The organism is Mesorhizobium sp. M0802, assembly GCF_040320115.1.
Lineage (GTDB): Bacteria > Pseudomonadota > Alphaproteobacteria > Rhizobiales > Rhizobiaceae > Mesorhizobium.
Window position 1 is genome coordinate 507,322 of the sequence record NZ_JAMYOY010000001.1, and the last position, 57,117, is coordinate 564,438.

Genomic DNA, 57,117 nt, shown 5'->3' on the forward strand with positions numbered 1-57,117 from the left:
TCCAGTGGAGTGACAGCCATGGCTGAGCGCCTGTCCGGCAAACGCATCTTCCTCACCGGCGCCGCGCAAGGCATCGGGCTTGCCATCGCCGAGGCCTGCCTGGCCGAAGGGGCAAAACTGTTCCTGGTCGATCGCGACGGCGCGCTGCTGGACAAAACGGTCGCCGGCCTTGCCGCACCGCAGGGCCATGTCGGACATACCGCAGCCGACATCAGCGACGGGGCCGCGATTGCCGCTGCCGTCAGCCGGGCGACCGACGCGATCGGGCCGATCAACGCGCTGATCAACAATGCCGGGATGAATGTGTTCTCGACGCCGCTCGAGGCGACCGAGGAGGAGTGGAATCGCAATTTCGATGTCAACGTCAAAGGCGCCTGGAACTGCGCCAAGGCGGTGCTGCCGGCAATGATCGCAAATGGCGGTGGCGCGATCCTCAACATCGCCTCGACGCACAGCTTCACCATCATCCCTCATACCTTCCCCTATCCCGTGGCCAAGCACGCGCTGCTTGGGCTGACCAAGTCGCTGGCGCTGGAATATGCCGGGCAGGGCGTGCGCGTGAACGCGCTGGCGCCCGGTTATGTCGAGACGCAGAAGGCGACCGACTATTGGAACAGTTTTGCCGATCCGGTTGCGGCGCGCGCCAAGACGCTGGCGCTGCATCCCGGCGGCCGCATCGCCTCGGCGCGCGAGATCGCGCTGGCCGCTGTGTTCATGATTTCCGAGGAGTGCCCGTTCATGAACGCCGCGACCCTCGTCGTCGATGGCGGGCTCAGCCAGCTACAGCATCCCGCCTGAATGCTAGAGAGGCTCTATTTCTACGGCATCGACCGCCGGCCTAATGGAGCAAGCAGTCGCGATCAGAAACGCTCGCGATAGGCGCGCGGATTGGTGCCCAGCACGCGCAGAAAGCCGCGCCGCATGGTTTCTTCCGAGCCGAAACCGCAGCGGCGGGCCGTCTGGTTGACGGGCTGGCCACGCTCCAGCATCCGCCGCGCCGCCTCGATCCGGATCTCCTCGATCGCGCGGGCAGGTGTCCGGCCGGTGGCCTCGCGATAGCGCCGCGAGAAGCTGCGCGGGCTCATATTGGCGTGGTCGGCCAACTGCGTGAGCGACAGGTCACCGGCCAGATTTTCGAGGATCCAGCCATGCAGCCGGTCGAAGCGCCCGTCGCCTTGCTGCAGATTGAGGGTCTGGCTGAATTGCGCCTGGCCACCGGGACGTTTCAGGAAGACCACCAACTCGCGCGCCACGCCGAGCGCCGTGTGCCGGCCAAGGTCGGCCTCGACGAGGGAGAGGGCGAGATCGATCCCCGCCGTTACGCCGGCGGATGTCCAGACATTGCCGTCGCGGATGAAGATCGGATCGGGTTCGAGCCGGACCGCGGGAAAGCGCCGGGCGAACTCCGCGCAGCGTCCCCAATGGGTCACCGCGCGGCGGCCGTCGAGCAGGCCAGCCGTCGCCAGCAGCATGGCGCCGCTGCAGACGGAAGCGGTTCGGGTGGCATCGCGCGAGCGACCGGCGATCCACTGGACCAGCACGGGATCGTCGCAGGCCGCGTTGACGCCCCATCCTCCGGGGACAAGCAGCGTGTCGATCTTACCTCCGTGGGTTGGCAGCACTGCTGCCTCCAGCACGAGACCGGCCGATGTCCGGATGCGCGGTGAGGCGGCGACGACCACGACCTCGTAAGGAGCCGGTTCGCCGGCCTGCCTTTTGAAATCATTGGCGCTGGCAAAGACCTGCAGCGGTCCGCTGACGTCGAGGAGCTGGATGTCGGGATAGGCAAGTACTTCGATACGGCGCATTGGTTTGGCCCGAAGCGAGGGATGAATGGCAATCGTGCCAAACCATGATGCCGTAGATTGCCGGAAGTCAACCCACGGAGATTTCCATGCCCCTTCGTTTCGGCATCCTCGTATTCCCCGACGTCCAACAACTCGACCTCACCGGCCCATACGAAGTCCTGGCATCGGCCAAGGATGCCGAGGTGGAACTGATCTGGAAGGATCGCAACCCGGTGACGTCATCGACGCGCCTCTCGCTGACGCCAACCGCGACCTTTGACGATTGCCGGCCCCTCGACGTGCTGTGCATTCCTGGCGGGGGCGGGGTCAACGCGCTGCTGGAGGACCAGACAGTCCTCGATTTCGTGTGGGAGCGCGCGGGGCAGGTGCGCTACATCACCTCCGTTTGCAGCGGTGCCCTGGTGCTTGGGGCGGCCGGACTGCTGAGGGGCAAGCGCGCGACCACGCACTGGTATGCGCATGATTTCCTTGAGGAGTTCGGAGCGATCCCGGTCGACGAGCGTATCGTCGAAGACGGCAAGCTCATCACCGCCGGCGGCGTCACTTCGGGGATCGACTTCGGCCTGGCGCTGGTTGCGAGGCTGCTTGGACAGGAGGAGGCCGAGATCGTGCAGCTCTCGCTCGAATACGCCCCGGCTCCTCCCTTTCGGTCCGGCACGCCCGCCGAGGCGTCGCCTGCGGTGCTGGCGCAGGCAAAAAAGCGCCTCTCTGGTTCGAGGCGGGTTCGCGAGGCAATCTTCGCTCGCTGGCGCGAGGCTCGCGCCGCCGCTGCGCCGGCGCGCATCCACGGCTGAAGCAGCAAGGCCGAAGGTGCATCCCCTGGCCCTTCGGCCTTGCTGCGTTTCCACTGTTGACAGGTCCCTTCGTCTGTGCAGAAATTGGTTGGACCATTGAACCACTTCGGTAATAGCCCCGGTGACCCAATTCAGCCTTCCGCCGATCCAGACGACGGCCCGCGACGACGCGGTGCTGAAGGCGTTGGCCGGCTTCGTCATGCGCGAGAAGCTGGAACCCGGTGAGAGGCTGCCGACCGAACGCATCCTCGCTGAGCGTCTGAAGGTCAGCCGCAATACGGTGCGCGAGGCGCTGACGCGCTGGGAAGGGCTTGGCCTGGTCGAGCGCCGGCAGGGCTCGGGCACCTATCTCAAGGCCGCCGTCTCGCTCGACATGCTGCACATGCCGCTGACGCTTGCCGGCGGCAATGATTTCACCGGCCTGATGCGCACGCTGGAAATCCGCCGCGCGCTGGAAGCGGAAGCCGCCGCCCTTTGCGCCATTCGTGCCGACAAGGACGACCTCGCCGAGATCGAGCGCAAGCTCGACATCATGGAGGAAGAGTTTCTCAGCCGCGCCGGCATGTCGTCGGAAGAGGACTGGGAATTCCATCAGGCGATCTACCGCGCCTGCGGCAATCCGCTGTTCGAGCAGATTATCGCCGCCATGCACGAACTGTTCCACCGCTTCTGGGAACATCCGCTCGGCGTGCGCGATTTCGGCCACGCAAGCTTTCCCTACCACCGCACCATGTTCGACTGCATCGCGGCGCACGATCCGGAAGGCGCCCGGGCCGAAGCGCTGAAGCTGATCGCCACGGTCGAGGACGATTTGAAGCGCGGCGCCGCCAACCTCAAACTTTCGGTCCGCACATGAACGAGCACAGCTTCGACCCAGGCATTTCCGGCAGCGACTATCTCGCCGAGGCGGCGACGCTTCTGGCGCATGACGACCCGTTCCCCGGCAATGCAGTGGTGCCGCCGATCTACCAGACCTCGCTGTTCACCTTCGCCAGCTATGCCGACATGGCCGACACCTTTGCCGGGCGCAGGAAGCAGCCGATCTATTCGCGCGGCGACAATCCGACGGTGATGGAATTCGAGTCGCGCGTCGCAGCGCTCGAAGGTGCTGAAGCCGCACGTGGTTTTTCGAGCGGCATGGCTGCGATCAGCGCGACGTTGCTGGCTTTCGTCGGCGCCGGCGAACGCATCCTTGCGGTGCGCAATTGCTATGGCGACGCCTACCGACTGTTCGAGCGGCTGTTTCCGCGCCTGCATATCAAGGTCGACTATGTCGACGGCTCCGATCCGGATGCGGTGGCCGCGGCACTTCCCGGTGCGAAACTGCTCTACCTGGAAAGCCCGACCTCGATGATGTTCGAGCTGCAGGATCTCAAACATCTGACGCGGCTGGCGAAAGAGCAGGGCATCGTCACCACAATCGACAATTCCTGGGCGACGCCGGTGTTCCAGAAGCCGATCCTGCACGGCGTCGATCTGGTGCTGCACTCGGCCTCGAAATATCTCGGCGGCCACAGCGATACCGTCGCCGGTGTGGTGGCGGGCTCGGCCGCCCATATCAAGCACATCAACGACCAGACCTACTCGCAGCTTGGCGCAAAGCTGTCGCCCTTCGAGGGCTGGCTGCTGTTGCGCGGCCTGCGCACGCTGCCGCTGAGACTGCCGCATCACATGAAGAGCGGGCTCATCATCGCCGAGCGCTTGAAGGCGCATGACAAGGTCGAGCGGGTCAATCATCCCGCCTATTCCAACCATCCCGGCAAGAAGACGCTTGCCGGCTATGCCGGGCTGTTCTCCTTCGAGGTGACGGAGGATGTCGACATTCCCGCTTTCGTCGATGCGCTGAAATTTTTCCGCATCGGCGTCAGCTGGGGCGGTCATGAAAGCCTCGTCGTGCCGGCAAAGGCCTCGCTCGAGCAGACACCGGGTCTCAATTCGATGGCGCGCTTCGGCGTCAGCCCCCGAACCATCCGCTTCAATGTCGGATTGGAAAGCGTCGAAGACCTCTGGGCCGACATCGGCCAGGCCTTCGACAAAGCAAAAAAATGACTGGGTTCAAAATGGGAGTTCTGAACATGAAACGACTGAGCATCATGCTTGCCACCGCTGCCGGCCTGGCGATGTCCGCCAGCGGCGCATTGGCCGACACCACCCTCAAGCTGGTCGAGGTCATCACCAGCCCGCAGCGCACCGAATTCCTGAAGAAGCAGATCGCCGAGTTCGAGGCCGCCAATGCCGGCGTCAAGGTCGAGGTGGTCTCGCTGCCCTGGGGCCAGGCGTTCGAGAAATTCCTCACCATGGTGCAGGCCGGCGATACGCCCGACATCGTCGAGATGCCGGAGCGCTGGATGGGCCTCTACGCCACCAACGGCCAGCTCGAGGATCTCGGTCCCTACATGGCCAAATGGGATGATGCCAAAACGCTCGGCGACCGCGCCAAGCAGTTCGGCTCGACCGTCAACAACACCCAGTTCATGATCCCGTACGGCTACTATGTGAATGCGCTGTTCTGGAACAAGAAGCTGTTCAAGGTGGCCGGTCTCGACGGCCCGCCGGCGACACTCGACGACTTCATCGCCGACTCCAAGAAGATCTCCGCCATTCCAGGCAAGTACGGCTATTGCCTGCGTGGTGGGCCGGGCGCCTTCAACGGCATGCACATGTTCATGAACATCGCCGCTGGCAAGGGCGGCTACTTCAACGAGGACGGCACCTCGACCATCAACGAGGAGGGCTCGGTCAAGGGCCTGCAGATGCTGGCCGACATGTACAAGGACGGGCTGGCGCCCAAGGATGCGGTGAGCTGGGGCTTTAACGAGACCGTCACCGGCTTCTATTCCGGCACCTGCGCCATGCTCAACCAGGATCCGGATGCGCTGATCGGCATTGCCGACAAGATGAGTGCCGACGATTTTGCCGTGGCGCCGCTGCCTGTGGGGCCAAGCGGCAAATCCTATCCGACGCTGGGCTATGCCGGCTGGGCGATGTTCGCCAATTCGCAGCACAAGGACGATGCCTGGAAGCTGATGGCGACGCTGTTGTCGCCCAAGGACAATCTCGAATGGGCCAAGGAAGTCGGCGTCGTGCCGATCCACAATGGCGCCGACCAGGATGCCCACTTCAAGACCGAGCAGTTCAAAGGCTGGTTCACCGAACTCAGCGACACTTCCAAATATGAAATGGTGACGCCGCCGACACATCTGGAGAACCTCGGCAATTTCGTCGACCAGGTGGCGATCAAGAATTTCCAGGAAGTGCTGCTCGGCCAGAAGTCGGCCAAGGACGTTGCCGATCAATGGGCCGCGTTCCTGACCAAGGAACAGCAGGACTGGCTGGCCAAGAACAAGAAGTAGTTCTTCCACCTTCTCCCCGTTTACGGGGAGAAGGTGGCCCGAATGCATGTCGCCCAAAAGTGCGTAGCGGTTTTGGGACAACGACATGCACAGACAGGCCCGGATGAGGGGCAGCGCGAGCACCCCAAGGCTGGCGCCGCCCCTCATCTGCCTGCCGGCATCTTCTCCCCGTGAACGGGGAGAAGGGTGCTGTTGCCGCTGTCGGCACCCACCCATGATTGTTGAGCGCTAATGACTTATGCCGTGTCCGAAATACGATCCGCCGGCCGGCCGCGAAAGAAGCGGCTGACGCATGCAGCAATCGAGCCCTGGCTTTATCTCAGCCCGGCGATCGTTCTGCTGGTCGTGGTGCTGCTGGTGCCGCTGATCATCGGCATCAGCTATTCGTTCCGGAAGTTCTCCGCCTTCAAATCCGAATATGTCGGTCTAGGCCAGTATCAGGCGATGCTGACCGACCAGGTGCTGGGGCAGGCGCTGGTCAACACGCTGTGGTGGACCGTCGCCAGCCTGTTCTTCCAGTTCTTCCTCGGCCTGGGTCTGGCGTTGCTGCTCGACAAACCGTTTGTCGGGCGCAAGTTCGTGCAGGCGGTGGTGTTCCTGCCCTGGGCGGTGCCATCTTTCCTGTCGGGCCTGACCTGGGCGTGGCTGTTCAATCCGATCATCGGACCACTGCCGCATTGGCTCTTCACGCTCGGGCTGAAGGCCGAGCCGACCAATGTGCTGTCCGATCCGGCGACCGCCATGTGGGGGCCGATCATCGCCAACATCTGGTTCGGCATTCCGTTCTTCGCCATCACGCTGCTGGCGGCGCTGAAGTCGATCCCGTCGGAACTGCATGAGGCGGCCGCAATCGACGGCGCTTCGCCTTGGCAGCGCTTCACCAAGGTGACGCTGCCGTTCCTGGCGCCGACCATCGTCATCACCGTCATGCTGCGTACGATCTGGATCGCGACCTTCGCCGATCTGATCTTCGTCATGACCGAGGGCGGGCCGGCCGGCTCGACCAGCACGGTGCCGGTCTACATCTATGTCAGCGCCTTCAAGTCGCTGGACAAGGGCTATGCCTCCGCGGTGGCGGTGCTGCTACTGGTACTGCTCATCGCCTATGCGATCGCGCTGATCGCCATCCGCCGCTTGCTGGTGAGGCACGTCTGATGATTGCCGGACGCTCCACCTCCTCGCGCATCTTCAGCGGCATCGGCCTCTACGCGGCGATTGCCGCCTATATGATCTTTGCGCTGTTTCCGATCTTCTGGACGCTGAAGATTTCGGTAACGCCGGAGCGGCTGCTCTATTCCGAGGGCATCACGCTGTGGCCGTCGCAGACCACCTTCCGCAACTTCATCACTGTCCTGGAAGCCTCTGACTTCCCCCGCTATTTCCTCAACAGCGTTATCGTCTCGGTGTCGACGGCGGCCCTGGTGACAGTCATCGCCACGCTCGCCGGCTACGCCATGTCGCGCTTCACCTTTCGCGGCAAGGCAACGCTGGCGATCATGCTTTTGCTGACGCAAACCTTCCCGCTGGTGATGGTCATTCCGCCGATCTACCGCGTCATGGGCGAGCTTGGCCTGACCAACAGTCTGGTTGGTCTGATCATCATCTACACCGCCTTCAACACCGCCTTCGCCACCTTTCTAATGCAGTCCTTCTTCGACGGCATTCCGAAGGATCTGGAGGAAGCGGCGATGATCGACGGCTGCACGCGGGCGCAGGCGATGCGCAAGGTGATCGTGCCGCTGACCTTGCCCGGCATGGGCGCCACGCTCGGCTTCGTCTTCACCGCCGCCTGGAGCGAATTGCTGTTCGCGCTGATGCTGATCTCCAGCGACGACCAGAAGACCTTTGCCGTCGGCCTGCTCACCTATATCGGCAAGTTCGCCGTGGACTGGGGGCAGATGATGGCGGCGTCGATCCTGGCGCTGATCCCGGTCTGCATCTTCTTCGCCTTCCTGCAACGCTATCTCGTCACCGGCCTCACCGCCGGCGCGGTCAAAGGATAATCGATGGCTTCCGTCACGCTGCAAAACGTCGAGAAGGATTACGGTTCGCTGCGCATCCTGCACGGCGTCGACCTCGAGATCGCCGATGGCGAGTTCGTCGTGCTGGTCGGCCCGTCCGGCTGCGGCAAGTCGACCCTTTTGCGCATGATTGCCGGGCTGGAGGAGGTGTCGGGCGGCGAGATCCATATCGGCGATCGGCTGGTCAACGATGTCGCGCCGAAGGACCGCGATATTGCCATGGTGTTCCAGTCCTACGCGCTCTATCCGCACATGGATGTGTCGTCGAATATGGGTTTCAGCCTGCTTTTGAAGAAGGCGGAGAAGACGACGATCGACGGCAGGGTAGGGGCGGCGGCCAAGCGCCTCGGCCTCGACAGTTTCCTCGGCCGTCTGCCCAGGCAACTGTCCGGCGGCCAGCGCCAGCGCGTCGCCATGGGCCGCGCCATCGTGCGCGATCCCAAAGTGTTTCTGTTCGACGAGCCGCTCAGCAATCTCGACGCCAAATTGCGCGTGCATATGCGCGCCGAGATCAAGGCGCTGCACCAGCAGCTCAAGACCACATCGGTCTATGTCACCCACGACCAGATCGAAGCCATGACTATGGCCGACCGCATCGTCGTCATGCATGACGGCTATGTGCAGCAGGTCGGCCATCCGCTCGAACTCTACGATCGGCCGATCAATACTTTTGTGGCCGGCTTCATCGGCTCGCCCGGCATGAATTTCTTTCCGGCGACAGTGGCCAAGGGCGGCAAGGTGGACGCGGTGCTGGCCGACGGCCAGAAGCTGCGGTTGCCTGATGGCTTGCCGTTGAAGGATGGCGATGTGCTTACTGTCGGGCTACGGCCGGAGCACATCCAGCTTGCCGACGATGGTCCGCTCAAGGCAGAGGTCGAGGTGGTCGAGCCGCTCGGCCTGTCGACGCAGTTCTATGTCCGGCTCGCCAACCAGCTGGTTTGTGTCTTCGTCATGGGACGCAGCACTATCCGGCCGGGCGACACGGTAAGACTGTCTGCCGATCCGGCGGCGCTGCATCTGTTCGATCCCGCAAGTGGCAATCGCATCGGGTGATGGCGGCCATCCGGCCTGTTTTCCGAGCATGATCTCTTCCGGAAACCGGTATCCACTTTTCGAGATCATGCTCTACTGAAGGCTGCCCAGGCTGGCATACATGCCGGTGGTGCGGAACTGCGTCGGGTTGATGCCGTAGAGCCGGCGGAAGACTTTCGAGAAATAGTTGGCGTCCTCGAAGCCGCACAGGATGGCGACCTCCTTGACTGGCAGGAAATCGGCTTTGGTTAGCAGCTTCGCCGCCCGCTGCAGCCGCTGCTGCAGCACGAACTCGGCCGGCGGAACGCCTTCGCTCTCGGCGAAGCAGCGCGAGAAATGGGCGCGGCTGAGGCCGCTGATCTGGACGAGCTCGGCCACGGGCAAGGGCTTGTCGAGATTGGCGTTGATATGATCGATGACCGGCTGCATGACGCTCTGTTTCTCAGTGAAGGCGTGCGAGCCGAAGACATCGTCGTAAAGCGCCATCGCCGCCTCATAGGCGATTGCCGAAGCAGCGCCAGGCGAAGCGCCACCCTTGATCAGGCGCAGGCTGCAATCGGCGAGATGATCGATCGTCTCCGGCTGCAGCCGAAACACCGGGCCGGAGACGCTGAGTATGGATTTGTGGACGCGCAGCGCCTCCTCGCCATTCATCGAGATCCAGAAATATTCCCAGCGGTCGCCCTTCTCCAGCCAGTAGCGATGGTTGTGTGGCACCAGCACCAGCAGCGTGTCGTTGGCCTGCAGGCGGTAGTTGCGGTTCTCGTAGCGCAGCTGGCCGGTGCCGCTGATCGTGTGCTGCAGCACGGTGAACGGTGTCTGGCCGCGCTTGCGCCCATCCCAGTCATAGGTCACGCCCTCGCGTACTTCATAGCCGGTGCTGGTTGGCATGGCATGCAGGCGCTGGCGGCCGCGCGGCAGCGAGATGGTGCGCATCAACTGTCCGTTGGCGATCAGATCATGCAGCACAAAATTACCCTCGAAAGCATAATCGTTCTCTGGCCGCGCCCTGGAATAACGGCATAATCCAAATCCTGAGAACGCGAAAGACCCGCGGTCGAGGAGCGGGCGGGGAGGAGAACGAGCCGGAATTCCGGCTCGAATGGCATGCGCGCCGAGGCGAGCCGCCATTCCCTTTCCTGTTGCTCCTTACCCGGCATTCGAATGCATCGAGGTGAGGTGATGAGTTTCAAAATCGCTATTATCGGCGCCGGCAGCGTCGGCTTCACCAAGAAGCTGTTCACCGATATTTTGTGCGTCCCGGAATTCAGCGACATCGAATTCGCGCTGACCGATCTCAGCGAACACAATCTGCAAATGATCAAGGCGATCCTCGACCGCATCGTCGAGGCCAACAAGCTGCCGACCAGGGTGACGGCGACGACCGACCGCCGCAAGGCGCTGGAAGGCGCGCGCTACGTCATCAGCTGCGTGCGGGTGGGCGGGCTCGAAGCCTATGCCGACGATATCCGCATTCCCTTGAAATACGGCATCGACCAGTGCGTCGGTGACACGATTTGCGCCGGGGGCATCCTCTACGGCCAGCGCAACATCCCGGTCATCCTCGACTTCTGCAAGGATATATTGGAGGTCGCCGAGCCAGGCGCCAAATTCCTCAACTATGCCAACCCGATGGCGATGAACACCTGGGCGGCGATCGAATATGGCAAGGTCGATACGGTCGGCCTCTGCCACGGTGTCCAGCACGGCGCCGAACAGATCGCCGAAGTGCTCGGCGCCAAGTCGCACAGCGAACTCGATTATGTCTGCTCCGGTATCAACCACCAAACCTGGTTCATCGATTTGCGGCTCAACGGCCGCAAGATCGGCAAGGACGAACTGGTGGCTGCCTTCGAGGCGCATCCGGTCTATTCGCAGCAGGAAAAGCTGCGCATCGACGTGCTGAAGCGCTTCGGCGTCTACTCCACCGAAAGCAACGGTCATCTCTCCGAATATCTGCCCTGGTATCGCAAGCGGCCGGACGAAATCACCCGCTGGATCGACATGTCCGATTGGATCCATGGCGAGACCGGCGGCTATCTTCGCTACTCCACGGAAACCCGCAACTGGTTCGAGACGGAATATCCGCAATTCCTCGAAGCGGCGTCGAAGCCGCTCGACGTATCGAAGCGCTCGAACGAGCATGCCAGCCATATTCTCGAAGCGCTGGAGACGAACCGCGTCTATCGCGGCCACTTCAACGTCAAGAACACCGGCATCATCACCAATCTGCCGCAGGACGCGATCATCGAATCGCCCGGTTTCGTCGATCGCTTCGGCATCAACATGGCGTCAGGCATCACGCTGCCGGAAGCCTGCGCGGCCACCTGCATGGCTTCGATCAACGTTCAGCGGATGTCGGTGCATGCGGCTGTTACGGGCGACATTGACCTGCTCAAGCTCGCGGTGCTGCACGATCCGCTGGTGGGTGCGGTGTCGACGCCGGAAGAGGTCTGGCAGATGGTCGACGAGATGGTCGTCGCCCAGGCGCGTTGGCTACCGCAATACGCCGATGCCGTGCCGGCCGCCAAGGAGCGGCTTTCGAAATCGATGGTGAAAACCCGCGACTGGGCGGGTGCGGCGCGGCGCAAAGTGCGCTCGATCGAGGAACTGCGCGCCGAAAAAACGGCCCTGAAACAGGCCGGCTGAGAATGCTGGCAGGCGGACAGCGGGAGGCCGGTTCGCCAATCAGCCGTCATGAATAGATGCGGGCAGCAGCAGACGTCGAAACATCTGGGAGGAACACAATGAGGAACTTTCGTGGAATTGGCATTCTCGCCGGGCGAAGAATTGGCATTCTCGCCGGGCTGGCGCTGAGCGTCTCGGCATTGGCGCTTGGCAGTGCATACGCGTCCGAGCCGACCACGCCGCCGGCGCCGGCGGCGTTTCCCGCCGAGGGCAAAATCAAATACGTCGCCCGCGATTCCATCCTGGAGTTCAAGGCGCTGCCCGAATATCACGAGCCCGAGTGGGTCACCGAGAAATACGTCAAGACTGGCAAGCTGCCGCCGGTCAAGGATCGCCTGCCGAAGGAGCCGCTGGTGTTCAAGACCGGCAACATGCCGGACGGCATCGGCGTTTATGGCGACACCATGCGCCACGTCATTGGCGGCCGGCCGGAAGGCTGGAATTATGGCGCCGGCCAGACCCAAGGATGGGGCGGCATCGACATCGGCCTTTCGGAATGCCTGACGCGCACCGCGCCTTTGTTCCAGGTCGAGGCCAAGGACACCGAGCCGCTGCCCAACCTCGCCAGGAGCTGGGACTGGTCGAAGGATGGCCACACGCTGACCATGCACCTGGTCGAAGGCGCCAAATGGTCTGACGGCGTTGCCTTCAATGCCGACGATGTCATGTTCTACTGGGACGATGAGGTCGTCGACCCCAATGTCTCGCCGTTGAACGGCGCCACAGCGGAAACCTTCGGTGTCGGCACGACGCTGAAGAAGGTCGACGACTACACCGTCGAGTGGACCTTCAAGGACGCTTTCCCCAAACAGTATCTCTACGCCATGGCCTACGGCACCTTCTGCCCCGGCCCGGCGCATATCCTGAAGCCGCAGCATCCGAAGTACTCGAAGAATACCTACGAGCAGTTCAAGAACGCGTTCCCGCCGGAATATATGAACATTCCGGTGATGGGTGCCTGGGTGCCGGTGGAGTATAGGCCCGACGACATCATCGTCTTGCGCCGCAATCCCTACTACTGGAAGGTCGACGAGAAGGGCAACCAGCTGCCCTATCTCAACGAACTGCACTACAAGCTGTCGACCTGGGCCGACCGCGACGTGCAGGCGGTGGCAGGGGCCGCCGACTTCTCCAACCTCGAGCAGCCGGAGAATTTCGTCGCTTCGCTGAAGCGAGCGGCGGACAAGGACGCGCCGGCCCGGCTCGCCTTTGGCCCGCGCCTGATCGGCTACAATCTGCGCATGAACTTTTCCGCCAATGGCTGGGGCAATCCCGACGAACGCGGCCAGGCGATCCGCGAGCTCAATCGCAATGAGGACTTCCGCAAGGGCATCACCATGGCGCTCGACCGCAAGGCGCTCGGCGACTCGCTGGTCAAGGGGCCGTTCACCGCCATCTACCCCGGTGGCTTTTCCTCGGGCACCAGCTTCTATGACCGCAACTCGACCGTCTACTATCCCTTCGACATCGAGGGCGCCAAGGCGGAACTGGCCAAGGCTGGTCTCAAGGATACGGATGGCGACGGCTTCGTGAACTTCCCGGCCGGGACCGCCGGCGGCAAGAATGTCGAGATCGTGATGCTGGTCAACAATGACTACGGCACAGACAAGAGCCTCGCCGAAGGCGTCGTCGGCCAGATGGAAAAGCTTGGCATCAGGGTCGTGCTCAACGGCCTCAACGGCACCCAGCGTGATGCCTCGCAATATTCCGGCCGCTTCGACTGGCTGATCAGGCGCAACGAGCAGGAGCTGACTTCCGTCGTGCAGAATACCGTGCAACTCGCGCCCGTCGGACCCAAGACCAGCTGGGATCACCGCGCGCCCGAAAGCGGCGTGGTCGACCTGATGCCGTTCGAAAAGGAGCTTGTCGACATCGTCAACAAGTTCGTCTCCTCGTCAGACAATGACGAGCGCGCCAGCCTGATGAAGACGTTCCAGAAGATCTCGACGGAGCATGTCTACAATATCGGACTGACCGAATATCCCGGCGCCCTGATCATCAACAAGCGCTTCTCCAACATCCCGCAGGGAACGCCGATCTTCATGTTCAACTGGGCCGAGGATTCGATCGTGCGCGAACGCGTCTTCGTCGCCGCCGACAAGCAGCAGAAATACGAACTCTTTCCCGACCAGCTTCCCGGCAAGCCCGGCGACAAGGGTCCGACGAACTGAGTTTCCTCCCCTGGCTGACGCCCGGCCGCGCTGCGCGCGCGGCCGGGACGGAGTAAGGTCAGCGGCAACAGATTAGATCCAAGGAGGAGAAACGGTCCGATGCTGCGATTCCTGGCCATGCGCATAGCATCGGCGGTGCCGGTCATGGTCATCCTGAGCCTGGTCACCTTTGCCATCATCCAGGCGCCGCCGGGCGACTATGCCGACTATATCCGTTCGCAGCTCATCAACCAGGGCGGGGCGTCTTTTGCCGAAGCCGACGCGCAGGCGCAGGCCTATCGGGTCGAGCACGGCCTCGATAAACCGCTGCCCGTCCAGTACCTGAACTGGGTCGCCGGCATCATCACCCGCGGCGATTTCGGCTACAGCCTCTATTACAACAAGCCGGTCGCCGCAGTGGTCGGCGAGCGGCTGCCGCGCACGCTGCTGCTGGCATTGGTCTGCCATCTGCTGGCGTCGGTGCTCGGCATCACCTTCGGCATCTGGGCGGCGACCAGGCAATACACATGGATCGACTCGGTGCTGTCGGCCATCTCCTTCCTCGGCATGACGGTGCCGCGCTTCCTGATGGCGCTGATCATCGTCTATCTCCTGGTCTTCCAGTTCAACGTGTCGGAGATCGGCAGCTTCTTCTCGCCGCAATATGGCGGCGCGCCGTGGTCGTGGGCGAAATTCGCCGACCTCGTCAAGCATGTCTGGCCGGTGGTGGCGATCGCCACCTTCGGCGGGCTCGCCTACAATATGCGCGTCATGCGCGGCAATCTGCTCGATACGCTGAACGCGCAATATGTCGAGACGGCCAAGGCCAAGGGCCTGACCGGCAGCGCCGTCGTCATGCGCCATGCCGTGCCCAACGCACTGCACCCGCTCATCATGTATCAGGGCGTGGTGCTGCCCTACATGCTGACCGGCGAGATCGAGACGGCGATCATCTTTGCGCTGCCGACGGTCGGGCCCGCCATCGTCGGCTCGATGGCGGTCGGCGACGTTTATGTCACGGCGACCTTCATGATGGTGCTGTCGGCAACGCTGATCGTCGGCAACATCATCGCCGACATGCTGCTCGCGCTGCTCGATCCGCGCGTACGCCAGTTCAGGGAGAGCTAGATGCTGGCGCGCGACCCATCCCCGCCGCCGCCCCCGGCTGAAGCAACCGCGATTGCGACCCCACGCGGCAATGAGAGCTATATGGCGCTGGTCTGGCGCCGGCTGAGGCGCTCCTGGACCGGCATGGCCGGGCTGATCCTGGTCGTGCTTCTGGTGCTGATGGCGCTGTTCGCCGATTTCTTCGCGCCGATGGACCCCAAGGTGACCGATGTCGCTTTCGCCCCGCCGCAAGTGATGAGTTTTCACGACAGAGACGGGAATTTCGTGCTCCAGCCGCGGGTCTATGCGCTGGCGGATTCTGCAGACCTCGACCCGGTCACCTTCCAGCCGGTCGTCGGGCCGGATTACGAGCATCCGCGCCTGCTCGGCTTCTTCGTCAAGGGCGCCGACTACCGGCTGCTTGGCCTGATCCCCGCCAACCGGCATTTCTTCGCTTCGGCCGACGGCCAGCCGGTGCATTTTCTCGGCACCGACAAATTCGGCCGCGATGTGTTGTCGCGCGCCATCCAGGGCTCGCGCGTCTCGCTGATGATCGCGCTGACGGTGGTGTTCATCATCACCGTCATCGGCACCACGGTCGGCATGGTCTCGGGCTATTTCGGCGGCCGCTTCGACGTCTGGATGCAGCGCTTTGTCGAGCTGGTGCTCGCCTTCCCGCAATTGCCGCTCTATCTTGCGCTGACGACGCTGATCCCGGTGACCGCGCCGACCAACGTCTTCCTCGCCTTCGTCATCATCGTCATGTCGGCGCTGGGCTGGGCGCAGATGTCGCGCGAGGTGCGCGGCAAGACGCTGGCGCTGGCGCGGATCGACTATGTGCGCGCTGCCATGGCGGTTGGCGCCACCGACATGCGTATCATCATGCAGCACATTTTCCCCAATGTGATGAGCCACGTCATCGTCGCCGTGACGATCGCGATCCCGACGGTGGTACTGCTCGAAGCCTTTCTCGGCTTCCTCGGCTTCGCCGTGAAACCGCCGCTGATCTCATGGGGGCTGATGCTGCAGGACACGGCTACCTATTCGGTCATCGGCACCTATCCGTGGATCCTGTCGCCGGTCGGCTTCGTGCTGATCACCGTCTTTGCCTTCAACGCGCTGGGCGACGGCCTGCGCGATGCCGTCGATCCCTATTGAGGTGGCCGGGATGACCGTAGCGCTCGCAGCCACCTTCGCACCAGCCGTCCGGCTCGACCATGCCGGCCGCCACGACCAACCCATCATCGATGCCCGCAACATCGAGGTCGCCTTCAAGGTCGAGCACGGCGTCGTCGACGCGGTGAAGGATGTCTCGTTCCAGCTCTATCGCGGGGAGACGATCGCCATCGTCGGCGAGTCCGGTTCCGGCAAGTCGGTGACGGCGCGCGCCGTCATGGGGCTCTTGTCAAAGCGGGCCACCGTGTCGCCGAACTCCACCATCGACTATTGCGGGCAGGACATACTGAAATTCCCCGAGAGCGCTCGGCGCAAATTGCGCGGCAATCGCATTTCGATGATTTTCCAGGAGCCGATGAGCTCGCTCAACCCGATCTATACGGTCGGCAGTCAGATCGTCGAGGCGATCAGGGTGCATCGAAAGGTCAGCCGCAAGCAAGCCTGGGCGCGGGCGCTCGAGCTTTTGCGGCATGTCCAGATCCCCGAGCCGGAAGCACGCATCAAGCAGTATCCGCACCAGATGTCGGGCGGGCAGCGCCAGCGCGTTATGATCGCCATGGCGCTCGCCAACGACCCCGATGTGCTGATTGCCGACGAGCCGACGACGGCGCTCGACGTCACGGTGCAGGCGCAGATCCTCAATTTGATCCGCAATCTGCAAAAAGAACTCAGGATGGCGGTCATCCTGATCACCCACGACCTCACCGTGGTGCGGAAATTCTCGGACTATGTCTATGTCATGCAGCATGGCGAGATGTGCGAGCACAACGTTACCGAGCGGCTGTTCGCCGACCCGCAGCATGCCTATACCAAGCGGCTGCTCGCTTCAGAGCCGCACGGCAAGCCGCAGCCGCTGCCGGAAAACAGCGGCACCATCCTCGAGGCCCGCAATATGCGCGTCTGCTTCATGCTGCGCCATGGCAGCTTCCTGAAGCCGGACTGGCGCGAGCTCGTCGCCGTCGACGATCTCGGCCTGAAGCTTTGCCGCCACGAGACACTGGGGCTGGTCGGCGAATCCGGCTCCGGCAAGACCACCTTCGGTCTCGCCTTGCTCAAGCTCACCGAGGCCAAGCGCGGCGAGGTCAGCTTCGACGGCCAGCCGATCCACGGCCTGTCTCGCGCCGGGATGCGGCCGCTGCGCTCGCGCATGCAGGTCGTTTTTCAGGATCCGTTCTCGTCGCTTAACCCGCGTATGACGATCGGCCAGATCATCGAGGAAGGGCTGGTCGTCAACAGGATCGGCGCGACACGGCGCGAGCGGGTCGGTCGGGTTCGCGACGCCCTGGTCAGCGCCGGCATGCCCGGCGATATCCTGTCGCGGTTCCCGCACGAATTTTCCGGCGGCCAGCGGCAGCGCATCGCCATTGCCCGAGCCATCGCGCTGGAGCCCGAATTCATCCTGCTCGACGAACCGACATCGGCGCTCGACCTTTCGGTGCAGGCGCAGATCATCGACTTGTTGCGCAAGCTGCAGGACGAACGCGGCCTTAGCTATGTCTTCATTTCGCACGACCTCAAGGTGGTGCGCGCGCTCTGCCATCGCGTCATCGTCATGCAGAACGGCAAGATCGTCGAACAGGGACCCGTCGACGAGGTCCTCACCCATCCCAAGACCGCCTACACCGAACGGCTCGTCAGGGCCGCCTTCGACGTGGCGTAGCAAAGTGCCGGAGGTTTAATAGTGGCAAGACATCCCAGGATCACCTTCATTGGCGCGGGTTCGACCGTGTTCATGAAGAACATTGTCGGCGACGTGCTGCAGCGGCCATCGCTGTCAGGCGCGACGATCGCGCTGATGGACATCAATCCGCAGCGGCTGGAAGAGAGCGCCATCGTCGTCAACAAGCTGATCGCGACGCTGGGCGTGAAGGCGAAGGCCGAGACCTATTCCGACCAACGCAAGGCGCTCGCCGGTGCCGACTTCGTCGTCGTCGCCTTCCAGATCGGCGGCTTTGAGCCCTGCACCGTCACCGATTTCGAGGTGCCGAAGAAATACGGCCTGCGCCAGACCATTGCCGACACGCTCGGCGTCGGCGGCATCATGCGCGGCCTCCGGACCGTGCCGCATCTGTGGAAGATCTGCGAGGACATGCTGGCCGTCTGCCCCGACGCGATCATGCTGCAATATGTCAACCCGATGGCGATCAACACCTGGGCGATCTCAGAGAAATACCCTGAGATCAAGCAGGTAGGCCTCTGCCACTCGGTGCAAGGCACGGCGATGGAACTGGCGCACGATCTCGACATTCCCTACGACGAGATACGCTACCGCTCGGCCGGCATCAACCACATGGCCTTCTACCTGAAGTTCGAGCACCTGCAGCCGGATGGCTCTTACCGCAACCTCTATCCGGACCTGGTCCGCGCCTATCGCGAGGGCAGGGCGCCGAAGCCGGGCTGGAACCCGCGGTGCCCCAACAAGGTGCGCTACGAGACGCTGACGCGTCTCGGCTATTTCGTCACCGAAAGCTCCGAGCATTTCGCCGAATACACGCCCTATTTCATCAAGGAAGGCCGCCCCGACCTGATCGAGAAGTTCGGCATTCCGCTCGACGAATATCCCAAGCGCTGCATCGAACAGATCGAGCGCTGGAAGGGCCAGGCCGAAGCCTATCGCTCGGCCGACCGCGTCGAGGTCGAGCAATCGAAGGAATACGCGTCCTCGATCATGAACTCGGTGTGGACCGGGGAGCCTTCGGTGATCTACGGCAATGTCCGCAACAATGGCTGCATCACCTCGCTGCCGGACAATTGCGCCGCCGAGGTGCCGTGTCTGGTGGACGCCTCCGGCATCCAGCCGACCTATATTGGCGAGCTGCCGCCGCAACTCACCGCGTTGATACGCACCAACATCAATGTGCAGGAACTGACGGTGCAGGCGTTGATGACCGAAAACCGCGAGCACATCTACCACGCGGCGATGATGGACCCGCATACGGCGGCCGAACTCGATCTCGACCAGATCTGGGCGCTGGTCGATGAGTTGCTGGCGACACATGGCGACTGGCTGCCGACCTGGGCGCGTGGGAGCGCCAAGGTCCGGGCCGCCTGAGCGCTGCTGCGGCGGTATCTACTCCACCGTCAGGCCTCCGGTGGCGCCGGCAACCGGTGGCGCAGTTCCTCGACCAGGACGCGCTCGTTCTCCGAATAGTCGATCGGAACGACGACGAGATGGACGCCACCGCAGGCAAAGGCCTGTTCAAGCGTCGATTGTATTTCTGAGACGGCGCCGACCCTGGTTCCCTTGGCGCCATAGGCCTCGGCATAGCGGACGAAATCGGGATTGCCGAAGGTCATGCCGAAATCGGGGAACCGGTCGACCGCCTGCTTCCAGCGGATCATGCCGAAAGCATTGTCCTCGATGATCAGCACGACCAAATTGAGCTTCAGCCTGACGGCGGTTTCCAGTTCCTGGCTGTTCATCATGAAGCCGCCATCGCCGCAGATCGCCATGACGCGGCGTGCGGGATAGAGCATCGCGGCCGTCATCGCCGACGGCAGGCCGGCGCCCATCGTGGCCAGGGCGTTGTCGAGCAGCAAAGTGTTGGCGACGCGCGTGCGGTAGTTGCGCGCAAACCAGATCTTGTACATGCCGTTGTCGAGCGCCAGGATGCCATCGGCCGGCATCACCGCGCGCACATCGTGCACCAAGCGCTGCGGCGTGAAACGGTCTTCGGTGGCGCGGGCGGCAATGCGGCTCAAAATCCCTTCGCGCAGCGGCAGTAGCGCCTGCGCGTTGGGGATCTTGCCCTCGATCCGGTCGGCAAGCAGCCTGAGCGAAGCGCCGATGTCGCCGACCACTTCGGTCTGCGGGAAATAGACCTGCTCGACATTGGCCGGCTGGTAACCGACATGGATCACCTTCGGTCCCTTGTCGCCCATAATGAAGGGCGGCTTCTCGATCGTGTCGTGGCCGATGGTGATGATGAGGTCGGCCTGTTCGATGGCCTCATGGACATAGTCGCGCTCGGAGAGCGCGGCGGTGCCCATGTAGAGTTCGGTGCCGCCGGGCACCGTGCCCTTGCCCATCTGCGTGGTGAAATAGGGAATGCCGGTCCTGATCACGAACTGGGCGAGGTCGGACGTCGAGCGCGGCCGCGATGCGGCGGCGCCCAGCATTGCCAGAGGACGCTGCGCCTTGATGATCATCTCGGCGGCGCGGTCGAGCGCAAGCGGGCTGGCCAGCGGAAGCTCGACCGGATGCGGCGGGATCAGCGCGACATCGTCGCACTCCTCGGCCGCGATGTCTTCGGGCAGTTCCAGATGCACCGGTCCCGGACGCTCCTCTTCGGCAATCCGAAACGCTTCGCGCACCACGGCGGGAATGGTCTTCGCCGAGATGATCTGACGTGACAGCTTGGTCAGCGGCTTCATCGCGGCGACGATGTCGACGATCTGGAAGCGAGCCTGGCGCGACGACCGGATGCCCTTCTGCCCGGTGATCATGATCATCGGCATGGCGCCCAGCAGCGCATAGGCGGCACCCGTCGTCAGGTTCAGGGCGCCGGGCCCGAGCGTGGTGATGCAGACGCCCGGCTTGCCGGTGAGCCTGCCATGGGTGGCGGCCATGAACGCCGCCGCCTGCTCATGACGGGTGAGGATGAGCTGGATCGAGGATTTGCGGATGGATTCGACGACGTCCAGGTTTTCTTCGCCGGGAATGCCGAAGATGCGATCGACGCCCTCATTCTCGAGGGCGGCAACAAGCAGGTCAGAACCTTTGGGCACGAAGCATCTCCTGGGGCAAAGCGGCGGCGAACCGCGTCGGGATATGACCAGACATAGTGCTGGCAAAGTCCTAGCGCGAGGCCCGGCCGCCGCCAATATCGCTCTGCCTTACAGATCCTTCCGTTTCCTGAATTGGCCGGGCGAGACGCCGGCGTGGCGGCTGAAGGCGGTGGAGAAGGCGGCTTCCGAGCTGTAGCCGACCGCCTCGGCGACTTGGCCCAGGCTCTTGCCCTCGTGCAGCAGCCGGCTGGCCTGCCGCATGCGGCAGCCGAAGAGATAGGCCATGGGCGCTTCGCCGACGAGATCGCGAAAGCGGGCGGCAAAGGTTGCCCTGGAGAGCCCGACCGCGCGTGCCAGGGTCTCGATCGTCCAGTCGGGGCCATAGGCTTCATGCAGGGTCGCGAGCGCTCTGGCGATCGCGGGGTCCTGCAATCCCCTCAGCCAACCTGGATTGTCCATGCTTTCCAGACCGGAGCGCAAGGCGCGCGTGACGATGGCCCCAGATAGGCGAGCCATGACCACGTCGCTGCCGGGACCTTCGTCGGTCGCTTCCACCAGCAAGGCCTCGACATAGCCACGCAGCCATTTGGGCAGACGGCCATTCGATCCCCGGATGTGAACGATGCGCGGCAGGCCGGCAAGTGCCGGATGGTCGGCGTCGCGAAAGGCGAAGGCGCCGCACAGGATGACGGTCTTTTCGCCTTCGCCGCCGCTGCGAATACGCCCGGCTGCGGTTTGGGTCGCCAGTTCGGCGGCGGGGACGTTCGCGCTTTTGAGCGCGCCGGGCGACCGCAGCACATGCGGATCGGCGCGCGGTGCAATGATCAGGTCGCCGGCATCGAGAGGCTCGACATCTTCCTCACCGAACACCGCCTCGCATCGCCCCTTGATGACGACGTGAATGCCGCGAAGCCCAGCCTGGCTGAACGAGATCGCCCAGGGCGCGGCCAGTTCGAGGCGCCGGTACCCGGCGGCTGCGAAGTGCAATTCGCGCATGAGGGTAGCCAGGAGGTCCACGCTTCGCTCCAGAAACAGACGATCGATAAATCAATCTAGACGCTGTCGAATAGCGCGCCGGCCTTACTGGACCTAGCTATGCCCGACAGGCCGCTTGTCGGCGATAACGAAACTCAGGAGTTATTCATGCCGCCAATCGAGCTTTTTGTCGCGCAGCTTTGTCCCTATGCGCACCGTGTCAGGGCTCGCCCTTGCCGAGAAAGGCCTGCAGGCGACGGAAATCGAAATCGATCTGCGCAACAAGCCGGCGTGGTTCCTGAAACTCACGCCGACGGGAAAGGTGCCGCTGCTGCGCCATCATGGGCAATATGTCAGGGAGTCGGCGATCATCTGCGAATATCTCGATGATGCATTCCCCGAACGGCCGATTTTCCCCAGGGATGCTCAGGCCCGCGCTGAGGCGCGCATCTGGATCAGCTTCGCCGACACGCAGCTTTACGCCCGGACGGCAACCATGATGCACAGTTCCGACGCTATGGTTCATAAGCGGATCAAGGCCCAGCTTGCCGACGATCTGCGCTTTGTGGAACAGCATGCCTTCGCCCTGCGAGGGGCGGACGAACGGTTTTTGCTGGGCTCGGAATTCAGCGCCGCCGACATCGCCTTCTATCCCTGGTTCGAACAGCTGTGCGTGCTTGAGAAATATCTGGGCTTCGTCATGCCGACCGAATGCGAGCGCCTGCTGCGGTGGCAGGAAACGGTTGCCGCCAGGGAGGCGGTGCGGACCTGCGCAAGGTCGCCCGGCTTCTACCTGGAATCCTATGGCCCGCTTCTCGCGGCCTGAGACGAGCGGGCAACGGAAAAAAATTCCTCACTATGGTGCTGCAAGGTCAGTCATTTGCTTCTTGCGGCAGGCGCAAGCCTGTAAATATGCGGCATCAAGCAGGTCCGCGAGAGGTGAGAGAAACATGCCCAATCCAACCGTCGTCGGGTTTTCCGGCAATTTCACCAGGCCGTCCAAGACGCGCGGCTTCGTCGACCAGGTCGTCAGGGACATTGCGCGCCAGCATGGATTGTCGGCGAGTACCTACGACGTCGAAGACCTCGGCCCCTCACTTGGCGCTGCCAAATGGGCGCGCGATCTCGACGGTCAGGCGCGGGCAATCTTCGACAGCGTCGTCAATGCCGATGTGCTGGTGGTGGGGTCACCGACCTACAAGGGCAGCTACACCGGCCTGTTCAAGCACTTCTTCGACCTCTTCGATCCCGCTTCCTTGCGCGGCAAGCCGGTGGTGCTGCTTGCCACCGGCGGCAATGATCGCCACGCGTTGATCGTCGAGCACCAGTTGCGGCCGTTGTTCGGCTTCTTCGAGGCGCTGACGTTGCCGACAGGGGTCTATGCCACGGACAAGGACTTTTCCGACGGCGTGCTGCGGGCCGAACCCATCCTGAAGCGCGTCGAGCAGGTTGTCGGCGAGGTCGGGCTGGTGCTGGCCAATCGCTCGCCAGCTGGCGTTGCTGCCGGATAGAGCGAGGCGGGCAGGCCGCCTCCGGCTTTGCTCGGGAGTGAATAAAAAGGCCCGCCAGCGACGCGAATCGTGACGAGCCTCCTTGGAGTAGGCCAAGCCTCCCACAACCCGATTGGCTTCAAAATCAATACCCCGCCGGCTAGGCCTGGCGGGGTATCGATAGTAGGGTCTGGATCGAATGGGAGCGATCCGGGCTGAAAAACGCCAATACCAGTCAAAGGTTCCCGGTCATCCTGAGCGGCGATGACAAAGGGGTTTTGGCCAACTGCGAAATCCATCTCAGGCGGATTTCTCGCGACAACTAGTTCCTGTCCGCCGGCTTCGAACGCATCCTTGACACCGTCTCGCGCTCGGCGCGCTTGGAGCGCAGAGGCGGCAGGCCGCGGTCGATCAGGTCCATGTCTTCCAGAACCATGTCGCCCATGCGCTTGAAGGCGATGTCAAGCGCACCGGCGCGGTGGGCGGAGCGCAGGAAGCCGGGGATCGCACGGACCGGATGGTCCTGCGCCAGCGGTTCTTCAGGGAAGACATCGCTGGCGGCGACGATGTGGCCGCTTTTCACCGCCGCCATCAGGGCAGGGAAGTCGACGACGCCGGCGCGGCTGAGCAGGATGAAGGCGGCGCCCTTGCGCATACTTGCAAAGGCCTCAGCGCCGAGGAAACCCTGGTTCTCCGAGGTCACCGAAGCGACGACGAAGACGAAATCGCTTGATGTCAGCACCTCGTCCAGCGAGGCCGGCTCGACGCCATTGTCGATCAGGATCGACGGCGGCAGCCAAGGGTCGAAGACCTTGGTGCGGGTGCGAAAACCCGACAGCAGTCGGTTGAGCGCACGGCCGAGATCGCCGAAGCCGATGATGCCGACATCGGCGCCGGACAGAAGCCGCGCCGTCAAATTGCCGTCACCGCCCCACAGCTCCTCGCCTTTGCGGAAGGCGAGGTCAGCATCGACGATGTTGCGGGCGAGGTTGAGCGCCATGGCGAGGCCAAGCTCGGCCACCGGCTCGGCGAAGACGAGGCCGGTGGTGACGACATGGATGCCGCGCGCAAACAGCGTCTCATAGGGCATGTTGTTGATGAGGTTGGTCTCGACATTGAAGACGCAACGCAGCGCCTGCATCCGGTCCAAGGTCTCGGGCGAGATCGGCGGCTGGCCGATAATATAGCGGGCTTCGGCAAGCACGTCGGCGGGCAAGTTCGCCACGCCCTCGGCCGTCGTCTCGACGACGCGGTAATGCGCCTTGAGGCGCGCCAGCTGCGGTGGGGTGAAGATCAGGTCGAGCGTGCGTGGTTCCGGCGCGCTGATGACCAGCGGCAGGGCTTTGTTTGGCATAACGACTCCTCCCCGGCGCGATGCGTATCGCGTATTCTTGCTTTGCACTTGTGGTAGTCCCCAAAACCGCTTGCCGCCTTCCGGCGGCATGTGCTTGAGGGGTAAAATACCCACCATTAAACGATTTACAACTCCGGGAGGGGCCGCCGATCGCGCGGCTCGAGCCTTGCCGGGTTTTGATGCGGGAATCCGTTGGCTCGCCAGGCAACCGGCCCTGAGGGCTCCTTCCCTTCTCCCCCTGTCGGAGAAGGTGCAGTCAAAACGGATAGTGCTGCCCCGGATCCTCGATGGTTAGCCAGCGCAGGTCGGTGAACTCGGCAATCGAGGCCTTGCCGCCGAAGCGGCCGTAGCCTGAACCCTTGACGCCGCCGAACGGCATTTGCGCCTCGTCGCCGACGGTCGGGCCGTTGATGTGGCAGATGCCAGCTTCGATGCGCGCGGCAACCGCCATGGCACGGCGGATGTCGCGGCTGAACACGGCTGAAGACAGGCCGTATTCGGTATCGTTGGCGACACGTACCGCTTCGTCCTCGCCCTTGACGCGGATCACCGGCTTGACCGGGCCGAAGGATTCTTCCGAATAGACGCGCATCGCCGGCGTCACGTGGTCGAGCAATGTCGCCTCGACTACGGTTCCGGTGCGCTTGCCGCCGGCCACAAGCCTGGCGCCCTTGGCGACGGCGTCGGCAACCAGTTCTTCCATCTTGTCGGCGGCTTGGCCGCTGATCAGCGAACCGAGCACGACATGGCCGCGCGGGTCGCCGGCAGGCAGCTGCGCGGCGCGGGCGGCGAGCTTGGCGACGAATTCGTCGGCGACCTTTTCATCGACGACCAGACGCTCGGTCGACATGCAGATCTGGCCCTGATGCATGTAGGCGCCGAAGGTCGCCGCATTGACCGCGGCGTCGATGTCGGCATCGTCGAGCACGACCAGCGGCGCCTTGCCGCCGAGTTCGAGCAGCGCCGGCTTCAAGTGACGGCCGGCGAGTTCGGCAATGATCCTGCCGACCTTGGTCGAGCCGGTGAAGTTGACACGCCTTACGGCGGGGTGCGCGACCAGTGCCTCGGCGATTGTCGCTGCGTCCTTGGGATCATTGGTGACGACATTGATGACGCCCTTGGGCAGGCCGGCCTCGACCAGCACCTGCCCGATCAGCCGGTGTGTGCCTGGGCACATTTCCGAAGCTTTCAGCACAACCGTGTTGCCGCAGGCGATCGGCATGGCGATGGCACGAGTACCGAGGATGACCGGTGCATTCCACGGCGCGATGCCGAGGCAGACGCCGGCCGGCTGGCGGATCGCCATGGCCAGCGTGCCGGGCTTGTCGGAGGGGATGACCTCGCCCGAAATCTGCGTCGTCATGGCGGCTGCCTCGCGCAGCATTTTGGCGGCGAGCATGACGTTGAAGCCGGCCCAGGGGCCGGTCGCGCCGGTTTCTTCCATCATCAATTTGGTGAATTCGCCGACCTTGGAGTCCATGACATCGGCCGCCTTGGACAGCAAAGCGCGGCGCTCGCCCGGGCCGGTCTTCGACCACGTCTTGAAAGCGGCAGCAGCGGCTTCGACCGCGGCATTGGCGTCGGCGATGCTGGCTGCGGCAGCGCGGGTCGCCAGCTTGCCGGTGAACGGGTCCATGCGCTCGTAAGAGGCTGAGCCGGAGGCATCCCTTTTGTCGCCGTCGATCAGAAGTCCGATGTCCATTGTTCTCTCCCTCGCTCGCCGTGGAGCGTCTTTTCTATCTATTATCGACCACGATCTGATCCGAACACCGGCTCCCACTTTTCGGGATCATGGTCTAGAAGCCGAGCACCTCGGCATTGATCGATGCTTCAAGCCCACCGTCAACCGGCACATTGACGCCGTTGACCCAGCGTGCGCCGTCCGAGCACAGGAACAGCACGACAGGCGCGATGTCGCCCGAGGTTCCGGCGCGCCCGACCCTGGCGATGTCGCTGTCCACGCGGGCGTCACCCAGCACATTGCGGAACTGTTTGAGGATCGGCGTCTCGACCGGGCCGGGGCTCACTGCATTGACGCGGATGCCGCGGCTCCTGAACAGGTCCTGATGTGCGGCGCGCTGCGTCCACAACAGCAGCAGCTCCTTGGAAACGGGATAGCCTTCCTCGTTCTTCACCTGATGGTCGGCGACCACCTCCGCCACATCGGGAAAGCCTTCGATGCCGACCATCGATGCCGCGCGGTTGAGATTGGCGCGCCAGCCATAGCCGGCGATCGAGGCGACGTTGACCACGGCGCCGCCTTCACGAAGTCTGGGTGCGAGGCCTTCCGAGAGCGCGCGCAGGCCGTAGAAGTTGACGGCCAGTGTCGACACCGCACCGGTGTTGCCGGGGAGGCCGGCGACATTGCAGAGCGCATCGATGCGCTGCGGCAGGCGCCCGAGGAGATCGTCGACGCCGGCCTTGGATGAGATGTCAGCCTTGACGAAACTGCCGGCCGATGCTGCCGGTTCACGCATATCGACGCCGATCACGTCAGCGCCCAGTTGGCCGGCAAGTTCGGCCGTGCGAGCGCCGATACCAGAGGCGACACCGGTGATGAGGATGGTCTTGCCGAACAGCATGGTCACGCCTTTTCACTATGCGTTGCGGCCTGTTGCGGCGAAGGCGTCGCGTCACTATCGCCGGCGTTTGCCGGCAGCCTGACCCGGTAGCCGACCGGCAGCAGGCGCAGGCCAAGGCGCTCCTCCAGCGTTCCCCACACCCCGCGCGGCAGGAACAGCGAGAACAGCACCGCCGTGGCGCCGAGGCCGATCAGATACCAGACGCCGGTGCCGCCGAACCAGGTCTCGATGAGGAAGAACAGCAGCGCACCCAGAATGGCGCCCTCGAAGGTGCCGATGCCGCCGACCAGCACCATGAAGATCATGTAGGCGGTCCACTGGACGTTGAAGTAGGTTTTCGGCTGGAAGGTGATCGACGTGGCCAACCACAGCGCGCCGGCCATGCCGATGCCGAAGGCGGCGAGCACGAAGAGCAGCCGCTTGGTTCCGGTGACGCGCACGCCGACCGATGCCGCGGCCTCCTCATTGTCCCTGATGGCGCGGATGGCCGCACCCGTGCTGCCGCGCAGCAGGCTAAACAGGGTGGCGAGCAGCGCCGTCATCGCGGCCAGCGCCAGCCAGTAGATCGTCGCCCGCCTGGAACCGGCGTCATAGACGTTGAGCGAGATCAGCGACGTCCCGGTCTCGCCTTGCACCAGCCGGTCGAGATTGACCAGCAGATGGGTGAGCGCCGCGATCACCCACATGCCGATGGCGAACTCGCCGTTCCTGAGCCGCAGCATGAACAGCGACATCGGCCAGGAGATCGCGCCGACAATGATCGCGGAGACGAACAGCGAAGCGAACGGGTTGAGGCCGGCATCGGCCAGGCGGATGGTGAAATAGGCGCCGAGGCCGAAGAACACTTGCTGTCCCACCGAAACCAGCCCGCCGAAGCCGGCCAGCGCGTTCCACATCGCTGCCAGGATCACATAGATGAACAAGGCGGTCACGCGGTCGACGGCGCCGGCCGACAGGAAATGCGGCGCGACGCCAAGTAGCGCGATGATGACGACGACCGCAATCGCCGAGATGCGCGAGGCGGAGGTGCCGCGCTCGATAGCGGGGGCGTTTAAAACCGCGCTCATGATGCTTTCCTCGCGGGCAGGCGCAGCAGGCCGCGCAGGCCGAGGCCGCAGGTGGAGAGCCGGATGAACAGCACGATCAGGAAGGCGACATGGCCGCCGATCAGAAAACCTTGCGGATGGATCTGCGCGCCGAGCGTCTGGGCGAGCGCCAGCACGATGCCGCCGACCAGCGTGCCCCATAGCGAACCGGCGCCGCCGATCACCGCCGCCTCGAAAGCGAACAGCAATTGAGGTGCGCCGGTATAGGGATCGAAGGTGGCGCGCATGCCGAGGAAGGCACCGGCAAGACCGACCGTGACCATGGCGATGGCGGCCGCGAGGGCGTTGGCGCGGCGCGCATCGACGCCGACGAGACCGGCCGTGTCGGGATCTTCCGACGTGGCGCGGATCGAGCGGCCAAGCCTGGTGTTGGTAAGGAACAGCTGCAGTCCGCCAAGCAATATGACGGCGGCGGCGAACATGATCACGGCAAGCTTGCCGACATAGATGCTGCCCGGCCATTCCCAGGAATCGTAGGAGAGGCTGCCGATATAGGTCGCCAGCGAACGTGTGTCGGCGCCGAACTGCTCGAACAGCGCATTGTCGATGACGATGGCGAGGCCGAACGTGGTCAGGATCGGCAGCAGCGCGCCTCCACGGGCGCTGCGCTCGAGCAGGAAGCGCTGCAGCGCCCAGCCGATGGCCGCCATCAGCGGCAGCACGATGAGCAGGCCGACGAAGGGCGAGATATGGAATTGCGAGGCGAGCCACCACAGCGCATAGGCGGAAAACACGGCCAGGCTGCCATGCGCGAGGTTGATGATGCGCATCACCGAAAACATGAAGGAGAGGCCGCAGGCGATCAGCGCGTAGTAGCCGCCGAGCAGGATGCCCTGGACGATCTGGTTGCTCATGCCGGCACGCTCCCGGCGCTTTTTCTGTGCAGGCCGAAATAGGCTTTCGTCACTTCATCGCGGGACATGCCCTTGCTCGGGCCTTCCAGCGCGACGCGTCCTTCGAGCATGCAGATGACCTTGTCCGAGACCGAGAGCGCGCGATTGAGGTCCTGTTCGACCAGGATGATCGTCGTGCCGGAGCTGATCAGGCCTTGCAGCGAAGCGTATACGCGATCGACCACCAGCGGCGACAGGCCGAGCGAGACCTCGTCGAGCAGCAGCAGCTCCGGATTGCTCATCAACGCGCGGCCGATGGCGGTGGCCTGCTGCTCGCCACCGGAGAGATGCCCGGTCTTGGCGTGGCGGCGCGGCTTCAGATTGGGGAACGTGTCGAGCACTCGTTCCACGCTCCAGTCGCCGGGACGGCCGGCGGTTCTGCCAAGCAGGAGGTTCTCCTCGACCGTCATCTGCACGAACAGTTTTCGACCTTCCGGCACCAGCGCGACGCCCATGCCGACGCGCTTGTGCGAGGGAACGCCGGTGATATCGGCGCCATTCAGCAGCACGCGGCCGGCCGTCGGCTGGTGCGCGCCGGCGATCGCCCGCAGCAGCGTCGTCTTGCCGGCGCCGTTGGCGCCGACCAGCGCCAGCGTTTCGCCGCGCTCGATCGTAAAGCTCACACCGCGCACCGCCTGCAACAGGCCATGGCGGACGACCAGATTCTCGATTGCGAGCAGGCTCATTTCGGGCCTCCCCCGAGATAGGCGCGCACGACTTCCGGGTCGGCCATCACCGCTTGCGGCTCGCCATCGGCGATGATCTTGCCGGCGTCCATACAGATCAGCCGCTCTGCCACCTGCAGCAGGATGTGGACGATGTGCTCGATCCAGACGATGCCGATCTTGCGGCGGCGCAATTCCTTGATGGTATCGACAAGTTCGCTCGCCTCGCCATCGGTCAGTCCGCCGCCGATCTCGTCGAGCAGAAGCAGCGTAGGCCTTGCCGCGAGCGCGCGGGCAAGTTCCAGCCGCTTGCGGTCGAGCAGGCCGAGCGTTTCGGCGCGCCGGTTGGCCAGGCCCAGCATGCCGCACAGTTTCAGCGACGCCAGCGCCTCCTCATAGGCTTCGTCGCGGGCGAGACCGGCGCCATGCGATGCGGCAACAAAGACGTTCTCGAAGGTGGTCATGCCGCCGAACGGTTTCGGCACCTGGTGCGTGCGCACGAGGCCGAGCCGGCAGCGCTGCGTTGCCGGCAGCGCCGTCACATCGCCGCCCTTGAAGGCGACCGTGCCGGCGCTCGGCGGGAAGGCGCCTGACAAGATGCTGAGCAGTGTCGTCTTGCCGGCGCCGTTCGGGCCGACAATGCCGACGGCCTCATCGCCATTCATGGCGAAGTCGATATCATCGAGCACCACCAGCGCGCCGAAGCGTTTCTGGATGCCGGCGGCTCTGAGGATCGCAGTGTTTGGTGAACTGTTCACGATGCGATCCCCGTAGCCGTCCGTCAGCCGTTATACGGCTGGAGCTTGGCCTCGACCGGAACCTTCGGGTCGGTGGCGTTCTCGGTCACGACATAGTCGAGCGGGAATTTGCTGCCTTCCTTGGCGGCCACCCATTGCGTGCCGATGATCGGGCCGGGCGAGACATTGGCGACCGGGCCGCTGGTGAAATCGACCTTGCCGATCATGGTCTCGGTGTTGAGCGCGCTCAGCGCCTTGGCGACGGCTGCCTTGTCCTTGGCGTCGGTGCTTGCCTTCAGCGCCTCGAAGCCGGCGTCGAGCAGCGACATCGAGGCGCCGAGCTGCTGCGTCCACTGCTTGCCGCTGGCGGCCTCATAACCGTCGGCCAATTCGGTTCCCGAAACGCCGGTCAGCGGCGACTTGTAAGGGAAGGCCTTGTGCCAGTAAGCGGCGCTCGAAATCCTGTTGCCGAGATCGCCCAGCGCCTCGATGTCGGACGGGAATAGCCCGGTCTTGGCGACCTGGCAGATCTTGATCTGCTTGATCAGGCCTTGCTGTGCAGCCTGGCGCCAGAAGGCGGCGAAGTCCGGCGGGATCGGGAAGGAGTTGAAGATCTCGACGCCTTCTTGCTTGAACAGCGCGATCTGCGAGGAATAGTCGGTGGTGCCGGTCTCGTAGGCGCCGGGATCGACGATGGTGAAACCCTGCTTTGCCAGCAACGGCGCCAGATGGGTGCGGATGGCATTGCCGTCGGCGTCGTTGGGATACATGACGCCGACCTTCTTGTTGGTCTCGATCAGGTTCCATTGCGAGATGTAGGTCCGGAAGAACTCGTCGACGCCGAAGCCGAAATGATAGGTCCATTTGAACGGCGAGGGTTCGCCGGGCTTGGCGCCGCGGCCGAAATACCAGGCCTCCCACGGCATGACGGTGGAGAGGCAAGGCACGCCGGCGGCTTCGCAGGCGTCGGCGACCGGGTTGATCACCTCCGGCGTCGACACCGCCAGCATCAGGTCGACGGCCTGGTTGTTGATGAGGTCCTTGGCGAGCTGGCCGGCGCGGGACGGGTCGGATTGCGTGTCCTGGTCGATGATCTCGACACTGTATTTCTTGCCGCCGATGTCGAGGCCGTTGGCGAGCGCCTTGCGGGCGAGGTCGAGCACATAGCCGTCGGTCTGGCCGAAGCCCGCGAGCGGCCCGGTGCGCGGGCTGACAAAGCCGACCTTCAGCGTGTCGGCGGCCTGCGCGAAGGCCTGGCCGCGGCTGAGCGCAAGTGCCGCGCCGCCGGCGAGCGATGTGGCGATGAACTGGCGCCGCGAGACGCCGGATTTGCTTGAGGTCATGCTGGTATTCCTCCCTTTCCTGACGGCACCTGGAGGTCACCGCCGGCCTGCTCAAAATCGATGCCGCCCGTTCTTAAGATCGGAGATCGCCCCGGCAGGCCTTGAGGCGGCAGCGGAACGCCGCCAATGCCGATAACGGCACGATTTCGATCCTCCCATCGTCACAGTGCCCTAGGTGTTTGGTTTGGTAAAATGATATTTTGCGGTGTTTCGTTAACCAACAGGTTATGGAAATACGGCTGAAGGCCCGCTCTGCGCCAGATTGGCGAAAGGTGCTCAGGCGTTCTGGCTGGCCGCCTCGCGAATGGTCTGCAGCAGGATGGTGAAGGCCGGCGAAGGCGCAGTGTCGGTCCGCATCGTCAGGCCGACCGGCCCTTTGGTTTCCTCGGTGTTGACGGGCAAGGCGACGAAGGCGCCGCTGGAGAGTTCGTTGGCGACGACGCCTGTCGATATGATCCAGACCGCATTGCTTTGGCGCAGGAAGGCACGGCCGAAGGAATCCGAGACGGTCTCGATCTCGGTCGCAGGCGCCGTCATGCCGTTGGTGATGAACAGGCGGTCGACGAACGGGCGGATGACCGACTCCCGCGTCGGCATCAGCACCGGGAATTCATCGAGCCGGGCGAAGATGTCCTGGCCCGGCTGCAGCAGCGGATGGCCGGCCCTCACCACGAACAGCACCGGTTCGGAATAGAGATGCTCGAAGAAGAAGCCGGTCATGTTTTCCGGCGCCGCAAGCCGGCCGACGACGAGATCGAGCGCACCGACGCGCAACTGTTCCAGCAGGACCGCGTTCTCGCCGGTGACGATCTTGATCGCAGCACCGGTATTTTCACTCAGGAACAGGCTTATGGCGCGTGGCATCACCTTGGCCGACACTGTCGGGAGCGCGCCGATGCGGATCGGATGCCGGTTGATGGCGCCGTCCTGGCGGACGGAATCGACGCCGCGCTTCAGTGCCGTGATCGCCGTGCCCGCATGGCCGAGAAAGATTTCGCCAAGCCGCGTCACCCTGATGCCGCGGCCGTCGCGTTCGACGACAGCGATGCCAAGCGCCTCCTCCAGTTCGCGCAACGTCTTGGTCACGGCCGGTGGGCTGACATGGAGAAAGTCGGCCGCCCTCGCCACGCTGCCTTGCCGCGCTACCTCAAGGAATGCCTGCAGGTGACGGAACCTTATGCGGCTTTCGGACATGTTCTCATAACCTAGCAGTTAATGAAACGGCGTAAAATATCATTTTACCAAACCAAATGCCTTGTGCAATGTGAACACGGAGGATCGAAATCGTGCCATTCGTCAACATTGGCGGCATCACGCTGCACCATCGCCATATCAAGGCGAAGGGAAATGCGCGGCCGATCGTGTTCATCAATTCGCTGGGCACCGACTTCCGCGTCTGGGACGAGGTGTTGTCCGAACTGGGTGGCGAAATGCCTGTGTTGGTCTACGACAAGCGCGGCCATGGCCTGTCCGACATTGGTGGCGTCAGCTCGATCGACGAGCATGTCGATGATCTGTCGGGCCTGATCGATCATTTCGAACTGAACAATGCGGTGCTGTGCGGCCTGTCGGTGGGCGGCCTGATTGCGCAAGGGTTTTATGCCCGGCGCCCCGAAATCGTCGACGGCCTCATCCTGTGCGACACCGCCCACAAGATCGGCACGGCCGACAGCTGGAACACCCGCATCGAAACGGTCGAAAGCAAAGGTATCCAGGCCATCGCCGATGCCGTGCTCAAAATGTGGTTTACGCCTGCCTTCCACGCGGACCGTGTCGCCGAGCTCGACGGCTACTGGAACATGATGACCCGGCAAGCCGTCGCCGGCTATGTCGGCACCTGCGCCGCGGTGCGCGATGCCGATTTCACCGAGGCCGCGCAGGGGATCGCGGTACCCACGCTTTGCGTCGTTGGCGACCAGGACGGCTCGACGCCGCCGGATCTCGTCCGCTGGCTGGCCGATCTGATCCCAGGCGCACATTTCGAAATCATTCGTGACGCCGCGCACATCCCTTGCGTCGAACAGCCCAAGGCGCTGACCACCCTGATCCGCGATTTCGTCGCGGCGCTTCCCCTGAGAAAGCAGACCCATGGATGAACTGCCCAAAAACGAAACCAGATATCAGACCGGGCTGACCGTCAGGCGCTCGGTGCTCGGCGACCCGCATGTTGATCGCAGCGAGGATGCCGTCACCGATTTCGACCGGCCGTTCCAGGAGCTGATCACCGAGGCAGCCTGGGGCACTGTGTGGGCGCGTCCGGGCTTCAGCAGGCGCGAACGCTCGATCGTGACGCTGGCACTGCTGGCCGCCCTTGGCCATGATGAAGAGGTCGCCATGCATGTGCGCGCCACCGCCAACACCGGTGCGTCGCGCGACGATATCTGCGAAGCGTTCCTGCATGTCGCGATCTATGCCGGCGTGCCGGCCGCCAACCGCGCCTTCAGGATCGCCAAGGAGGTGTTTTCGGAAATGGACGGAAGCAGGGCTGGCCATGCCAGCTGATGCCGGCTCGAACCGCAGGCCCGAGAGCGGAGCCTTCTTCCAGCGCGACCGTGGCTGGCATCCGCCGGCGCTGACGCCCGACTACAAGACGTCGGTGTTGCGCTCGCCGCAAAAGGCGCTGCTGGCCTTCGACAACACGGCGTCCGAAATCACCGGTCCGGTGTTCGGCCACGCCATGCTCGGCGAACTCGACAATGACCTGATCCACAACTTCGCCAAGCCCGGCGAGAGCGCAATCGGCGAGCGTATCATCGTCTATGGCCGCGTGCTCGACGAGCGCGGCCAGGGCGTCTCCGGCGCGCTGCTCGAATTCTGGCAGGCCAATTCAGGCGGCCGTTACCGCCACAAGAAGGACGGCTATCTCGCGCCGCTCGATCCGAATTTCGGCGGCTGCGGCCGCACCATCACCGATGCCGATGGCGGCTATGCCTTTCGCACGGTGAAGCCCGGTCCCTATCCCTGGCCGAACGGGCCCAATGACTGGCGGCCGTCGCACATCCATTTCTCGGTGTTCGGCCACGGCTTCGCACAGCGGCTGATCACGCAGATGTATTTCGAGGGCGACCCGCTGATCTGGCGGTGCCCGATCGTGCGCGGTATCCGTGACAAGGCGGCCGTTGAGACGCTGGTCGCGGCGCTCGACATGCAGGCGACGATCCCGTTCGACGCGCGCGCCTACAAGTTCGACATCGTGCTGCGCGGGCGTCGCGCCTCGCTGTTCGAAAACCGGCCGGAGGGCAATTGATGGCGCAGTCGCTCAGCCGGCTGAAGGAGAGTCCGTCGCAGACCGCCGGGCCTTACGTGCATATCGGGCTGACGCCGAATTTCAGCGGCATCGGCGGCGTCTATCCGACAGACCTCGGCGCGACGATGCTCAACGACAACAGCAAGGGCGAGCGCATCGGTTTGCGCATCCGCGTGCTCGACGGCACCGGCACGCCGCTCCGGGACGCACTGATCGAGATCTGGCAAGCGGACGCCAATGGCTTCTACAATTCGCCGACCGAATTGCGCGGCGATGCCGATCCGGATTTTCAGGGCTGGGGCCGTCAGCCGACCGACATGGACACCGGCCTGTGCAGTTTTCAGACGATCAAGCCGGGACGCGTGCCGTTCGACGACGGCCGGCTGATGGCGCCGCATATCAGCCTGTGGATCGTCGCCCGCGGCATCAATATCGGCCTCCACACGCGGCTCTATTTCTCCGACGAGGCCAAGGCCAATGCCGAGGATCCGATCCTGGCCCGCATCGAGCACAAGGTGCGCGTGCCGACGCTGATCGCCGAGCGGCAAGGCGACGACTATATTTTCGACGTCCATCTCCAGGGGGAGAAGGAAACGGTCTTCTTCGACAGCTGACGGAGGAAACCAGCACATGACCGTATCGCCCTTCGACCATCCGCTGCTTTCCGGCCTGCTCGGCGACGAGGAGGCGGCTCGGCATTTTTCGGTGGATGGGGAAATCGCCGCCATGCTCGATTTCGAGCGCGCGCTGGCGCAAGCGGAAGCCGAAAGCGGGATTATCGGCACGGATGCCGCCGCGGCGATTATACCTGTCCTGTTGTCCTACAAGCCGGACACCGCGCGGCTGCGGGCCGGTGTGGCGAAGGATGGCGTGATCGTGCCCGAACTGGTGCGCCAGTTGAAGGCAGCGGTCGGCGCGCCGCACGACGCCGGCGTGCATTTCGGCGCAACCAGCCAGGACGTCATCGACACTGGCCTGGTTCTTCGGCTGCGCCGGCTCATTGAACATCTCGACCTGCTGCTGACTGAAAACATTTTGCGGCTGGTGGGGCTGGAAGAACGTTTTGGCAGCCGTGCATTGACAGCGATTACGCGCATGCAGCCGGCGATCCCAATTCAGGCGTCGGACCGCGTGGCGGTGTGGCGCACGCCGCTGCAACGGCATCAGCAGAGACTCTCGGAGCAATCCAAGGGTCTGCTGGTAGTGCAATTCGGCGGCGCCGCCGGCACGCTGGAAAAGCTCGGCGACAAAGGCCCCGCAGTGCGCGCCGCCCTTGCCGCAAAGCTTGGCCTTGGCGATGCGCCGCAATGGCACAACCAGCGCGATGCGCTGGCCGAGTTCGCCGGTTTGCTGTCGCTCATCACCGGCAGCCTCGGCAAGTTCGGCCAGGACATCGCGCTGATGGCGCAGGCCGGCACCGACATCAAGCTGTCCGGCGGCGGCGGCTCGTCGGCCATGCCGCACAAGCAGAACCCGGTGAAGGCGGAGGTGCTGGTGACGCTGGCGCGCTTCAACGCCACCCAGCTTTCCGGCATGCATCAGGCGCTTGTGCATGAGCAGGAGCGCTCCGGCGCTGCCTGGACGCTGGAATGGCTGCTCTTGCCGCAAATGGCGATAGCGACCGCGGCTGCGCTACGGCTCGCCGCCGAACTCGCCGGACAGATCGAAAGCCTGGGACACTGATGCGCACAAAGATCGTCATTGTCGGCTCCGGACCGTCCGGGCTGCTGCTTGGCCAGCTTCTCGGCACCATTGGCGTCGAGACGGTGATCCTCGAACGTTCGAGCCGGCAGCATGTGCTTGGCCGGGTGCGGGCAGGGGTGCTCGAACAAGGCACCGTCGAGTTGCTCGAAGAGGCGGGCGCAGCTGCAAGGCTGCATGCCGAGGGCCTGCTGCATGCCGGCATCTCGCTTGCGTTCGGCGGCGGCCTGCACCGGCTCGATCTCACAGCGCTGACCGGCGGAAAACACGTCACCGTCTATGGCCAGACCGAGGTGACACACGACCTGATGGACAAGCGCGAGGCGGCGGGGCTGGTCACCGTCTACGAGGCGTCCAATGTCGCGCTGCACGGTTTCGATGGCGAAGCGCCTTACGTCACCTACGACAAGGATGGCGTCAGCCATCGCATCGACTGCGACTTTATCGCCGGCTGCGACGGCTATCACGGCGTCAGCCGCAAATCGGCGCCTGGGCGGGCGCTGAAAACCTTCGAGCGGACCTATCCCTTCGGCTGGCTCGGCGTGCTGGCCGAAGTGCCGCCGGCCGATCACGAACTGGTCTACGCCAACCATGAGCGGGGCTTTGCGCTGTGCTCGATGCGGTCGACGCATCGCAGCCGCTACTATGTGCAGGTCCCGGCTGACGAACAGGTCGACGCCTGGAGCGACGGTCGCTTCTGGGACGAATTGCGCAGTCGCCTGCCGGAACAGACCGCAGCCGCGGTCGTTACCGGCCCGTCCTTCGAAAAATCAATCGCGCCGCTGCGCTCCTTCGTCGCCGAGCCGATGCGCTTCGGCCGGCTGTTCCTGGTCGGCGACGCCGCCCATATCGTGCCGCCGACGGGCGCCAAGGGGCTCAACCTCGCCGCCAGCGATGTGCGCTATCTCTTTGCCGGGCTTCGCGAATTCTATCTGGACAAATCACCAAGCGGGCTCGACGCTTATTCAGCCAAGGCGCTGGCCAGAGTGTGGAAGGCGGTGCGCTTCTCCTGGTGGATGACGACGATGCTGCACCGCTTTCCCGATACGGGCGAGTTCGGCCAGCGCATCCAGGAAGCCGAGCTCGACTATCTCGTGCATTCGCAAGCGGCGTCGACCGCGCTGGCTGAAAACTATGTCGGTTTGCCCTATTAAGGGCGGTGCAAACTCAAACCCGTTCGAGCGCCACCGCGATGCCCTGGCCGACGCCGATGCACATGGTGGCCAGCGCATAGCGGGCGCTGCGCTCGCGCAGTTCCAGCGCAGCCGTGCCTGCAATGCGCGCGCCCGACATGCCCAAGGGATGACCAAGCGCGATGGCGCCGCCATTGGGGTTGACGTGCTCCGCATCCTCGGAGATGCCGAGTTGGCGGAGCACGGCGATGCCTTGGGAGGCGAAAGCTTCGTTGAGCTCGATGACATCGAATTGCTGCGGTGTCAGGCCGAGGCGAGCGCAGAGCTTTTGTGTCGCCGGGGCAGGGCCGATGCCCATGATGCGGGGCGCCACGCCGGCAGCAGCGCCGCCGAGGACGCGTGCGATCGGCGCCAGGCCGTATTTCTTCACAGCCGCTTCGGAGGCGATGATCAGCGCCGCGGCGCCGTCATTGACGCCGGACGCGTTGCCGGCGGTGACGGTGCCGCCCTCGCGGAACGGCGTCGGCAATTTGGCCAGCGACTCGACCGTGGTGCCGGCGCGGGGATGCTCATCCTTCGATACGATAATCGCATCGCCCTTTTTCTGTGGGATCGTCACCGGGGTGATCTCCTTCGCCAGCCGGCCATTGGCCTGTGCCGCGACAGCCTTGTCCTGGCTGCGCATGGCAAACGCATCCTGATCGGCGCGCGACACCTGGAAGTCCTCAGCGACGTTCTCGCCGGTCTCCGGCATGGAATCGACGCCATACTGTTTCTTCATCAGCGGGTTGATGAAGCGCCAGCCGATCGTGGTGTCATGGATCTCGGCATGGCGTGAAAAGGCGGTCTCGGCCTTGGGCATGACGAAGGGCGCGCGGCTCATCGATTCGACGCCGCCGGCGATCATCAACTCGGCTTCGCCCGCCTTGATGGCGCGGGCGGCAATGGTGAGCGCATCCATGCCGGAACCGCAGAGGCGATTGACGGTCGAGCCTGAAATTTCCTTCGGCAGTCCGGCCAGGAGCAGCGACATGCGGGCTACATTGCGGTTGTCCTCGCCGGCCTGGTTGGCGCAGCCATAGACGACGTCGTCGACAGCCTGCCAGTCGATGCCGGCATTGCGCTCGACCAGCGCCTTCAGCGGGATGGCGCCAAGATCGTCGGCCCGCACCGACGACAGCGAGCCGCCGAAACGGCCGATCGGGGTGCGGATGTAATCGCAGATGAATGCCTCGGTCATGTCATGCGGCCTTTTCTTTTCCGCTTCCCTCATGCGCCGCCTTGGTGCGGGCCTGCAGGTCGCGCAATGTCGTCAGCTCGAGTTCCGTCGGCGCCGGCGTTTCGTCAAGCGCCTCGGCGAACCTTACGATCCAGCCGCAGCTGTCCTGCACCTCAAGCCGCGTCACGCCGGGATGCAACGACACCACGGTGAATTCCCTGCTCACCGGATCGGGCTTCCAGATGGCAAGGTCGGTGATCAGCAGCGTCGGCCCTGATGTCTCGATGCCGAGGCGCTGGCGATGGTCGCCGCCATCGCCATGGCCGAAGGAGGTGAAGAAGTCGATCTTCTCGACCATGCCGCGCTTGGACTGCGCCATGGTGATGTAGATCTCCTTCGACGAGGTGGCGATCTCGGGCGCGCCGCCGCCGCCGGGCAGGCGGGTCTTGGGATGCGCATAGTCGCCGATGATAGTGGTGTTGATGTTGCCGAACTTGTCGAGCTGCGCCGCGCCAAGAAAGCCGATGGAGATGCGCCCCCCCTGCAGCCAATAGCGGAACATCTCCGGCACCGAGACGGTCGTGACGGCGGTGTCGCAAAGTTCGCCGTCACCGATCGACAACGGCAAAACATCGGGCGCGGTGCCGATGGTGCCGCTTTCATAGATCAGCGTGATGTCGGGCGCATGCGTCAGCCGCGCGACGTTGCAGGCGGCCGACGGCGCGCCGATGCCGACGAAGCAGACATCGTCGTTTTTCAGGGCTCGGCTGGCGGCAATCGTCATCATCTCATTGGGAGTAAAGCCGCTCATGCCGCGCTCCTCAGATGCTTTACGCGGCCGGCGAAATCGTCCGCCGTGCGTTCGATGACATTGGCCTGCATCCAGGCCTGGAATCTTTCACGGTCGGCGGCGATGTCGTCCCATTCGAGATAGGCGGCATTGTCGCGCGCATAATAGCCGTGCGTGTACGAGGGATGCGAACCGCCTGATACCACCGAGATCGCAGCGATGGTCCAGCGCGGCAGCACGGTGAGGTTGGGATGCAGGTCGTCGAAATTGTCGACGACTTCCTCCACCGTCACCACGGCGCGCTTGGCCGCGAGCACCGCTTCCTTCTGGATGCCGATAATGCCTTCGACCAGCACATTGCCTTTCTTGTCGGCCTTCTGAGCGTGGATGAAGGTCACGTCCGGGCGGATGGAAGGAACGGCGGCAAGCACCTCGCCGGTGAACGGGCAGGTGACCGAGCGGATGTTGGGATTGACTGCCGCCAGCCCGGCGCCGCGATAGCCGCGGAACACCGCGCAAGGCAGGCCGGCAGCTCCCCCCTCGTAGGCGTTGGCCATGCCGGCATGGCTGTGCTCCTCGATCTCGATCGACCGGGGGAAGCCGTTCTCGATGGCGTCGCGGGCGCGGCGCAGCAGGCCGACGCCGGGATTGCCGAAATAGGAGAAGATGATCTTCTTGGCCATGCCCATGCCGATCATCTGGTCGTAGATCAGGTCGGGGGTCATTCGGATGAGGGTCAGGTCGCGAAAGCCCTGGCGGATCGCCTCATGCGCCGCCGCCGTCGGGATCAGATGCGTGAAGCCTTCGAAGGCGACCGTGTCGCCATCGTGCAGGTTCTCCGCCACGGCCTGTTTGAGGGGCAGGAATTTGACCATCGCCAAGAACTCCGAAGTTCAAAAAGTTCGTATTGCGAACGTTTGTTTTGTATGAGATATTTTTACATCGCGCCGCCGAGACGAGTCAAGGCGGCGCATTGTCTTGCGGAGGCCGCATGGAGGACGAGGCAACGACGCGCGACCATGTCGGCTCGCTGGAGCGCGGCCTTGCAGTCATGGAGATACTGGCCCGGCATCCGGCCGGGATGACGCTGACCGAAATGGCGGAGGAGGCGGGGCTGACCCGCGCCGGCGCGCGTCGCTTCCTGCTGACGCTGACCGCCACCGGCTATGCCACGCAATCCGGCCGGCAGTTTTCGCTGTCGCCGCGCCTGCTCGCCATCGTGCGCTCTTGGCTCGGCGGCGCCTCGCTGTGGACCTTCGCCGCACCCATCATGCGCGACGTGGCCGGCCAGTTCGACGAGGCCTGCAACGCTGCGGTGCTGTCAGGCGAGGATGTCGTCTATGTCGCGCGCATTCCCGGCCGCCGCATCCTCAGTGTTTCGCTCGATGTCGGCACCAGGCTGCCGGCGCATTGCACCTCGATGGGGCGCGTCCTGCTGTCGGGGCTGGGCGCGGATGAGTTGAAGGCCTTCCTTGCAGAAGCCAAGATCGAACGGCGGACGCCGAAGACGATCACCAGCCGCACCGCGCTGGCCAAGGCCATCGACGCGGCGAGGGCGGGTGGCTTTGCCGTCGTCGATGAAGAGCTGGAGCTTGGCCTGCGCTCGATCGCGGTGCCTATCTGTGACCGCGCAGGCAAGACCGTGGCGGCGATCAACGTCTCGGCGCAGTCGGCGCGGTTCTCCGTCGAGGCGATGGAGCGGGATATCCTGCCAGCGCTGCGGACGGCCAAGCAACGGATTGAGGAATTTTTCTTCGTGTGAGCGCAAGGCTAATCGCCTGAGGGAAGCGCTGCCCCCGCTCTGTCTCGGAGACGGGACGCCCTACGCGGTTAGCGTCGCCATGCGAACAAACGATGCCCTGGGGCACCTGAGCACAACGCATATGCGTGAATCCAAATATATCGTTGACGTCGCCCTTCAACTCCAATATTGAACAGGACTATACAGGTTTATTGAACAGGTACCCTTATGAAGCGGCGCGCGGTTCAACTGTCTCCCGGCACGGGCAAGCCCGAGCAGATCGCCACCGTCCTCGAACATGAGATCCGCTCCGGCGTGCTTGGCTTCGGCGACCGCCTGCAAAGCGAGAACGAACTCGTCCAACGCTTCTCCGTCAGCCGCAACACGATCCGCAAGGGCCTTGAGGAGCTGTCCAGCCGTGGGCTGATAACGACCAAGGTCGGCATCGGCTCCTTCGTCACTTTCGACGGCAAGCCGGTCGATGACAGCATTGGCTGGTCGCGGGCGCTGGCCAATGCCGGCGCCAATGCCGAGACGCGGACGCTGCGGCTTGAAGTGATCGAGGATGCCGAGCTTGCCGCGCTGCTTGGCATCGAAAGCCCGTTCTTCATCGCCGTCGACCGGGTGCGCACCAATGCCAGCGACGGCCATGCGATCTCCATCGAACGCAGCCGCCTGCCGCTGTCGCCCGAACTGGAGGACGTGCCGCTGCGAGGTCTGCGCGAAGGCTCGCTGCACCAGACGCTGCGCGGCGCCGGCCTCATCCCAGACCATGGCGAGGAATGGGTCGGCATCGAGATGCTGAATGCCGAAGACGCCGCCATTCTCGGCTGCCCGCAAGGCACGCCGTTCCTGCGCGGACGCCGGCTGACGCGTGCGGCCGACGACCGGCCGATCGAATATGTAACCAGCCTGCTCAACCCGGCGCATTTCGCGCTGCATATGAGGTTTTGAGCGATGCCGGACAGAACCAACGACACGCTCGATCGCGCCATGGGCGCGCTTGTCGGTGGGGCGCTCGGTGATGCGCTGGGCATGCCGACGCAGCTTCTGTCGCCGGCGCGGATCGCCGAGCTATACGGCCATGTCGAGGATTTCGTGGCGCCGTTTGCCGATCATCCGGTGTCGAAGGGGCTCGTTGCCGGCACCATCACCGACGATACCGAACAGGCCCTGCTGCTTGGTCGCATTCTGGTCCAGTCCGGCGACCGCTTCGATCATGCGCGCTGGGTGAACGCACTGCTCGATTGGGAGCGCGAGGTCAAGGCGCGCGGCAGCTATGACCTGCTGGGACCATCGACCAAGCGCGCCATCGGCGCCATCAATGACGGCGTGCCGGCGGAAGAGGCGGGAAGCCAGGGCGACACCAATGGCGCGGCCATGCGCATCGCGCCGGTCGGCATCATGATGCCGCTGGAACCGCTCGACGCTTTCGTCGCCAAGGTCGCCGAAACTTGCCGTGCCACGCACAACACCTCGATCGCCATCGCTTCGGCCGCAGCAGTTGCCGCCGCCGCCAGCCGTGGCGTCGCCGGTGGCGACTGGCGTGCCGCTTCCGACAGCGCGGTAGCAGCCGCGCGGCGAGGCGCCCGGCTCGGACATTGGGTGACTGGTGGCGATATCGCCGCGCGTATCGCCTGGGCGCAGGAGCTCGTGCGCGGCAAGACCATGCGGGATGCGATCGGGCTCATCACCGATCTCGTCGGCACCGGTGTGGCCAGCCAGGAGTCCGTGCCGGCAGCTTTCGCCGTGCTTGAAGTCGCGCAGGGCGATCCCTGGCAAGCGGCAATCATCAGCGCCAATCTCGGCGGCGACACCGACACGATCGGCGCGATTGCCTCAGGCATGGCCGGCGCCTGCGTCGGCTTTTCGCAACTGCCGCAACAACACATTGCCGGGCTCGTCGGCATAGATATGGGGGAGGTGCGCTCCCTTGCCGAAGACCTCGTCGCGGCGCGCACGGCAAAGGCCAGCAAGGATGCCGCGGCATGAGTGGGCGTCTGGTCCATATCGGCAGCGCCGTCGTCGACTATGTCTACCGCATCGACGCCTTGCCGGCGCCGGGCTGCGAGAAGACCGCGTCGAGCTTTGCGCAGGTCGCCGGCGGCGGCTTCAACATGATGGTCGCGGCCAGCCGCACCGGCATGACGGTGGTGTTCGGCGGCCAGCTCGGCAGCGGACCGAATGGCGATTTTTTGCGCGCCGCCTTTGCGGCCGAAGGCATCATAACGCTGACGTCGCCATCGCCGGTCATGGACAGCGGCAATTGCGTCGCCATGATCTCCGGGGATGCCGAGCGCACCTTCGTGTCGTGGCCCGGTGCGGAGAGCATTCTCAGCCTCGAGATGATGAGGCCCGTGGTGGTCGCGCCTGATGATTGGGTGTTCACGTCGGGCTATACGCTTAGCTATTCCGGCAGCCGCGACGCGCTGACCGACTGGATCGAGGCGCTGCCAGAAAACATTCCCTTCGTTTTCGATCCAACGCCGGTCATCGCGGATATCCCACGTCCCATCCTGTCGCGGGTGCTTGCCCGTACGACATGGCTGAGCTGCAACATGACGGAAGCGGTCGAGATCGCTGGGCAAGGCGATGTCGAGGCACTCGCCGCCCGGCTGCTCGCCGACCACTGCCCAAAGGCCGAAGGCGTCGTTATCCGCGCCGGCGCCAAGGGCTGTTTCGTGAGGTTGGTCAATGGCGAGACGCAGACCATTGCCGGCTTCAAGGTCGATGCCATCGACACCAATGGCGCCGGCGACACCCATATCGGCGGTTTCGTCAGTGCACTCTCGCGCGGCGTGCATCCCTTCGAGGCGGCGCGCTATGCCAATGCGGCGGCAGCACTTTCCGTCACCCGCCATGGCGGCTCATCGGCGCCGACCGACAGCGAGATCCAGACTTTCCTGAGCCAGGCCGCGACGGGCGAGCCGGGCCAGAACCAGAAGGCCCATCAGACAGCCTGACCCGCCAAGCGGGCAAACAAGAGAGGAACGAACATGCGCATGCCAAGACTGACTGCCCTGCTGACGGCGACCGCCGTCATCACCTCCGCGCTCACGCTGGCCGCCAGTGCCGCCGAAGTGCATGTGCTCAACTGGAAGGGCTACGGCGCCGACGAGCCGTGGGCGATCGAAGCCTTCGAAAAGGCGACCGGCAACAAGGTCGTCAACGACTTCTTCAATTCCGAACAGGAAATGCTGACCAAGATCCGCACCAATCCGGGCCTCTATGACGTGGTCATGATCAACGCCGCCTTCAACGATCAGGCGATGGCGGAAAAGCTGATCCAGCCGATCGATGTCTCGAAGCTGCCGAACTATGCCGACATCAGCAAGGACAAGGCGCAATCGCCGATGCTCGACCATGACGGCAAGGTCTATGGCGTGCCGTGGGTGTGGGGCTTGACGGCGCTGGCAATCAACGAAAAGTCTTTCGACAAGCCGCCGACCTCGATCGCCGAAATGTGGGATGCCGCGCATAAGGGCCGCGTCGTCATTCGCGACGACGCTGTCGAAGCGGTGCAGTTCGGCGCCATCGCCACCGGCCAGAACATCAACGACATCAAGGATATGGAGGCGGTCAAGGCGAAGCTGACCTCGCTGATGCCGCAGATCAAGACGTTCTGGAGCTCGGAGAACGACTGGAACCAGATGGTCGCCTCCAACCAGATCGACATCGGCACCTATTGGAGCGGCTCGGCCGATCGCGCCAAGACCCACTTCAAGCTGCCGGTCTCGCTGGTCGTTCCGCAGGAAGGCGCCGTCGCCTGGCTCGACGCGTTCTCGATCCCGGTGGGCTCGAAGAATGTCGAAGGTGCGCAGGCCTTCATCAACTGGATGATCGATCCGAAATTCTATGTCGAATGGGTCACCAAGGTCGGCGCTCCGGTGTCGGCCAACACCAAGGCGGTGGAAGCGCTGCCTGAAGACTCCTTCAACCGCAAGGTGATGGGCGATCCCGAGGTGGCCAAGCGCATCCAGTTCCAGGCGCCGATCACCGACGCGCAGCGCGAGGCCTATCTGGCGCTGTGGCAGCAGCTCAAAGTCGACGTGAAGTAACGCTCACGTCCGGACCAGCCGGCGGTTGGCGCCGGCTGGCCCTTCAATCCTGGGGAGGAGGGTATCATGGCAGTACAGGGTGCGGTCGCGTCGCGCAGCGGGCTGAGATCGGCCCTGCCGCTGCTGGCGCCGGCCTATCTCTGGCTGACGGTGGCCATCTTCCTGCCGCTCTCGGCCATGGTGTTCTTCTCCTTCATGACCGACCTGCCGCTGTCGGGAAAGCCGTGGGCGTTCACCCTTGGCAATTACGCCGCCTTCTTCTCGCAGAGCCTGTACCTGACGCTGCTGCTCGCTTCGCTGCGGCTCGGCCTCGAAGTGACTTTGTGGTGCGTCGTCATCGGCTACCCCGCCGCCTATGTGCTGGCCAAGGTGCTGAAGGGGCGCAGCCGCGAGGCGATCTTCCTGCTGGTCATCCTGCCGTTCTGGTCGAACGGGCTGGTGCGCATCTTCTCCTGGGCGATGGTGCTGCGCGAGGGCGGCATCCTCGACACGGCGCTCAACGCCGTGCTGCCGTTCAAGATCAACATCGACCTGATGTATTCCTATCCCGCAATCATCATCGGCCTGGTGCACTCCTACGTGCCCTATATGGTGCTGACCTGCTATCTCACGCTGCAGGCAATCGACGACTCGCTGATCGAGGCCGGGCGCTCGCTCGGCGCCTCGCGGCTGCAGGTGCTGAAGCGGTTGATCATCCCGCTGTCTATGCCCGGCCTGGTGGCAGGTGCGGCACTGATCTTCGTGCCGGTCGTCGGCTCGTTCATGGAGCCGCGCATTCTCGGCGGTCGCACCGGCACCTTCTACGGCACGGTGATCGAAGACCAGTTCGTCGCCGTGTTCAACTGGCCGCTTGGTGCGGCATTGTCGTTCATCCTGCTCGCCGTCGTGCTGGTCATCCTCGCAGTTGCCTCGCCGGTGCTGAAGAGGGCCGCGTGATGAAGACCACCCGCATCCTCCAAGGGCTGGGCCGGTTTTACATCTTCCTGCTGCTCGCCTTCCTCTATCTGCCGATCATCATCATGGCGCTGATGTCGTTCAACGTCTCGCCCTTCTACCAATTGCCGTTCGAATGGACGACGGAATGGTATGCCTCGCTCTGGCAGAACGACCAGCTGATCGCGGCCACCTGGAACAGCCTCGAGATCGCGGTCATCACCACGCTCATCTCAGTGGTGCTTGGCTCGGCCGCTTCGCTGGCGCTGTTCCGCTATGATTTCCGCGGCAAGAAAGTGCTGCAGGCGCTGCTGTTTCCGCCAATCGCCATTCCGTGGCTGATCACCGGCACGGCGATGCTGATCTTCTTCTTCGGCGTCGGCATTGGCCGCGGCCTGTTCGCCATCCTGCTCGGCCATGTGGCGCTGGCGCTGCCCTATGTCATCGTCGTCGTCTCGGCCCGGCTGCAGACTTTTGCACCGGAGCTGGAAGAGGCGGCGCGCTCGCTCGGCGCCAACCAGTGGCAAGTGACGAGGCGTGTGACGCTGCCGTGGATCATGCCCGGCGTCATTGCCGGCGGCTTGTTCGCATTTGCCGTGTCGTTCGACCAGTTCGTCGTCTCCTACTTCCTGGCGACGCCGGGCCAGACGACGCTGCCGGTCGAAATCTACGCCGCGATCCGCAAGGGGTTCACGCCCGAGATCAACGCGGTCTCGACCATCATCATCGTCGTGTCGATGGCGCTGATGCTGCTCACGGCGCGCTTCTTCAAATTCGGCGGAGAGAAATAATGGCCGGCGTGCAGGTATCGAACGTCTCCCGCAGTTTTGGCGCGCACAAGGCGCTGGACGACGTCTCCATCGATTTCGCCGATGGCGGTTTCTATGGGCTGCTTGGCCCCTCGGGCAGCGGCAAGACCACGCTGCTGCGCCAGATCGCCGGCTTCGACTTTCCCGATACTGGCCGCATCACCATTGGCGGTGAGAGTGTGGAACGCGTGCCGGTCGAAAAGCGACGCATCGGCATGGTGTTCCAGAACTATGCGCTGTTTCCCAATATGAGCGTCGCCGATAATGTCGCCTTCGGCCTGTCGGTGCGCGGCGAAACGAAAGCGACGATCGCCACTGAAGTGCAGCGCGCGCTCGATCTCGTCCAACTCGGCAAGCTCGGCGAGCGCCGCCCGCACCAGCTCTCCGGTGGCCAACGCCAGCGTGTGGCGCTGGCACGCGCCATCGTCACCAAGCCGCGCGTGCTGCTGCTCGACGAGCCGCTCGGCGCGCTCGACAAGGCGCTGCGCGTCGACATGCAGATCGAGCTGAAGCGCATCCAGCGCGAGATCGGCATCACCACCATCTTCGTCACCCACGACCAGGAAGAGGCGCTGACGATGAGCGACCGCATCGGCATCCTGCGCGATGGCAGGCTCGTGCAGGAGGGGCCGCCGGAGGAGATCTATGACCGACCGAAGAGCGAGTTCGCCGCCACCTTCCTTGGCGACGCAAACATTTTTCGTGGCGATGCGACCGGCGACGGCATCCGCCTGCCTGACGGCACGGCGATCGTTGCCGGCGTAGGCGACAGGCTTGCCGCCGGCGCGAAGGCGAGCTGCGCGGTGCGACCCGAACGCATTCGTATCGCCACCGCTGCCGGGGTTGCGGATGCGGCCAATGCCAACGCGCTGAAGGGCCAGGTCTCCCAGCGCATCTTCGCCGGCAACAACAGCACCTATTTCGTCGAGCGCGCCGGCCAGACGCTGAAAGTCATCGTCCAGAATACCGGCAGTGACCGGCTGGCCGAGGGCCAGGATGTGGTGCTCAGCTGGTCGCCGGAAAGCACCGTGCTGATTGCCGCAAACTAGTTCGCACCGTCACCCCGTCATGGTTCTGATGGGAATTGATGGAGCGGACCTTGGCTGATGGGCCGGCCATGGCGTTATATCCTGTCGTCCAAGGAGGAATGGATGGCAGGCCAGGGTTTCGAGCCGGATGTAAGGGTTCGCGCCAGCGAATCCCGGATCGGCTGCATCGGCGCCGGCATGATCATGGCCGAATGCCATCTTGCCGCCTATGCGCAGGCCGGTTTCCCAGTCGTCGCCATCGCTTCGCGCACCAAGGCCAGCGCCGAGAAGGTAGCTGCACGCTGGAGCATTCCGACCATCCACGACACGCCGGAACAACTGATCGAGAATCCCGAGATCGAGATCGTCGACCTTGCCTTTCCACCCGACCAGCAGCCGGCATTGATCCGCCATGCGCTGAAGCAGCCTCACATCAAGGCGATCCTGGCGCAGAAGCCACTGGCGCTGTCGGTCGATGAAGCCGTGAAGCTGCGCGACGAAGCCGCAAAGTCCGGCAAGATCCTCTCGGTCAACCAGAACATGCGCTACGACCAGTCGATGCGCGTCCTGAAGCAGATCATCGACAGCGGCGCACTGGGCGACATCGTCTTTGCGCAGATCGACATGCATGCGATCCCGCACTGGCAGACTTTCCTTCAGGACTACGACCGGCTGACGCTCGCCAATATGAGCGTGCATCATCTCGACGTGCTGCGCTTCCTGTTCGGCGATCCCTCGGAAATCGCCACGCTGACACGCAAGGACCCGCGCACTACATTCGAGCATAGCGACGGCATCACCGTCTCGACGCTGCGCTTTCCCTCCGGCGTGCTCGCCGTGTCGCTGGAGGATGTCTGGTGCGGACCGCGCCAGGAGGGCTATCTGGACGACCAGCACATCAACTGGCGCGTCGACGGCACCAAGGGTGTCGCCAAAGGCACGATCGGCTGGCCGAAAGGCGTGGCCTCGACGCTGACCTATGCCTCGACCGAGACGACCGGCGGCGAATGGGTCAGCCCGAGCTGGGACACGATGTGGTTCCCGCATGCCTTCATCGGCGTGATGGAGCAATTGCAGCATGCGGTGAAGACAGGCGCGCCGCCGGCGCTCTCCGTCGCCGACAACGTCAAGACAATGGCACTCGTCGAGGCGGGCTACCGCTCGATGGCGCAAGGCCGCACCGTCAAACTGTCCGAGATATCGATCGACTGAACATGCCGCCGAATAGTGTGGCGGCTGAATCGCTTACCGGGAGGAGTTCACATCATGATGCAGGCAGGTATCTTCACCGGCTATTTCCCCTATGAGCTCGCGGAGGCCGCCCGCCGCATCCGTGCACTCGGCTTCAACACAGTGCAGCTCGACATGCATTTCAGGGATGTCGATCTCACGGCCGGGCAGATCACCGGGGACAAGGCGAGGACAGTGCGCGACACGTTTCGCGACCACAATCTGCCGGTCTGTTGCATCTCGGGCTACACCAACATCATCCATCCCGACAAATCCGAGCGCGAGAAGCGCGTCGGCTATCTCAAGGAAATCATCCGCAATGCGCGCGACTTCGGCTCGCCCTACGTGATCTCGGAGACCGGCACCTACAACACCGAATCCGACTGGGTGCATCATCCCAAAAACAAGACCGAGGAAGGCTTCGAGGAATGCCGCAAGGTGATCTCGGATCTTGCCCAGACGGCTTACGACCATGGCGCGGTGTTCCTGCTCGAAACCTATGTCAACAATGTCGTCGGTTCGGTCGAGGAGACGGTCAAAATGTTCGCGCAGGTCGACCATCCGGGCCTCGGCCTGCTGATGGATCCGACCAATTATTTCGAGGCGCACAATATCGACCGCATGGACCAGGTGCTGAACCAGGTGTTCGACACGCTGGCCGACAAGATCCGCATCGCGCACGCCAAGGACGTCAAGCGCTCAGGCAGCGACAAGACCGAGAAGCATGCCGATATCGGCGACGCGGACGCGCATGAGGGGCTGACCTTCCGCGGCGTCGGCGAGATCGAGCTGCCGGCGCCCGGGCTGGGATCGCTGAATTACGATCTCTATCTGCAGCGGCTCAGTGAGAAGCACCCGAACATCCCTGTTGTCATCGAGCATCTGACCGAGGACGACGTGCCGCGGGCGAAAACATTTCTCGACGGGAAGTTCCGCGCCAACGGGCTTTGAGGTAGGCGAGACGGTGATGGCGACGGCGGCCAAGACAAAGCGCGATTACGGCCTGGTCGGCGAAAGCACCCGCCGGGCGATCGAGACCGGGCTGGCCTCGGCCGAGTGGTATCACACCGACGTGCCGCGCAAGGCAATGAAGGAAATGATGCAGCGCTCCGACGGGCCGCCGATCCGCGATACAGTGATCTGGATCGCAGCCATCCTGGGCTCGGCCGCCCCGGCATCGTGTGGTTCTGGGGCACGTGGTGGGTGGTGCCGTTCCTGCTCGTCTATGGCGTGCTCTATGGATCGTCGAGCGATTCGCGCTGGCACGAATGCGGCCATGGCACCGCCTTCCGCACACGCTGGATGAACGATGCGATCTACGAAATCGCCAGCTTCATGGTGGTGCGCAATCCGGTGCAATGGCGCTGGAGTCATGCGCGGCATCACACCGACACGATCATCGTCGGCCGTGACGCCGAGATCGCGGTAATGCGGCCGCCAAATCTGGTCAAGGCGGCGCTTGCCTTCACCGGCATTCTCGATTTCCGTTATTCGCTGCCGATCCTGGCGCGACAGGCGTTGGGCAAGCTGTCGGACGACGAAAAGAGCTACATTCCTGAGACCGAACAGGGCAAGGCCATCACGGCGGCGCGCTGGCATGCCGCCGTGTACGCTGCGGCGATCGCTCTCGCGATCGCGCTGGGGTCATGGCTGCCGCTGGTGCTGATCGGCCTGCCGCGCCTCTATGGCAGCTGGCACATGGTGCTGACAGGGTTGCTGCAGCATATCGGCCTAGCCGACAATGTCGTCGATCACCGGCTGAATACGCGCACCGTCTACATGAACCCGGTCAGCCGCTTCATCTACTGGAACATGAATTACCACGTCGAGCATCACATGTTTCCGATGGTGCCCTACCATGCGCTGCCGAGGCTGCACGAGCTGATCAAGCACGACCTGCCGGCGGCGAACCCGTCCATGTGGCATGCCTATCGCGAAGTCTGGCCGGTGCTGCTGAAGCAGCTGCGGTACGAGGATTATTTCCTCAAGCGCGAATTGCCGCCGACGGCGCGGCCCTATCGCGGTGAATTTCACGAGCTCGATATGTCGGCGGCGGCCGAGTAGCGAATAAACCACCCGCCTTCTATCCGGCCTGTTACGGGGCCGGTAAGGTGACCGGGAAAATCAACCAGCAAACAGGGACATCCCGATGAGCCGAAAGAGACCGACCGTCGCCGATCTGCGCGCCATGAAGGGCAAGCGCCAGCTGACCATGCTGCGCGTCCTGACCATGGACGAGGCCGAGGCTGCCGAGCGGGCAGGGGTCGATATCGTCTCGGTGCCGCCCGAGCTGGTGCTCAACCCTGAGTATCGCGATGCGGCGCCCAGCCTGTTCACCATGCCGGGCGAGAACTTCTATGAAATAGGCACGGCGGACGATTTCCTGCGCTGGGCGTTCCGGCTCTACAAGGCGGGAGCCGACGCCGTTTATTGCAGCGCCGGTTTCGCCACCGTGAAGCGGCTCGCCGACGACGCGATCCCCGTGATCGGCCATGTCGGCCTCATTCCGTCCCGCGCCACCTGGACCGGCGGCTTCAAGGCCGTCGGCAAGTCCGCCGACACCGCCATGCAGATTTTTGAGGCGGTCAAGCAGTATGAGGCCGTTGGAGCGCTTGGCGCCGAGATCGAAGTGGTGCCGATCGAGGTGGCGAAGGCGATCTCGGAACGGACCTCGCTGATCATGCTGTCGATGGGTGCGGGCACCGGCTGCGACGCGCAGTATCTGTTCGCCGACGATATTCTTGGCCAGAACCGGGGCCACATGCCGCGCCATTCCAAGGTCTACCGCAACTTCGCCGCCGAGTACGATCGCCTGCAGGCCGAACGCGTCGCGGCGTTTTCCGAGTACGTTGCCGACGTCGATAGCGGCGCCTATCCGGAAGACAGGCATGTCGTGCGCATGGATCCGGCCGAGCTCAGCCTGTTCATGAAACGGGTGGACGCAAAGGGCTGACTACTCGGCCTCCTTGCCGATCATCGCTGCACCTTGCCATGTTCCGTCGGCGAGCATGGCATGGAGCACCTCGGCATCCGTTCCCAGCGGCCGGTCCTCTCTCAGCATCGCTACATGCGCGCGCACCGCGGTATGGACCGCTGCTGTGCCGGGCGCCAGCTTGAGACCGTCGCGCAGGTCCACGGCTTGCGCGGCGGCCATCAGTTCGAAGGCGATCAGCCGGCGCCACAGCGCGATCATCCCGGCGCATTTCGACACGGCAAGCGGCGTCTGCGTGGCGTGGTCCTCTACGCCTTCGGACACGGCCAGGAAATCCAGCATCACCGGATTGGCCTTGTGGCGGATGCCGGCCAGGATTGCCGTTGCGGTCTTTTGCAGCGGCACGAAACCGGCCGAGGCGCCGCCGACCGGTGACAAATATTTTGGCAGGCCGTTGCGGCCGGAGCCGGCGAGCTGGATGAAGCGGGCAACGCTTGCCGCGGCACATTGCGCGATCGCCAGGCCGAGCGTCTCGAAGGCAAGCGCCAGCGATGCGGTGTGGAAATTGCCGGTCGACAGAACCAGCCCGTCATCGCCCAGCACCAGCGGATTGTCGGCGGCGGCATTGAGTTCGATCTCCAGCGCCAGCCGCGCCTGATCGATCGCCTGGATCAATGCACCATGGATCGACGGCATGCAGCGGATCGACAACGGGTCCTGCAAGGTGGTCGGCGCCGGCTCCTCGTCACGGGCAAGCAGGTCGCGCAGGCCCTTGGCCGCGAGTTGCTGGCAGGCTGCCGGCCGCGCCAGATGCAGGCGCGGATCGAGGATGGTGCGGTTGGCGCCAAACCCTTCCATGGTCAGCGCGCCGGCCTGCTGCTGTTGCGCAAAGGCCGACAGCGCGTCGGCCAGTACCAACGCGCCAGTGCCGGCTGATACCGCCGAGGCGTTGATCAGCGACAGGCCGTCTTTCGGCGCCAGGCTGATCGGAGCCAACCGCGCCATCATCAACGCCTTGGCCGCCGGCATGCGCCGACCCTGATAGTCAGCTTCGCCGTCGCCGGTCAGCAGACGGGCGAGCGCCGCCATCAGCACGAGATCGCCGGCGCCGATCGAGCCCAACTGCGGCATTACCGGATGCACGCCTGCATTGAGCGCATCGACAAGGGCGGTGAAAGCCGCCGGCGAAATGCCGGAGCCGCCGACTGCCAGCATCGCTGCGCGCGCAAGCATGGTCGCCCGCACCGCCTCTTGGGGCAACGGTTCGCCGACAGCGCCGCTTCGCCCTTCCAGCAACTGGCGCTGGAAGGCGCTGGCATCGCCCTCGACCGATGTGCCGAGATTGGCGCCGAGCCCGGTGTTGAGCCCATAGATTTGCTGACCGGACGCGGCGACCTGATCGAGCACTTTTCGCGCTTTGTCGAGCCTCTCGATGACTGTCGGTTCAACCTCGACCTTGCGGCCGCCGCGGGCGACCTGCGCAACGTCCTCGACGCTGACGCCGGCGCCGGTGAGGACGAGCGCGCTCATGCGAAGCGCAGCCTCTGGCCGATGCCTTTATCAGCAGCCTTGGCCAGCATCGCCTTGCCCAGCGCAATGTCGGACAGCGACAGGCCGCGATGCCAGAACAGGATCGTCTCGTCGTCGCTCTGGCGTCCCGGCTTGAGACCGGCAGCGATCTGGCCGAGCTCGGCGTGCAGCGTCGCTTCGCTCAGCCGCCCGGTCTCGACATGGGCGCGCAGCGAGCCGAACTTGCCGCCTTTGCACTGGCCCCAGTCGTCGACGACCATTTTCTGCATGATGTCGGTCAATGACAGCTCCACCGCGCTCATCGTACCATAGGGCACGACCAGCGCACCGGGCTTGATCCATTCGGTCTTGAGCAGCGGCTGCGGCTCCGGCAGCCGCGAGGCCTCGACGACGATGTCGGCGCCCTTGATGCAGCTTTCCCAGTCGGCAACCGCGGTAACTTTCTTGCCGAGATCGGCCGAGAGTTTGGCGGCGAAGCCGTCGCGGCTTTCCGGGCGGCGCGAATGGACGCGGATCTCGTCGAAGTCGAAGAGATGGTCGAGCAGGCGCACATTCCAATAGGCGGTGCCGCGCGCGCCGATATGGGCCAGCACCTTGGAGTTCTTGCGCGCCAGATGTTTGGCGCCAATGGCGGTGACGGCGCCGGTGCGCATGTCGGTGATGACGGTGGCGTCGAGAATGGCGCGCGGCGTGCCGGTGCGCGGATCGAACAGGTTCAAAATGCCAAATTCTGAAGGGAGCCCGTGCAGATAGTTGTCGACATAGTCGCCGACGATTTTCACGCCCGCCGTATCGAGCGGCGCAACGTAGCCGCGCAGAACGTTGAAATGGCCATGGAAGGAAGGGGCGGGTTCAAGATGGACGCGCGGCTCGATCACCGTCTGGCCATTGCCTTGCGCGATAAGCCCGGCTTCGACAGCGGCAATGATTTCGCCGTCGGTCATCTCCAGGGCTTCGATATCGAGGCCATTGAGGTAGTCGATATAGATAGGCTTCATGCAATGTCCTTGGCCGCCCGCCCATCCATAACAGGCTGCGAGCCGACACGGAAGTTTGTTGGATAAGCTCTGGACGGGGCCAGCCATATGCTGTTCAACGCGGTTCGCCATGACTGCCGTTCCCGACACCGAGGCCTCCGCCGTAACCGCCAGCAATGCGCGGCGCGTGGCGTTGATCGTTGCCATCGCCTTTTTCATGCAGCTGCTGGATTCGACGATCATCTCGACCTCGCTGCCGCAGATGGGACAATCCTTCGGCGTGCCGGCGGTGGCGATGAGCATCGGCATCACCGCCTATATGCTGACCATGGCAGTGTTCGTGCCGCTGTCGGGCTGGCTTGCCGACCGCTTCGGCGCGCGCAACATCTTCCTGCTGGCGATCGTACTGTTCACGCTGGCCTCGCTGGCCTGCGGCTTCTCGCAAAGTCTGCCTCAGTTCGTTGCCGCTCGCGTCGTGCAAGGCCTTGGCAGCGCGCTGATGACGCCGGTCGGGCGAATTCTGGTGCTGCGCAATGCGTCGAAATCGGAGCTGCTCAACGCCACGGCGCTGATCACCTGGCCGGCGTTGTTTGCGCCCGTGGTCGGGCCGGTGCTTGGCGGCTTCATCACAACCTATCTCTCCTGGCACTGGAATTTCTTCATCAACGTCCCGCTTGGGCTCGTCGGGCTGGCGCTGGTCGCGCGCTTCATTCCGGGCGACCGCGCGGCCGATCCCAAGCCGCTGGATTGGCCGGGGTTTTTCCTCACGTCGCTGGGGCTCGCGCTGCTGCTCTACGGCCTTGAGCGCATCGCACATCCGGAAGACGGCGCCTTGCCCGCCGTGCTGCTGGTTGCCGCCGGCATCGTCATCGGCTGGCTGGCGGTGCGGCATCTCCGGCGCGCGCCGCATCCGCTGCTCGATCTCAGCGCGTTCAGGGTGCAGACCTTCGCCATCTCTACGCTTGCCGCCGGCACCATTTTTCGCGTGGCGATCAACGCCACGCCGTTCCTTTTGCCGCTGCTGTTTCAGGTCGGCTTTGGCCTTTCGCCGGTCGATGCCGGCTTGATGATCCTGGCCTACTTCCTCGGCAATCTCGGCATGAAGACGGTGACGACGCCGACGCTGCGGCGCTTTGGTTTTCGCACGGTCATGGTCGTCAACGGCCTGATCGCCTCGGCCTCGATCATGGCCTGCGCGGCGATCTCGCCGGAGACGCCGCAGGCGCTGGTGGTAGCGCTGATGCTGATCGCCGGCCTGACGCGCTCGATGCAGTTCACAGCGCTGAATACTCTGGCCTTCGCCGATATCGATGCGGCGCAGCGCAGCTCGGCGGCAACTTTGTCGTCCATGCTGCAGCAGATGTCGATGCTGTTCGGCGTAGCGGTGGCGGCTGCCATTCTGAACCTGTCGCAGATCGTCAGGCACCGGCCGGCGCTCGACCTCGTCGATTTTCGCATCGCCTTCCTGGTCATCGGCGCCATCGGGCTGGCGGCGGCGTTGCGGTTCCTCGTGCTGCCGCCCGGTGCAGGCGCCGAAGTTTCAGGCCACACGTCCAGGACCTGAATTCGCGATTTTCGCCGCTCAGGCGGCAATTAATTCCGCCTTGTGCTTTCGCCTCAGAACGGCACCTTCGCGCATACGCGCAATGGTGCAACCAAATGCCAAAAGCGCAGCCTTTTCCTAGGATTGCGCCAGTTCTAGCAATCGGTGCGTCCACTGGAAGATTATCACTGCCAACGGGTGTTCCGAGCGCGGATTCATTTGACGAAGCGGCGCCGAGCCGATT

52 protein-coding genes and 1 pseudogene are annotated in these 57,117 nt (G+C 63.9%); 35 read left to right on the plus strand and 18 right to left on the minus strand.

Translation table 11 applies throughout. The features are described from left to right. The first annotated feature begins 18 nt into the window (after positions 1-18). On the plus strand, positions 19-798 hold the full coding sequence (locus NKI10_RS02465; protein WP_023739508.1) for an SDR family oxidoreductase: 780 nt from the start codon (positions 19-21) through the stop codon (positions 796-798). A gap of 62 nt (positions 799-860) precedes the next feature. Here NKI10_RS02465 and NKI10_RS02470 read toward each other — a convergent pair whose 3' ends face one another. Further along, positions 861-1,808 carry a GlxA family transcriptional regulator gene (locus NKI10_RS02470; protein ID WP_352858405.1) on the minus strand — a complete coding sequence of 316 codons (948 nt, stop codon included), beginning with the start codon at positions 1,806-1,808 and terminating at the stop codon, positions 861-863. A gap of 86 nt (positions 1,809-1,894) precedes the next feature. Between NKI10_RS02470 and NKI10_RS02475 the strand changes: the two genes are divergently transcribed. The 7 genes from NKI10_RS02475 (at position 1,895) to NKI10_RS02505 (ending at position 9,029) form a co-directional block, all read left to right on the plus strand. Next, the gene (locus tag NKI10_RS02475) at positions 1,895-2,602 is read left to right on the plus strand and encodes a DJ-1/PfpI family protein (protein ID WP_023691357.1); all 708 of its coding nucleotides are present in this window, start codon (positions 1,895-1,897) and stop codon (positions 2,600-2,602) included. Positions 2,603-2,723: 121 nt separating this feature from the next. Beyond that, positions 2,724-3,458 carry a FadR/GntR family transcriptional regulator gene (locus tag NKI10_RS02480; RefSeq protein WP_352858408.1) on the plus strand — a complete coding sequence of 245 codons (735 nt, stop codon included), beginning with the start codon at positions 2,724-2,726 and terminating at the stop codon, positions 3,456-3,458. Continuing rightward, positions 3,455-4,651, plus strand: a complete 1,197-nt coding sequence (locus NKI10_RS02485) for a PLP-dependent transferase (protein ID WP_352858410.1) — start codon at positions 3,455-3,457, stop codon at positions 4,649-4,651. The genes NKI10_RS02480 and NKI10_RS02485 overlap by 4 nt, the downstream gene beginning before the upstream one ends. A gap of 26 nt (positions 4,652-4,677) precedes the next feature. Continuing rightward, the gene (locus NKI10_RS02490) at positions 4,678-5,955 is read left to right on the plus strand and encodes an ABC transporter substrate-binding protein (protein WP_352858413.1); all 1,278 of its coding nucleotides are present in this window, start codon (positions 4,678-4,680) and stop codon (positions 5,953-5,955) included. A 231-nt stretch (positions 5,956-6,186) separates the two neighbouring features. Then, complete coding sequence (locus NKI10_RS02495; RefSeq protein ID WP_023685296.1) at positions 6,187-7,110, plus strand: carbohydrate ABC transporter permease; 924 nt, start codon at positions 6,187-6,189, stop codon at positions 7,108-7,110. Then, positions 7,110-7,958, plus strand: coding sequence for a carbohydrate ABC transporter permease (locus NKI10_RS02500; RefSeq protein WP_023668128.1), 849 nt, complete (start codon positions 7,110-7,112; stop codon positions 7,956-7,958). Before NKI10_RS02495 ends, NKI10_RS02500 begins: the two co-directional genes overlap by 1 nt. A 3-nt stretch (positions 7,959-7,961) precedes the next feature. Continuing rightward, positions 7,962-9,029, plus strand: a complete 1,068-nt coding sequence (locus NKI10_RS02505; protein WP_023685295.1) for an ABC transporter ATP-binding protein — start codon at positions 7,962-7,964, stop codon at positions 9,027-9,029. A 72-nt stretch (positions 9,030-9,101) separates the two neighbouring features. On the opposite strand, the gene NKI10_RS02510 is transcribed toward NKI10_RS02505, so the two are convergent. Then, positions 9,102-9,944 (minus strand): AraC family transcriptional regulator, encoded by an 843-nt coding sequence (locus tag NKI10_RS02510; RefSeq protein ID WP_081727386.1) that lies wholly within the window; start codon positions 9,942-9,944, stop codon positions 9,102-9,104. Between the two features lie 246 nt (positions 9,945-10,190). Here NKI10_RS02510 and NKI10_RS02515 point away from each other — a divergent pair, with 246 nt between their 5' ends. The 6 genes from NKI10_RS02515 (at position 10,191) to NKI10_RS02540 (ending at position 19,181) form a co-directional block, all read left to right on the plus strand. Beyond that, positions 10,191-11,657 carry an alpha-glucosidase/alpha-galactosidase gene (locus NKI10_RS02515; protein ID WP_023687911.1) on the plus strand — a complete coding sequence of 489 codons (1,467 nt, stop codon included), beginning with the start codon at positions 10,191-10,193 and terminating at the stop codon, positions 11,655-11,657. Positions 11,658-11,755: 98 nt separating this feature from the next. Then, the gene (locus NKI10_RS02520; RefSeq protein WP_023725460.1) at positions 11,756-13,867 is read left to right on the plus strand and encodes an ABC transporter substrate-binding protein; all 2,112 of its coding nucleotides are present in this window, start codon (positions 11,756-11,758) and stop codon (positions 13,865-13,867) included. 99 nt (positions 13,868-13,966) lie between these two features. Further along, complete coding sequence (locus NKI10_RS02525) at positions 13,967-14,974, plus strand: ABC transporter permease (RefSeq protein WP_023668135.1); 1,008 nt, start codon at positions 13,967-13,969, stop codon at positions 14,972-14,974. Continuing rightward, positions 14,975-16,111 carry an ABC transporter permease gene (locus NKI10_RS02530; RefSeq protein WP_023687914.1) on the plus strand — a complete coding sequence of 379 codons (1,137 nt, stop codon included), beginning with the start codon at positions 14,975-14,977 and terminating at the stop codon, positions 16,109-16,111. It abuts the gene before it with no gap. 10 nt (positions 16,112-16,121) lie between these two features. Beyond that, positions 16,122-17,789: an ABC transporter ATP-binding protein gene (locus NKI10_RS02535; RefSeq protein ID WP_023804896.1), complete on the plus strand. Its 1,668-nt coding sequence runs from the start codon at positions 16,122-16,124 to the stop codon at positions 17,787-17,789. Between the two features lie 21 nt (positions 17,790-17,810). Next, entirely contained in the window at positions 17,811-19,181 is a 1,371-nt protein-coding gene (locus NKI10_RS02540) for an alpha-glucosidase/alpha-galactosidase (protein WP_352858418.1), read from the plus strand. A 29-nt stretch (positions 19,182-19,210) separates the two neighbouring features. Here NKI10_RS02540 and NKI10_RS02545 read toward each other — a convergent pair whose 3' ends face one another. Together NKI10_RS02545 and NKI10_RS02550 are read right to left on the minus strand one after the other, a co-directional pair. Further along, a complete protein-coding gene (locus NKI10_RS02545) occupies positions 19,211-20,857 on the minus strand; it encodes an acetolactate synthase large subunit (protein ID WP_352858421.1) in 1,647 nt (548 codons plus the stop codon). Positions 20,858-20,965: 108 nt separating this feature from the next. Next, positions 20,966-21,874: an AraC family transcriptional regulator gene (locus NKI10_RS02550; protein ID WP_352858423.1), complete on the minus strand. Its 909-nt coding sequence runs from the start codon at positions 21,872-21,874 to the stop codon at positions 20,966-20,968. 166 nt (positions 21,875-22,040) lie between these two features. Here NKI10_RS02550 and NKI10_RS02555 point away from each other — a divergent pair, with 166 nt between their 5' ends. Together NKI10_RS02555 and msuE are read left to right on the plus strand one after the other, a co-directional pair. Beyond that, positions 22,041-22,658: a glutathione S-transferase family protein gene (locus NKI10_RS02555; RefSeq protein ID WP_352858426.1), complete on the plus strand. Its 618-nt coding sequence runs from the start codon at positions 22,041-22,043 to the stop codon at positions 22,656-22,658. Between the two features lie 124 nt (positions 22,659-22,782). Beyond that, complete coding sequence (msuE, locus tag NKI10_RS02560; protein WP_352858429.1) at positions 22,783-23,343, plus strand: FMN reductase; 561 nt, start codon at positions 22,783-22,785, stop codon at positions 23,341-23,343. A gap of 301 nt (positions 23,344-23,644) precedes the next feature. Here the strand turns inward: msuE and NKI10_RS02565 are convergent, their stop codons facing one another. The 9 genes from NKI10_RS02565 to pcaQ form a co-directional block, all read right to left on the minus strand. After that, complete coding sequence (locus NKI10_RS02565; RefSeq protein ID WP_352858432.1) at positions 23,645-24,676, minus strand: hydroxyacid dehydrogenase; 1,032 nt, start codon at positions 24,674-24,676, stop codon at positions 23,645-23,647. A gap of 256 nt (positions 24,677-24,932) precedes the next feature. Then, positions 24,933-26,378: an aldehyde dehydrogenase gene (locus tag NKI10_RS02570; protein WP_023815845.1), complete on the minus strand. Its 1,446-nt coding sequence runs from the start codon at positions 26,376-26,378 to the stop codon at positions 24,933-24,935. A gap of 94 nt (positions 26,379-26,472) precedes the next feature. Further along, positions 26,473-27,258, minus strand: coding sequence for a coniferyl-alcohol dehydrogenase (locus NKI10_RS02575; protein WP_352858644.1), 786 nt, complete (start codon positions 27,256-27,258; stop codon positions 26,473-26,475). Positions 27,259-27,260: 2 nt separating this feature from the next. Further along, on the minus strand, positions 27,261-28,325 hold the full coding sequence (locus NKI10_RS02580) for a branched-chain amino acid ABC transporter permease (RefSeq protein WP_023702146.1): 1,065 nt from the start codon (positions 28,323-28,325) through the stop codon (positions 27,261-27,263). Beyond that, on the minus strand, positions 28,322-29,218 hold the full coding sequence (locus NKI10_RS02585; RefSeq protein ID WP_352858436.1) for a branched-chain amino acid ABC transporter permease: 897 nt from the start codon (positions 29,216-29,218) through the stop codon (positions 28,322-28,324). Before NKI10_RS02585 ends, NKI10_RS02580 begins: the two co-directional genes overlap by 4 nt. Beyond that, positions 29,215-29,943 (minus strand): ABC transporter ATP-binding protein, encoded by a 729-nt coding sequence (locus tag NKI10_RS02590; RefSeq protein ID WP_352858439.1) that lies wholly within the window; start codon positions 29,941-29,943, stop codon positions 29,215-29,217. Before NKI10_RS02590 ends, NKI10_RS02585 begins: the two co-directional genes overlap by 4 nt. Continuing rightward, on the minus strand, positions 29,940-30,614 hold the full coding sequence (locus NKI10_RS02595; protein ID WP_352858647.1) for an ABC transporter ATP-binding protein: 675 nt from the start codon (positions 30,612-30,614) through the stop codon (positions 29,940-29,942). The genes NKI10_RS02590 and NKI10_RS02595 overlap by 4 nt, the downstream gene beginning before the upstream one ends. Before the next feature lie 89 nt (positions 30,615-30,703). Further along, positions 30,704-32,002, minus strand: coding sequence for an ABC transporter substrate-binding protein (locus NKI10_RS02600; protein ID WP_352739110.1), 1,299 nt, complete (start codon positions 32,000-32,002; stop codon positions 30,704-30,706). 276 nt (positions 32,003-32,278) lie between these two features. Beyond that, positions 32,279-33,196 (minus strand): pca operon transcription factor PcaQ, encoded by a 918-nt coding sequence (gene pcaQ / locus NKI10_RS02605; RefSeq protein ID WP_023685275.1) that lies wholly within the window; start codon positions 33,194-33,196, stop codon positions 32,279-32,281. A 92-nt stretch (positions 33,197-33,288) separates the two neighbouring features. Between pcaQ and pcaD the strand changes: the two genes are divergently transcribed. The 6 genes from pcaD to pobA are packed head-to-tail and all read left to right on the plus strand — an operon-like array spanning position 33,289 to position 38,104. Then, positions 33,289-34,098, plus strand: coding sequence for a 3-oxoadipate enol-lactonase (gene pcaD, locus NKI10_RS02610; protein ID WP_023687922.1), 810 nt, complete (start codon positions 33,289-33,291; stop codon positions 34,096-34,098). Further along, complete coding sequence (gene pcaC, locus NKI10_RS02615; protein ID WP_023685273.1) at positions 34,091-34,504, plus strand: 4-carboxymuconolactone decarboxylase; 414 nt, start codon at positions 34,091-34,093, stop codon at positions 34,502-34,504. Before pcaD ends, pcaC begins: the two co-directional genes overlap by 8 nt. Next, positions 34,494-35,249 carry a protocatechuate 3,4-dioxygenase subunit beta gene (gene pcaH / locus NKI10_RS02620; RefSeq protein ID WP_352858442.1) on the plus strand — a complete coding sequence of 252 codons (756 nt, stop codon included), beginning with the start codon at positions 34,494-34,496 and terminating at the stop codon, positions 35,247-35,249. Before pcaC ends, pcaH begins: the two co-directional genes overlap by 11 nt. Further along, a complete protein-coding gene (gene pcaG / locus NKI10_RS02625) occupies positions 35,249-35,863 on the plus strand; it encodes a protocatechuate 3,4-dioxygenase subunit alpha (protein ID WP_352858445.1) in 615 nt (204 codons plus the stop codon). The genes pcaH and pcaG overlap by 1 nt, the downstream gene beginning before the upstream one ends. A gap of 16 nt (positions 35,864-35,879) precedes the next feature. Then, a complete protein-coding gene (locus NKI10_RS02630; RefSeq protein ID WP_352858448.1) occupies positions 35,880-36,932 on the plus strand; it encodes a 3-carboxy-cis,cis-muconate cycloisomerase in 1,053 nt (350 codons plus the stop codon). Further along, positions 36,932-38,104, plus strand: a complete 1,173-nt coding sequence (gene pobA, locus NKI10_RS02635; protein ID WP_352858451.1) for a 4-hydroxybenzoate 3-monooxygenase — start codon at positions 36,932-36,934, stop codon at positions 38,102-38,104. The genes NKI10_RS02630 and pobA overlap by 1 nt, the downstream gene beginning before the upstream one ends. Positions 38,105-38,117: 13 nt before the next feature. Here the strand turns inward: pobA and pcaF are convergent, their stop codons facing one another. Genes pcaF through NKI10_RS02650 form a run of 3 tightly spaced genes read right to left on the minus strand, consistent with a single transcriptional unit; the run spans position 38,118 to position 40,967 of the window. Next, positions 38,118-39,323 (minus strand): 3-oxoadipyl-CoA thiolase, encoded by a 1,206-nt coding sequence (gene pcaF, locus NKI10_RS02640; RefSeq protein WP_352858454.1) that lies wholly within the window; start codon positions 39,321-39,323, stop codon positions 38,118-38,120. Between the two features lies 1 nt (position 39,324). After that, positions 39,325-40,113: a CoA-transferase subunit beta gene (locus tag NKI10_RS02645; protein ID WP_352858456.1), complete on the minus strand. Its 789-nt coding sequence runs from the start codon at positions 40,111-40,113 to the stop codon at positions 39,325-39,327. Further along, positions 40,110-40,967 carry a CoA transferase subunit A gene (locus tag NKI10_RS02650; protein ID WP_352858459.1) on the minus strand — a complete coding sequence of 286 codons (858 nt, stop codon included), beginning with the start codon at positions 40,965-40,967 and terminating at the stop codon, positions 40,110-40,112. The genes NKI10_RS02645 and NKI10_RS02650 overlap by 4 nt, the downstream gene beginning before the upstream one ends. A 116-nt stretch (positions 40,968-41,083) precedes the next feature. Between NKI10_RS02650 and NKI10_RS02655 the strand changes: the two genes are divergently transcribed. From NKI10_RS02655 to NKI10_RS02710, 12 genes and pseudogenes are all read left to right on the plus strand, one after another. Next, positions 41,084-41,854, plus strand: coding sequence for an IclR family transcriptional regulator domain-containing protein (locus tag NKI10_RS02655; RefSeq protein ID WP_352858462.1), 771 nt, complete (start codon positions 41,084-41,086; stop codon positions 41,852-41,854). Between the two features lie 207 nt (positions 41,855-42,061). Next, the gene (locus NKI10_RS02660) at positions 42,062-42,787 is read left to right on the plus strand and encodes a GntR family transcriptional regulator (RefSeq protein ID WP_352858465.1); all 726 of its coding nucleotides are present in this window, start codon (positions 42,062-42,064) and stop codon (positions 42,785-42,787) included. A 3-nt stretch (positions 42,788-42,790) separates the two neighbouring features. Then, entirely contained in the window at positions 42,791-43,825 is a 1,035-nt protein-coding gene (locus tag NKI10_RS02665; RefSeq protein ID WP_352858468.1) for an ADP-ribosylglycohydrolase family protein, read from the plus strand. Beyond that, on the plus strand, positions 43,822-44,796 hold the full coding sequence (locus NKI10_RS02670; protein ID WP_023733150.1) for a PfkB family carbohydrate kinase: 975 nt from the start codon (positions 43,822-43,824) through the stop codon (positions 44,794-44,796). The genes NKI10_RS02665 and NKI10_RS02670 overlap by 4 nt, the downstream gene beginning before the upstream one ends. 33 nt (positions 44,797-44,829) lie before the next feature. Further along, on the plus strand, positions 44,830-45,891 hold the full coding sequence (locus NKI10_RS02675; RefSeq protein ID WP_352858472.1) for an ABC transporter substrate-binding protein: 1,062 nt from the start codon (positions 44,830-44,832) through the stop codon (positions 45,889-45,891). A gap of 66 nt (positions 45,892-45,957) precedes the next feature. Further along, positions 45,958-46,827, plus strand: a complete 870-nt coding sequence (locus NKI10_RS02680) for an ABC transporter permease (RefSeq protein ID WP_352858474.1) — start codon at positions 45,958-45,960, stop codon at positions 46,825-46,827. Beyond that, entirely contained in the window at positions 46,827-47,615 is a 789-nt protein-coding gene (locus NKI10_RS02685; protein ID WP_023687933.1) for an ABC transporter permease, read from the plus strand. Before NKI10_RS02680 ends, NKI10_RS02685 begins: the two co-directional genes overlap by 1 nt. Beyond that, positions 47,615-48,682 carry an ABC transporter ATP-binding protein gene (locus tag NKI10_RS02690; RefSeq protein ID WP_352858476.1) on the plus strand — a complete coding sequence of 356 codons (1,068 nt, stop codon included), beginning with the start codon at positions 47,615-47,617 and terminating at the stop codon, positions 48,680-48,682. The genes NKI10_RS02685 and NKI10_RS02690 overlap by 1 nt, the downstream gene beginning before the upstream one ends. Before the next feature lie 102 nt (positions 48,683-48,784). Continuing rightward, on the plus strand, positions 48,785-49,873 hold the full coding sequence (locus NKI10_RS02695; protein ID WP_352858479.1) for a Gfo/Idh/MocA family protein: 1,089 nt from the start codon (positions 48,785-48,787) through the stop codon (positions 49,871-49,873). Between the two features lie 54 nt (positions 49,874-49,927). Continuing rightward, positions 49,928-50,842 carry a sugar phosphate isomerase/epimerase family protein gene (locus NKI10_RS02700; RefSeq protein ID WP_352858482.1) on the plus strand — a complete coding sequence of 305 codons (915 nt, stop codon included), beginning with the start codon at positions 49,928-49,930 and terminating at the stop codon, positions 50,840-50,842. A gap of 16 nt (positions 50,843-50,858) precedes the next feature. Continuing rightward, positions 50,859-51,955, plus strand: a pseudogene (locus NKI10_RS02705) (fatty acid desaturase family protein). Between the two features lie 85 nt (positions 51,956-52,040). Beyond that, entirely contained in the window at positions 52,041-52,844 is an 804-nt protein-coding gene (locus tag NKI10_RS02710; protein ID WP_023752944.1) for a 3-methyl-2-oxobutanoate hydroxymethyltransferase, read from the plus strand. Here NKI10_RS02710 and NKI10_RS02715 read toward each other — a convergent pair whose 3' ends face one another. Together NKI10_RS02715 and NKI10_RS02720 are read right to left on the minus strand one after the other, a co-directional pair. Next, positions 52,845-54,353: an HAL/PAL/TAL family ammonia-lyase gene (locus NKI10_RS02715; RefSeq protein WP_023815628.1), complete on the minus strand. Its 1,509-nt coding sequence runs from the start codon at positions 54,351-54,353 to the stop codon at positions 52,845-52,847. Next, complete coding sequence (locus tag NKI10_RS02720; protein ID WP_023687938.1) at positions 54,350-55,351, minus strand: ornithine cyclodeaminase family protein; 1,002 nt, start codon at positions 55,349-55,351, stop codon at positions 54,350-54,352. Before NKI10_RS02720 ends, NKI10_RS02715 begins: the two co-directional genes overlap by 4 nt. Before the next feature lie 109 nt (positions 55,352-55,460). On the opposite strand from NKI10_RS02720, the gene NKI10_RS02725 reads away from it, so the two are divergent. Next, positions 55,461-56,894, plus strand: a complete 1,434-nt coding sequence (locus NKI10_RS02725; RefSeq protein WP_023725434.1) for a DHA2 family efflux MFS transporter permease subunit — start codon at positions 55,461-55,463, stop codon at positions 56,892-56,894. Positions 56,895-57,117: the final 223 nt, after the last annotated feature.

Bases quoted from the DNA above. Each gene is read 5' to 3' on its own strand.
- NKI10_RS02490 (WP_352858413.1), top strand. From the start codon at position 4,678: ATGAAACGACTGAGCATCATGCTTGCCACCGCTGCCGGCCTGGCGATG.
- NKI10_RS02660 (WP_352858465.1), top strand. From the start codon at position 42,062: ATGAAGCGGCGCGCGGTTCAACTGTCTCCCGGCACGGGCAAGCCCGAG.
- NKI10_RS02495 (WP_023685296.1), top strand. From the start codon at position 6,187: ATGACTTATGCCGTGTCCGAAATACGATCCGCCGGCCGGCCGCGAAAG.
- NKI10_RS02555 (WP_352858426.1), top strand. From the start codon at position 22,041: ATGCGCACCGTGTCAGGGCTCGCCCTTGCCGAGAAAGGCCTGCAGGCG.
- NKI10_RS02470 (WP_352858405.1), bottom strand. From the start codon at position 1,808: ATGCGCCGTATCGAAGTACTTGCCTATCCCGACATCCAGCTCCTCGAC.
- NKI10_RS02665 (WP_352858468.1), top strand. From the start codon at position 42,791: ATGCCGGACAGAACCAACGACACGCTCGATCGCGCCATGGGCGCGCTT.
- NKI10_RS02570 (WP_023815845.1), bottom strand. From the start codon at position 26,378: ATGGACATCGGACTTCTGATCGACGGCGACAAAAGGGATGCCTCCGGC.
- NKI10_RS02510 (WP_081727386.1), bottom strand. From the start codon at position 9,944: ATGCGCACCATCTCGCTGCCGCGCGGCCGCCAGCGCCTGCATGCCATG.
- msuE (WP_352858429.1), top strand. From the start codon at position 22,783: ATGCCCAATCCAACCGTCGTCGGGTTTTCCGGCAATTTCACCAGGCCG.
- NKI10_RS02725 (WP_023725434.1), top strand. From the start codon at position 55,461: ATGACTGCCGTTCCCGACACCGAGGCCTCCGCCGTAACCGCCAGCAAT.
- NKI10_RS02680 (WP_352858474.1), top strand. From the start codon at position 45,958: ATGGCAGTACAGGGTGCGGTCGCGTCGCGCAGCGGGCTGAGATCGGCC.
- NKI10_RS02505 (WP_023685295.1), top strand. From the start codon at position 7,962: ATGGCTTCCGTCACGCTGCAAAACGTCGAGAAGGATTACGGTTCGCTG.
- NKI10_RS02710 (WP_023752944.1), top strand. From the start codon at position 52,041: ATGAGCCGAAAGAGACCGACCGTCGCCGATCTGCGCGCCATGAAGGGC.
- NKI10_RS02600 (WP_352739110.1), bottom strand. From the start codon at position 32,002: ATGACCTCAAGCAAATCCGGCGTCTCGCGGCGCCAGTTCATCGCCACA.
- NKI10_RS02535 (WP_023804896.1), top strand. From the start codon at position 16,122: ATGACCGTAGCGCTCGCAGCCACCTTCGCACCAGCCGTCCGGCTCGAC.
- NKI10_RS02530 (WP_023687914.1), top strand. From the start codon at position 14,975: ATGCTGGCGCGCGACCCATCCCCGCCGCCGCCCCCGGCTGAAGCAACC.
- pcaG (WP_352858445.1), top strand. From the start codon at position 35,249: ATGGCGCAGTCGCTCAGCCGGCTGAAGGAGAGTCCGTCGCAGACCGCC.
- NKI10_RS02670 (WP_023733150.1), top strand. From the start codon at position 43,822: ATGAGTGGGCGTCTGGTCCATATCGGCAGCGCCGTCGTCGACTATGTC.
- NKI10_RS02485 (WP_352858410.1), top strand. From the start codon at position 3,455: ATGAACGAGCACAGCTTCGACCCAGGCATTTCCGGCAGCGACTATCTC.
- NKI10_RS02580 (WP_023702146.1), bottom strand. From the start codon at position 28,325: ATGAGCGCGGTTTTAAACGCCCCCGCTATCGAGCGCGGCACCTCCGCC.
- pcaF (WP_352858454.1), bottom strand. From the start codon at position 39,323: ATGACCGAGGCATTCATCTGCGATTACATCCGCACCCCGATCGGCCGT.
- NKI10_RS02720 (WP_023687938.1), bottom strand. From the start codon at position 55,351: ATGAAGCCTATCTATATCGACTACCTCAATGGCCTCGATATCGAAGCC.
- NKI10_RS02590 (WP_352858439.1), bottom strand. From the start codon at position 29,943: ATGAGCCTGCTCGCAATCGAGAATCTGGTCGTCCGCCATGGCCTGTTG.
- NKI10_RS02500 (WP_023668128.1), top strand. From the start codon at position 7,110: ATGATTGCCGGACGCTCCACCTCCTCGCGCATCTTCAGCGGCATCGGC.
- NKI10_RS02585 (WP_352858436.1), bottom strand. From the start codon at position 29,218: ATGAGCAACCAGATCGTCCAGGGCATCCTGCTCGGCGGCTACTACGCG.
- NKI10_RS02515 (WP_023687911.1), top strand. From the start codon at position 10,191: ATGAGTTTCAAAATCGCTATTATCGGCGCCGGCAGCGTCGGCTTCACC.
- NKI10_RS02645 (WP_352858456.1), bottom strand. From the start codon at position 40,113: ATGAGCGGCTTTACTCCCAATGAGATGATGACGATTGCCGCCAGCCGA.
- NKI10_RS02700 (WP_352858482.1), top strand. From the start codon at position 49,928: ATGATGCAGGCAGGTATCTTCACCGGCTATTTCCCCTATGAGCTCGCG.
- pcaH (WP_352858442.1), top strand. From the start codon at position 34,494: ATGCCAGCTGATGCCGGCTCGAACCGCAGGCCCGAGAGCGGAGCCTTC.
- pobA (WP_352858451.1), top strand. From the start codon at position 36,932: ATGCGCACAAAGATCGTCATTGTCGGCTCCGGACCGTCCGGGCTGCTG.
- NKI10_RS02675 (WP_352858472.1), top strand. From the start codon at position 44,830: ATGCGCATGCCAAGACTGACTGCCCTGCTGACGGCGACCGCCGTCATC.
- NKI10_RS02565 (WP_352858432.1), bottom strand. From the start codon at position 24,676: ATGCCAAACAAAGCCCTGCCGCTGGTCATCAGCGCGCCGGAACCACGC.
- NKI10_RS02715 (WP_023815628.1), bottom strand. From the start codon at position 54,353: ATGAGCGCGCTCGTCCTCACCGGCGCCGGCGTCAGCGTCGAGGACGTT.
- NKI10_RS02685 (WP_023687933.1), top strand. From the start codon at position 46,827: ATGAAGACCACCCGCATCCTCCAAGGGCTGGGCCGGTTTTACATCTTC.
- NKI10_RS02475 (WP_023691357.1), top strand. From the start codon at position 1,895: ATGCCCCTTCGTTTCGGCATCCTCGTATTCCCCGACGTCCAACAACTC.
- NKI10_RS02690 (WP_352858476.1), top strand. From the start codon at position 47,615: ATGGCCGGCGTGCAGGTATCGAACGTCTCCCGCAGTTTTGGCGCGCAC.
- NKI10_RS02525 (WP_023668135.1), top strand. From the start codon at position 13,967: ATGCTGCGATTCCTGGCCATGCGCATAGCATCGGCGGTGCCGGTCATG.
- NKI10_RS02650 (WP_352858459.1), bottom strand. From the start codon at position 40,967: ATGGTCAAATTCCTGCCCCTCAAACAGGCCGTGGCGGAGAACCTGCAC.
- NKI10_RS02695 (WP_352858479.1), top strand. From the start codon at position 48,785: ATGGCAGGCCAGGGTTTCGAGCCGGATGTAAGGGTTCGCGCCAGCGAA.
- NKI10_RS02465 (WP_023739508.1), top strand. From the start codon at position 19: ATGGCTGAGCGCCTGTCCGGCAAACGCATCTTCCTCACCGGCGCCGCG.
- NKI10_RS02655 (WP_352858462.1), top strand. From the start codon at position 41,084: ATGGAGGACGAGGCAACGACGCGCGACCATGTCGGCTCGCTGGAGCGC.
- NKI10_RS02575 (WP_352858644.1), bottom strand. From the start codon at position 27,258: ATGCTGTTCGGCAAGACCATCCTCATCACCGGTGTCGCCTCTGGTATC.
- pcaC (WP_023685273.1), top strand. From the start codon at position 34,091: ATGGATGAACTGCCCAAAAACGAAACCAGATATCAGACCGGGCTGACC.
- NKI10_RS02630 (WP_352858448.1), top strand. From the start codon at position 35,880: ATGACCGTATCGCCCTTCGACCATCCGCTGCTTTCCGGCCTGCTCGGC.
- pcaQ (WP_023685275.1), bottom strand. From the start codon at position 33,196: ATGTCCGAAAGCCGCATAAGGTTCCGTCACCTGCAGGCATTCCTTGAG.
- NKI10_RS02520 (WP_023725460.1), top strand. From the start codon at position 11,756: ATGAGGAACTTTCGTGGAATTGGCATTCTCGCCGGGCGAAGAATTGGC.